At 45.0% G+C, this 57,671-nt stretch carries 59 protein-coding genes and 1 tRNA gene (1 of these 60 running past the window's edge); 26 read left to right on the forward strand and 34 right to left on the reverse strand.

From position 1 onward, the window contains the following. Positions 1-718: hypothetical protein (locus QZZ22_RS00400; protein ID WP_292461525.1), on the reverse strand; the 718-nt coding region annotated here is incomplete at its 3' end. Between the two features lie 313 nt (positions 719-1,031). On the opposite strand from QZZ22_RS00400, the gene QZZ22_RS00405 reads away from it, so the two are divergent. Beyond that, positions 1,032-2,759 carry a chloride channel protein gene (locus tag QZZ22_RS00405; protein ID WP_292462160.1) on the forward strand — a complete coding sequence of 576 codons (1,728 nt, stop codon included), beginning with the start codon at positions 1,032-1,034 and terminating at the stop codon, positions 2,757-2,759. 6 nt (positions 2,760-2,765) lie between these two features. Here the strand turns inward: QZZ22_RS00405 and QZZ22_RS00410 are convergent, their stop codons facing one another. From QZZ22_RS00410 to cgi121, 3 genes are all read right to left on the reverse strand, one after another. Further along, the gene (locus QZZ22_RS00410) at positions 2,766-4,085 is read right to left on the reverse strand and encodes a tRNA (N(6)-L-threonylcarbamoyladenosine(37)-C(2))-methylthiotransferase (RefSeq protein WP_292461528.1); all 1,320 of its coding nucleotides are present in this window, start codon (positions 4,083-4,085) and stop codon (positions 2,766-2,768) included. A gap of 8 nt (positions 4,086-4,093) precedes the next feature. Beyond that, positions 4,094-5,185, reverse strand: a complete 1,092-nt coding sequence (gene glpX / locus QZZ22_RS00415) for a class II fructose-bisphosphatase (RefSeq protein WP_292462162.1) — start codon at positions 5,183-5,185, stop codon at positions 4,094-4,096. A gap of 126 nt (positions 5,186-5,311) precedes the next feature. Next, on the reverse strand, positions 5,312-5,821 hold the full coding sequence (gene cgi121 / locus QZZ22_RS00420) for a KEOPS complex subunit Cgi121 (protein WP_292461530.1): 510 nt from the start codon (positions 5,819-5,821) through the stop codon (positions 5,312-5,314). Positions 5,822-6,084: 263 nt separating this feature from the next. On the opposite strand from cgi121, the gene leuS reads away from it, so the two are divergent. Continuing rightward, positions 6,085-8,976, forward strand: a complete 2,892-nt coding sequence (gene leuS / locus QZZ22_RS00425; protein ID WP_292461532.1) for a leucine--tRNA ligase — start codon at positions 6,085-6,087, stop codon at positions 8,974-8,976. Positions 8,977-9,082: 106 nt separating this feature from the next. After that, on the forward strand, positions 9,083-10,189 hold the full coding sequence (locus QZZ22_RS00430; RefSeq protein ID WP_292461534.1) for a HAMP domain-containing sensor histidine kinase: 1,107 nt from the start codon (positions 9,083-9,085) through the stop codon (positions 10,187-10,189). Positions 10,190-10,203: 14 nt separating this feature from the next. On the opposite strand, the gene QZZ22_RS00435 is transcribed toward QZZ22_RS00430, so the two are convergent. Together QZZ22_RS00435 and QZZ22_RS00440 are read right to left on the reverse strand one after the other, a co-directional pair. Beyond that, on the reverse strand, positions 10,204-11,007 hold the full coding sequence (locus QZZ22_RS00435) for a carbon-nitrogen family hydrolase (RefSeq protein WP_292461537.1): 804 nt from the start codon (positions 11,005-11,007) through the stop codon (positions 10,204-10,206). A 31-nt stretch (positions 11,008-11,038) separates the two neighbouring features. Continuing rightward, positions 11,039-11,656 carry a hypothetical protein gene (locus QZZ22_RS00440; protein WP_292461540.1) on the reverse strand — a complete coding sequence of 206 codons (618 nt, stop codon included), beginning with the start codon at positions 11,654-11,656 and terminating at the stop codon, positions 11,039-11,041. A 265-nt stretch (positions 11,657-11,921) separates the two neighbouring features. Here QZZ22_RS00440 and QZZ22_RS00445 point away from each other — a divergent pair, with 265 nt between their 5' ends. From QZZ22_RS00445 to QZZ22_RS00460, 4 genes are all read left to right on the forward strand, one after another. After that, positions 11,922-12,956 carry a deoxyhypusine synthase gene (locus QZZ22_RS00445; RefSeq protein WP_292461542.1) on the forward strand — a complete coding sequence of 345 codons (1,035 nt, stop codon included), beginning with the start codon at positions 11,922-11,924 and terminating at the stop codon, positions 12,954-12,956. A gap of 133 nt (positions 12,957-13,089) precedes the next feature. Next, positions 13,090-13,602 carry an ArsR family transcriptional regulator gene (locus tag QZZ22_RS00450; RefSeq protein ID WP_015053121.1) on the forward strand — a complete coding sequence of 171 codons (513 nt, stop codon included), beginning with the start codon at positions 13,090-13,092 and terminating at the stop codon, positions 13,600-13,602. After that, the gene (locus tag QZZ22_RS00455) at positions 13,599-14,387 is read left to right on the forward strand and encodes a MarR family transcriptional regulator (protein ID WP_292461547.1); all 789 of its coding nucleotides are present in this window, start codon (positions 13,599-13,601) and stop codon (positions 14,385-14,387) included. Before QZZ22_RS00450 ends, QZZ22_RS00455 begins: the two co-directional genes overlap by 4 nt. Next, complete coding sequence (locus tag QZZ22_RS00460; protein WP_292461549.1) at positions 14,384-14,920, forward strand: metallophosphoesterase; 537 nt, start codon at positions 14,384-14,386, stop codon at positions 14,918-14,920. Before QZZ22_RS00455 ends, QZZ22_RS00460 begins: the two co-directional genes overlap by 4 nt. 22 nt (positions 14,921-14,942) lie before the next feature. Here the strand turns inward: QZZ22_RS00460 and QZZ22_RS00465 are convergent, their stop codons facing one another. The 4 genes from QZZ22_RS00465 to QZZ22_RS00480 all read right to left on the reverse strand — a co-directional run bounded on the left by QZZ22_RS00465 (position 14,943) and on the right by QZZ22_RS00480 (position 19,201). Continuing rightward, positions 14,943-15,233 (reverse strand): hypothetical protein, encoded by a 291-nt coding sequence (locus QZZ22_RS00465; protein ID WP_292461551.1) that lies wholly within the window; start codon positions 15,231-15,233, stop codon positions 14,943-14,945. Positions 15,234-15,321: 88 nt separating this feature from the next. Then, the gene (locus QZZ22_RS00470; RefSeq protein WP_292461552.1) at positions 15,322-15,894 is read right to left on the reverse strand and encodes a DNA-binding protein; all 573 of its coding nucleotides are present in this window, start codon (positions 15,892-15,894) and stop codon (positions 15,322-15,324) included. Then, on the reverse strand, positions 15,895-16,824 hold the full coding sequence (locus QZZ22_RS00475) for a replication factor A (RefSeq protein WP_292461554.1): 930 nt from the start codon (positions 16,822-16,824) through the stop codon (positions 15,895-15,897). 148 nt (positions 16,825-16,972) lie between these two features. Continuing rightward, the gene (locus tag QZZ22_RS00480; RefSeq protein ID WP_292461556.1) at positions 16,973-19,201 is read right to left on the reverse strand and encodes an amino acid permease; all 2,229 of its coding nucleotides are present in this window, start codon (positions 19,199-19,201) and stop codon (positions 16,973-16,975) included. A gap of 269 nt (positions 19,202-19,470) precedes the next feature. Between QZZ22_RS00480 and QZZ22_RS00485 the strand changes: the two genes are divergently transcribed. Further along, positions 19,471-20,394, forward strand: a complete 924-nt coding sequence (locus QZZ22_RS00485) for an aldolase (protein ID WP_292461558.1) — start codon at positions 19,471-19,473, stop codon at positions 20,392-20,394. An 11-nt stretch (positions 20,395-20,405) separates the two neighbouring features. Here the strand turns inward: QZZ22_RS00485 and QZZ22_RS00490 are convergent, their stop codons facing one another. The 4 genes from QZZ22_RS00490 to QZZ22_RS00505 all read right to left on the reverse strand — a co-directional run bounded on the left by QZZ22_RS00490 (position 20,406) and on the right by QZZ22_RS00505 (position 25,018). After that, entirely contained in the window at positions 20,406-21,665 is a 1,260-nt protein-coding gene (locus QZZ22_RS00490) for an RNA-guided endonuclease TnpB family protein (RefSeq protein WP_292461559.1), read from the reverse strand. A gap of 424 nt (positions 21,666-22,089) precedes the next feature. Continuing rightward, positions 22,090-22,680: a hypothetical protein gene (locus QZZ22_RS00495; protein ID WP_292461561.1), complete on the reverse strand. Its 591-nt coding sequence runs from the start codon at positions 22,678-22,680 to the stop codon at positions 22,090-22,092. Positions 22,681-22,830: 150 nt separating this feature from the next. Continuing rightward, a complete protein-coding gene (locus QZZ22_RS00500; RefSeq protein ID WP_292461563.1) occupies positions 22,831-23,712 on the reverse strand; it encodes a DNA-binding protein in 882 nt (293 codons plus the stop codon). Further along, a complete protein-coding gene (locus QZZ22_RS00505) occupies positions 23,705-25,018 on the reverse strand; it encodes a Single-stranded DNA binding protein (protein WP_292461565.1) in 1,314 nt (437 codons plus the stop codon). Before QZZ22_RS00505 ends, QZZ22_RS00500 begins: the two co-directional genes overlap by 8 nt. 200 nt (positions 25,019-25,218) lie before the next feature. On the opposite strand from QZZ22_RS00505, the gene QZZ22_RS00510 reads away from it, so the two are divergent. Then, positions 25,219-25,653 (forward strand): flavodoxin domain-containing protein, encoded by a 435-nt coding sequence (locus QZZ22_RS00510; protein ID WP_292461567.1) that lies wholly within the window; start codon positions 25,219-25,221, stop codon positions 25,651-25,653. Between the two features lie 212 nt (positions 25,654-25,865). Continuing rightward, positions 25,866-26,078, forward strand: a complete 213-nt coding sequence (locus QZZ22_RS00515) for a histone family protein (RefSeq protein WP_015053134.1) — start codon at positions 25,866-25,868, stop codon at positions 26,076-26,078. Between the two features lie 123 nt (positions 26,079-26,201). Here QZZ22_RS00515 and QZZ22_RS00520 read toward each other — a convergent pair whose 3' ends face one another. From QZZ22_RS00520 to QZZ22_RS00570, 11 genes are all read right to left on the reverse strand, one after another. Further along, a complete protein-coding gene (locus tag QZZ22_RS00520; RefSeq protein WP_292461570.1) occupies positions 26,202-26,717 on the reverse strand; it encodes a small multi-drug export protein in 516 nt (171 codons plus the stop codon). A gap of 2 nt (positions 26,718-26,719) precedes the next feature. Continuing rightward, the gene (locus QZZ22_RS00525) at positions 26,720-27,676 is read right to left on the reverse strand and encodes a replication factor C small subunit (protein WP_292462164.1); all 957 of its coding nucleotides are present in this window, start codon (positions 27,674-27,676) and stop codon (positions 26,720-26,722) included. A gap of 138 nt (positions 27,677-27,814) precedes the next feature. Further along, complete coding sequence (locus QZZ22_RS00530; protein WP_342765064.1) at positions 27,815-28,153, reverse strand: DUF4870 domain-containing protein; 339 nt, start codon at positions 28,151-28,153, stop codon at positions 27,815-27,817. Then, positions 28,153-28,953 carry an Rnf electron transport complex subunit RnfB gene (gene rnfB / locus QZZ22_RS00535; protein ID WP_292461574.1) on the reverse strand — a complete coding sequence of 267 codons (801 nt, stop codon included), beginning with the start codon at positions 28,951-28,953 and terminating at the stop codon, positions 28,153-28,155. The genes QZZ22_RS00530 and rnfB overlap by 1 nt, the downstream gene beginning before the upstream one ends. Then, positions 28,950-29,537, reverse strand: a complete 588-nt coding sequence (rnfA, locus tag QZZ22_RS00540) for an Rnf electron transport complex subunit RnfA (protein ID WP_292461576.1) — start codon at positions 29,535-29,537, stop codon at positions 28,950-28,952. Before rnfA ends, rnfB begins: the two co-directional genes overlap by 4 nt. 1 nt (position 29,538) lies before the next feature. Continuing rightward, positions 29,539-30,153 carry an Rnf electron transport complex subunit RnfE gene (rnfE, locus tag QZZ22_RS00545; RefSeq protein WP_292461578.1) on the reverse strand — a complete coding sequence of 205 codons (615 nt, stop codon included), beginning with the start codon at positions 30,151-30,153 and terminating at the stop codon, positions 29,539-29,541. A 9-nt stretch (positions 30,154-30,162) separates the two neighbouring features. Further along, on the reverse strand, positions 30,163-30,729 hold the full coding sequence (rnfG, locus tag QZZ22_RS00550) for an Rnf electron transport complex subunit RnfG (protein WP_292461580.1): 567 nt from the start codon (positions 30,727-30,729) through the stop codon (positions 30,163-30,165). Further along, entirely contained in the window at positions 30,722-31,738 is a 1,017-nt protein-coding gene (gene rnfD / locus QZZ22_RS00555; RefSeq protein WP_292461582.1) for an Rnf electron transport complex subunit RnfD, read from the reverse strand. The genes rnfG and rnfD overlap by 8 nt, the downstream gene beginning before the upstream one ends. 1 nt (position 31,739) lies before the next feature. Further along, complete coding sequence (gene rnfC / locus QZZ22_RS00560; RefSeq protein ID WP_292461584.1) at positions 31,740-33,086, reverse strand: Rnf electron transport complex subunit RnfC; 1,347 nt, start codon at positions 33,084-33,086, stop codon at positions 31,740-31,742. A 4-nt stretch (positions 33,087-33,090) separates the two neighbouring features. After that, a complete protein-coding gene (mmcA, locus tag QZZ22_RS00565) occupies positions 33,091-34,611 on the reverse strand; it encodes a methanogenesis multiheme c-type cytochrome (protein WP_292461586.1) in 1,521 nt (506 codons plus the stop codon). Positions 34,612-34,619: 8 nt separating this feature from the next. Beyond that, the gene (locus tag QZZ22_RS00570; protein ID WP_292461588.1) at positions 34,620-35,033 is read right to left on the reverse strand and encodes a hypothetical protein; all 414 of its coding nucleotides are present in this window, start codon (positions 35,031-35,033) and stop codon (positions 34,620-34,622) included. Positions 35,034-35,143: 110 nt separating this feature from the next. Between QZZ22_RS00570 and QZZ22_RS00575 the strand changes: the two genes are divergently transcribed. Next, the gene (locus tag QZZ22_RS00575; protein ID WP_292461590.1) at positions 35,144-36,169 is read left to right on the forward strand and encodes an FAD:protein FMN transferase; all 1,026 of its coding nucleotides are present in this window, start codon (positions 35,144-35,146) and stop codon (positions 36,167-36,169) included. An 18-nt stretch (positions 36,170-36,187) separates the two neighbouring features. On the opposite strand, the gene thpR is transcribed toward QZZ22_RS00575, so the two are convergent. After that, positions 36,188-36,730: an RNA 2',3'-cyclic phosphodiesterase gene (gene thpR, locus QZZ22_RS00580; RefSeq protein WP_292461592.1), complete on the reverse strand. Its 543-nt coding sequence runs from the start codon at positions 36,728-36,730 to the stop codon at positions 36,188-36,190. 122 nt (positions 36,731-36,852) lie between these two features. Here thpR and QZZ22_RS00585 point away from each other — a divergent pair, with 122 nt between their 5' ends. Beyond that, positions 36,853-37,743 (forward strand): diadenylate cyclase, encoded by an 891-nt coding sequence (locus QZZ22_RS00585; protein ID WP_292461594.1) that lies wholly within the window; start codon positions 36,853-36,855, stop codon positions 37,741-37,743. Positions 37,744-37,802: 59 nt separating this feature from the next. On the opposite strand, the gene QZZ22_RS00590 is transcribed toward QZZ22_RS00585, so the two are convergent. The 3 genes from QZZ22_RS00590 to rqcH form a co-directional block, all read right to left on the reverse strand. Then, complete coding sequence (locus QZZ22_RS00590; RefSeq protein ID WP_292461596.1) at positions 37,803-38,363, reverse strand: acetate uptake transporter; 561 nt, start codon at positions 38,361-38,363, stop codon at positions 37,803-37,805. A 568-nt stretch (positions 38,364-38,931) separates the two neighbouring features. After that, positions 38,932-39,972, reverse strand: coding sequence for an mRNA surveillance protein pelota (locus QZZ22_RS00595; RefSeq protein WP_292461597.1), 1,041 nt, complete (start codon positions 39,970-39,972; stop codon positions 38,932-38,934). Positions 39,973-40,042: 70 nt separating this feature from the next. After that, the gene (gene rqcH, locus QZZ22_RS00600; protein ID WP_292461598.1) at positions 40,043-42,037 is read right to left on the reverse strand and encodes a ribosome rescue protein RqcH; all 1,995 of its coding nucleotides are present in this window, start codon (positions 42,035-42,037) and stop codon (positions 40,043-40,045) included. A 215-nt stretch (positions 42,038-42,252) separates the two neighbouring features. Between rqcH and QZZ22_RS00605 the strand changes: the two genes are divergently transcribed. The 14 genes from QZZ22_RS00605 to QZZ22_RS00670 all read left to right on the forward strand — a co-directional run bounded on the left by QZZ22_RS00605 (position 42,253) and on the right by QZZ22_RS00670 (position 53,275). Continuing rightward, a complete protein-coding gene (locus tag QZZ22_RS00605; protein ID WP_292461599.1) occupies positions 42,253-43,512 on the forward strand; it encodes an RNA-guided endonuclease TnpB family protein in 1,260 nt (419 codons plus the stop codon). A 76-nt stretch (positions 43,513-43,588) separates the two neighbouring features. Then, positions 43,589-44,764, forward strand: coding sequence for a DNA primase catalytic subunit PriS (gene priS / locus QZZ22_RS00610; protein WP_292461600.1), 1,176 nt, complete (start codon positions 43,589-43,591; stop codon positions 44,762-44,764). Continuing rightward, positions 44,751-45,485, forward strand: coding sequence for a hypothetical protein (locus QZZ22_RS00615; protein WP_292461601.1), 735 nt, complete (start codon positions 44,751-44,753; stop codon positions 45,483-45,485). Before priS ends, QZZ22_RS00615 begins: the two co-directional genes overlap by 14 nt. A gap of 25 nt (positions 45,486-45,510) precedes the next feature. After that, positions 45,511-45,789 (forward strand): 50S ribosomal protein L44e, encoded by a 279-nt coding sequence (locus QZZ22_RS00620; protein ID WP_292461602.1) that lies wholly within the window; start codon positions 45,511-45,513, stop codon positions 45,787-45,789. A gap of 5 nt (positions 45,790-45,794) precedes the next feature. Then, positions 45,795-45,971, forward strand: a complete 177-nt coding sequence (locus tag QZZ22_RS00625; protein ID WP_015053158.1) for a 30S ribosomal protein S27e — start codon at positions 45,795-45,797, stop codon at positions 45,969-45,971. A gap of 10 nt (positions 45,972-45,981) precedes the next feature. Beyond that, complete coding sequence (locus QZZ22_RS00630; RefSeq protein WP_292461603.1) at positions 45,982-46,779, forward strand: translation initiation factor IF-2 subunit alpha; 798 nt, start codon at positions 45,982-45,984, stop codon at positions 46,777-46,779. A gap of 7 nt (positions 46,780-46,786) precedes the next feature. After that, positions 46,787-46,957 (forward strand): RNA-protein complex protein Nop10, encoded by a 171-nt coding sequence (locus QZZ22_RS00635; RefSeq protein ID WP_292461604.1) that lies wholly within the window; start codon positions 46,787-46,789, stop codon positions 46,955-46,957. After that, positions 46,945-47,724, forward strand: a complete 780-nt coding sequence (locus QZZ22_RS00640; protein ID WP_292461605.1) for a proteasome assembly chaperone family protein — start codon at positions 46,945-46,947, stop codon at positions 47,722-47,724. Before QZZ22_RS00635 ends, QZZ22_RS00640 begins: the two co-directional genes overlap by 13 nt. Before the next feature lie 9 nt (positions 47,725-47,733). Beyond that, positions 47,734-48,975, forward strand: a complete 1,242-nt coding sequence (locus QZZ22_RS00645; RefSeq protein ID WP_292461607.1) for a TIGR00375 family protein — start codon at positions 47,734-47,736, stop codon at positions 48,973-48,975. Positions 48,976-49,034: 59 nt separating this feature from the next. Continuing rightward, positions 49,035-49,150: transfer RNA gene (locus tag QZZ22_RS00650), tRNA-Ser, on the forward strand. A gap of 78 nt (positions 49,151-49,228) precedes the next feature. Next, complete coding sequence (locus QZZ22_RS00655; RefSeq protein ID WP_292461608.1) at positions 49,229-50,422, forward strand: tyrosine-type recombinase/integrase; 1,194 nt, start codon at positions 49,229-49,231, stop codon at positions 50,420-50,422. Positions 50,423-50,720: 298 nt separating this feature from the next. Further along, positions 50,721-51,677: a ComEC/Rec2 family competence protein gene (locus tag QZZ22_RS00660; RefSeq protein WP_292461610.1), complete on the forward strand. Its 957-nt coding sequence runs from the start codon at positions 50,721-50,723 to the stop codon at positions 51,675-51,677. Positions 51,678-51,688: 11 nt separating this feature from the next. After that, on the forward strand, positions 51,689-51,925 hold the full coding sequence (locus QZZ22_RS00665) for a DUF3006 domain-containing protein (RefSeq protein WP_292461612.1): 237 nt from the start codon (positions 51,689-51,691) through the stop codon (positions 51,923-51,925). Positions 51,926-52,354: 429 nt separating this feature from the next. Continuing rightward, a complete protein-coding gene (locus QZZ22_RS00670) occupies positions 52,355-53,275 on the forward strand; it encodes a hypothetical protein (protein ID WP_292461614.1) in 921 nt (306 codons plus the stop codon). A gap of 259 nt (positions 53,276-53,534) precedes the next feature. On the opposite strand, the gene QZZ22_RS00675 is transcribed toward QZZ22_RS00670, so the two are convergent. From QZZ22_RS00675 to QZZ22_RS00695, 5 genes are all read right to left on the reverse strand, one after another. Continuing rightward, entirely contained in the window at positions 53,535-53,765 is a 231-nt protein-coding gene (locus QZZ22_RS00675; protein ID WP_292461616.1) for a DUF5654 family protein, read from the reverse strand. A gap of 87 nt (positions 53,766-53,852) precedes the next feature. Further along, positions 53,853-55,433: a hypothetical protein gene (locus tag QZZ22_RS00680; RefSeq protein WP_292461618.1), complete on the reverse strand. Its 1,581-nt coding sequence runs from the start codon at positions 55,431-55,433 to the stop codon at positions 53,853-53,855. 16 nt (positions 55,434-55,449) lie between these two features. Further along, positions 55,450-56,361 carry a hypothetical protein gene (locus tag QZZ22_RS00685; RefSeq protein ID WP_292461620.1) on the reverse strand — a complete coding sequence of 304 codons (912 nt, stop codon included), beginning with the start codon at positions 56,359-56,361 and terminating at the stop codon, positions 55,450-55,452. A 15-nt stretch (positions 56,362-56,376) separates the two neighbouring features. Next, entirely contained in the window at positions 56,377-56,910 is a 534-nt protein-coding gene (locus tag QZZ22_RS00690) for a hypothetical protein (RefSeq protein ID WP_292461622.1), read from the reverse strand. Between the two features lie 110 nt (positions 56,911-57,020). Then, positions 57,021-57,671, reverse strand: the final stretch of a protein-coding gene (locus tag QZZ22_RS00695) for a hypothetical protein (RefSeq protein ID WP_292461624.1). 801 nt of this gene lie beyond the right edge of the window; the window shows 651 of its 1,452 coding nt (coding positions 802-1,452); the start codon falls outside the window, past its right edge; the stop codon is at positions 57,021-57,023.

Raw genomic sequence — 57,671 nt, forward strand, 5'->3', positions numbered from 1 at the left:
TATAAGTTACTTTTGAAGGAGCTGCATTGATAGAAATACCGGTTACTGTTACAGGTACGGCATTAACAGTAATTGCCTGGATTGCAGTTTCTCCGCTTTCGGTGTGAGTGATAGTGACGGAAGTGTTGGTTGTTGCAAGAATGCTTCCATTTGCTGGATCGGCAGTGATACCTTCAGAGATGAAATCTGCAAAAGCAACATCCTCGGTAGTTGAATTTGATCTTGCCAGTCTTATTACCAGACCATTCAGGTCAAGAGCATCACCTTCAGTATAAGTTACTTTTGAAGGAGCTGCATTGATAGAAATACCGGTTACTGTTACAGGAGGAATATTCTCAAGTGCTACAGTAACTGTCACATTCTCAGCAGGCATCTGAAATGTATAATTAGCTCCAGCAATTATTTCGGTCACTGATACGGGACCACTGTTACCATCTACGTCGATAGAAACAAACTCTTTACCAGACTCAATATCAGTGATTGTTACAATCACTGTTTCATTTACCGCTGCAGTTGGTTTGTCAATAGTGATGTTTGCTGTACCATTTATAACATCAGCTATTGTTATATTATAACTAGCAGATTCTGTTGAGTTCCCACTTGAAGAACCTCCCGCAGCGCTCAAAGTAACCGCAAGCACCAAAAGTGCAATGCAGAAGCTAATTTTGACAATACCCTGTATACTACTCATTGTAACGTTTTTTGCGAAGGGACGCATTTGTACCACCCTTTATGATAATATTTCACTCCAGATTGACAATATCTGAAGTAAACTCCACTTATTATTTTAAATCAATTACGTGCGGACATCCAGTGAACTCACTGATGACCCCGCATTTCTCCACTAACTACCAATATACAGTCTTATATTATAAAATTATTCAATATACAAGCAATTATAAATTAATATAAATTAATAACGTGTAATAAATATGGATAGTAGCCTTGCAAAAACTTTATCAAAACTATGCCCCCTATGATAGAACAAACCGTCACTCAGACCCGGACCGAGATGAACATTATTGGATAGGATAATAAAAGGTACAAAACGAAATATTCACCAGTGGCTGCAAAGTGAATCGTTGATATCCAATTCCCTCGCTATCGCGGTAGGCTGTCTTACAGGTCTTGCAATTGTTCTTTATGATCACGCCCTTAATAGCAGTGAAAATTTGTTCTTCGGAAGCATCTACGGATATCCGCGATATTATGTTATCCTGCTACCGGCTCTTGGGGGACTCATTGTGGGTGTGCTTGCCCACTCACTGATAAAGACACGGCGTTATGATATAGAAGAAGTGATAGAAGCCACAACCCTCCGGGGAGGACGGATATCACCAAAAAATGCATTTCTGGAAGTCCTGGCCTCAATAATCACTATTGGATCTGGAGGGTCTGCAGGCAAGGAAGCGCCAGTTGTACTTGCCGGATCGGGCATAGGTTCATCCCTTGCCCGGCTCTTCGGGATACATGGTAACAGAGTCAGCATACTGCTCGGTTGCGGTGCTGCGGGTGGGATTGCCGCTTCCTTCAACGCCCCTCTGGCAGGAGTCGTCTTTGCAGTGGAAGTAATACTCGGAGAATTAGAGGCAAAAACTTTCATCCCCATCGTAATATCCGCAGTCTTTGCAACACTTGTTGCCAACACTGTATTCGGAGTTCGTATCATCCAGGCTTCCGACTACCATCTTGTAAGCCCATTATATGAGTCAGTCCTTTATCTCGGTCTGGGAATATGTGCCGGCATACTTGCAGTGATATTAATGCGCTTTTTGCATGTATCACACGAATACTTTGATAATCTAAAGATAAGCCCTGTGTTCAAGCCTGCAATAGGAGGGCTCTTTGTCGGAATGATCGGTTATTTCTATCCTCAGATATTCGGAGTGGGATACGATGTTATCATGGATGCACTATCAAACGAACTTACCCTCAACCTGATGCTGGCGCTGGTCACCCTGAAAATAATAACATTCTCCTTTACATTGGGTTCAGGCGGATCCGGGGGATCCATTGTCCCTGCATTGTTCACAGGAGCCATGCTCGGGGGAGCCTATGGGATTATTGTACACGGTGCCTTCCCGACTATCACTGCTGAGTCAGGGGCTTATGCGCTTGTCGGAATGGGAGCTGTTCTGGCAGGTACAAGTCATGCACCCCTTGCAGCAATACTTATTCTCTTTGAACTTACAAGGGACTACAATCTCATCCTGCCTATTATGCTTGCCTGTGTGATGAGTAATCTTGTTTCAAGTTCCCTCAATCCGGGATCCATATTCACGGAAGGGCTACGCAAGCGTGGTTTCAACATAAGGAAAGGCAGGGAGATAGACATAATGGAATCCCTGCTTGTAAAGGATGCTATGAAGCATGAAGTTCAGACGGTTTCCGAGAATAAGAGCGTAAAGGCGCTTATAGCCCTTATGCAATCAAGTCGCCATGCAGGATTCCCGGTACTTGGTTCCGACGGCAGGCTATGTGGCATAGTAACCCTCAAGGACCTCAGAGACAAGGTCAAACATGACGATCTGGAAAAGGACATCTGTGAGATATCAACAAAGGAACTGGAAGTCGCATATCCTGATGAAACTCTCAACGCAGTACTCAGGAGACTGGCAGCAAAAGATATCGGCCGGCTTCCGGTAGTATCAAGGAAAGATAAAAGGAAACTCCTTGGCATAATTACCCGAAGCGATATAGTAAAGCTTTATGACAAAAAAGTGCTTGACAAGATGCACCAGAGAACAGAAGAAAAGTAGTTGATCTCAGGCCTCTCCATGAGAACCGAGGAGTCTTCCCAAAAAGTACCCCGGAGTGGTGTCATAGATAAGTATCCTGCAGGTAACCCCTGGTTCAAGGTTGCACTGCGGGATCACTACAGGAAGGTATGAGTCTGTGCGTGCCATAGTACCCTGTTTTTTTGCTTCCTTGGACAGGAAGACATTACCTTCCCATCCGATCAGCTTATTCTTCGTGGCAAACTTGGTGCTCCTGCTGATACTGTGAAGTTCATTGGATCTCCTTGTAAGTATGCGTGAGTCAGTATTGTGGAAATCCCAGGCTTTTGTATGGGGACGTGGAGTGTACCTGGATATGTTTACTTTATCAGGCCTGAATTCCTCCACCCAGTTAACGCTTTTTTTGAAGTCCTCTTCTGTCTCGCCTGGGAAACCTACTATTATATCAGTAAAAAGTGTCAGGTCATCAAACCTGCTCCTGAACTGCCTGATGACATGATTCGCCTCTTCGATACTGTGATAGCGGTTCATGTTCCGCAGCACACTGTCAGAAGCAGATTGTACGGGCAGATGCAGCAACTTATAGACTTTCTCATTATCAAAGGCATCAAGCAGGTCATAGAGTATGGGGAGCACTGAGAATGGGTTCATCATTCCGACCCTGACCCTGAACTGTCCGGGTATGGCACATATCATGCGCAGCAACTCAGGAAGAAGGATATTCTTGCCAGTGCCACGCCTGTCAGTACCATACTGACCGTTGTCCTGGGAAGTGAGCCATATCTCACGGCAGCCTTCGGAAACTGCTTGCCTTATGTCTGCAATTATTTCCTCCGGTCCAAACGACCTGAGATTTCCTCGCGCCACACTAACGATACAGTAAGAGCAGGAGTAATTGCAGCCTTGGGAAAGCTGGCAGATATGGATATTAGGATTATATCGGATTCTTGGGACACTCTGGAAGCCTTCGGGCTGATGCAAGAAAATCTGCATCCGCCTTTTTGAGCCTTTACCAATCTTACCAAGAGAGTCAAGCAATTCACCTACCCTGGAAACCGAATTAACCCCGAGGATATGCGCTTGGGGATTTTGCTTGAGTATATCTTCAAGCTGGACCTCAGGCATGCACCCGGTCACTATCACTTCTTTACCGGAGCCAGCTGCTTCCCTGATAATATGAAGGATCTTCTGCTCGGTAGCATACTTTACAGTGCAGGTATTGATAACAAGCACATCTGCATCGCTGAGAGGTACAAGAGCATGGCCTTTGTCCCTGACAATTGCCCTCATGATCTCTGCAGATGCCTGGCTGGCAGAGCAACCGAATGTAGCGACGTGTACCTTCATTCGGACTATTACCGGAAACGCAGCACGTTGTCTTCTTTATCGTGTATGTATATCGTGTCTGTGAACTTGACCACACCGGAACTTCCCATTGTCAGACTGTGCACCCTGGAATCACCTTCTCCAAAGAGGCTCACTCCATTCAGGACAGAGCCGGAGGTCACTCCTGTTGCTGCAAAAATGACATCTTTTCCCGGCACAAGTCGCTCGGTATCCAGTATATCATTGATGTTCTTTTCAGTGATGCCCATCTTCTCCAGCCTTGGCATTTTCTCGGCTTTCTCCTTTGCTATTGCCTCATCGGATTTGCCGTTAGCTACGGATGGAAGCACCAGGCGAGCCAGTATCTTACCACCGAGGCACTTTAATGCTGCTGCTGTCAGAACAGCCTCCCCGGAGCCACCGGATCCGAGTACCATATGCACACCGGAGCCTCTTATTGCGGTTGCCACTCCGGGCATCAGGTCGCCGTCGCTTACAAGATTCACACGAGCTCCGGCTTCACGTATCTCTTTTATTTTCTGCTCATGCCTTGTCCTTTCAAGGATGACAACAACCAGTTCATCGATACTCCTGTCAAGCGCCTTAGCGACAATATGAAGGTTATGCAGCACAGGTGCGTCAAGATCGATCCGCTGATCAGGGTGCGCTTTCTCATATTTCACGACCTGCGGTCCCACGACTATTTTATCCATGTAGATGTCCGGGCCGTGGAAAAGCCCGTCTCTTTCTGCCATAGCCATGACAGCTATGGCACCGGGAATACCGTTAGCTGCAAGGTTGGTACCTTCAAGAGGATCCACTGCGATGTCAACCTCAACACCTTCTTTCCATGTACCCACCTTTTCTCCGATGAATAGCATGGGAGCTTCATCCCTTTCTCCCTCACCGATCTTGATGATACCTTTCATGTCAAGACAGTTCAGCATTCTTCTCATGGCTTCTACTGACACCTGGTCACAGAAGTTCTTCTCCCCACGGCCTATCTGGTAAGAAGCAGCAATCGCCGCGGCCTCAGTCACATGAAGTAATCTGGGTAACAGGTTGCTCTCAATAGGGCCTGCGCCATTGATCATTTCTTCAGCGGTTTTCGGATGAGTTATAATATTTTCGATACAATCTTCATTCATAGGATCATCTTCATTCTTCGGTAATTGTTACGATTAACAAATAATTTGAGCAACAGTGTTCATGATAACTATATTAGTGTTCCCGGTTTAAAAGGTAAACTACTTTAGCACATCAACAAGAGCAACCCTCTCTATTACCAGGTCCGGTATCATTTCCTCTCCAACTGCTTCTATCTCCTTTTCGGTTATACCGAACTGTGAGATTATGTTGTCCCGCTTTCGGGAGGAATAGCTTATGACATCCTTTTCACTAATCACACTCCTCAGAGACTCCATTGATCTGTTCACTCCTTCGGTATCACCCATTATCACAAAAACAAGATCCATGTCCCCTTCGTGTATTCCCATTGAGAATGCCTCCTCTATCTGTCTCTTCCCTGATGCATATCTCATTATCTCGATACCGGGGTCTTTGGCGGCGTTGTAGTTCTCCTCGATTGCCCGCAAGGTCTTTCGCACAGCAAAACTGACATGCTTTTCCCCTGCCACCTTTCCTGCATCCATTGCCTGTATTACCGTGCTGTTAGCTGATGCGATAGAAGATATCTGGCTTAAGAATTCAGGCACTTTCCTGATATGAGTGCTGCCTCCGAGTATCTGGAATGACATAGGCTGAAATTGAATTCTTTTTGAATAAGTGTGTCGGTGAGAATTGAAGGAAAATTGGAAAATTGGAAAGTCTTGAAAATCATTCTTGATGATTATTTGCGTGTATTTTATTTAGGTTGATACTTATTACGAATATAAACCTGCACGTATAGACGAAAATGACAGAAATGGTTGCTTTTTATACATAAAGTTAATATCTGCAGTTGATAACTAGGAAGGAAGATTCATCAAGGATTTATGTCCGGCGTGAGAAGGTGCGAACAATGGAACAGGATTATGATCCGCAGGGAATAGAAGTAAAATGGCAGAGCCTTTGGAATGAGAGCCGGATTTTCGAACCGGAACCGGATGAGAGGGAGAAGTATTTCATAACCATTCCCTACCCTTACCTCAATGGGAACTTACACGCCGGGCACACAAGGACATTCACAATAGGGGATGTACTTGCAAGGCACAGACGGATGCTGGGATACAATGTACTCTACCCCATGGGTTTCCACGTTACTGGAACTCCCATTGTGGGCCTTGCGGAGCTTATCGCAAACCGGGACCCTCAGACTATGGATGTGTATTCCCGGCTGCACGGCATCCCGGAAAATATCCTGCACACACTTGACACTCCCGAGAAGATCGTGGACTACTTCAAAGTAGAGGCCGAGATAGCGATGCGTTCCATCGGTTATTCCATCGACTGGCGCAGGAAATTCACAACCACTGACCCTACATACAAAAAATTCATTGAATGGAAGTTCAACCTGCTCCATGAAAAAGGGCTTATCGTCAAGGGTGCACATCCGGTAAAATGGTGCCCCCATGACAAGAACCCTGTTGAAGACCACGACATCCTTCACGGCGAGGAAGCCACCATTGTGGATTTCACCCTTGTCAAGTTCGAGCATGACGGAATGATACTGCCATGTGCGACGCTGCGGCCTGAAACAATATTCGGTGTCACTAACCTCTGGGTCAACCCGGATATAGAGCATGTCAAGCTCAGGGTAAGTAAGGATGGGAAAGAAGAGTTCTGGGTCGTTAGCAAGGAAGCCTACAATAAGCTCACTTACACAGACAGAGATGTCGAACTTATAGGCAATGTACCCTCTGAATCACTTATAGGTATCAAGGCGAGGAATCCTCTTACAGGGAAAGAGGTCATCACACTGCCGGCATCCTTCGTGAAGGGCGGCAATGGAAGCGGTATAGTAATGAGTGTGCCGGCCCATGCGCCTTATGACTACCTGGCCCTCAGGGATCTCTACGACAAAGACCTGACAGAATACGGTGTCAAAGAAAATCTAAGGGATATTGGGTTCATATCGCTCATCGAGGTAAAGGATTTCGGAGAATATCCTGCATTTGACGCAGTCACACAACTGGGAGTCACGGATCAAAAGGACCCAAAAGCCGAAGAGGCGACCAAGCTTGTGTACCGCAGGGAGTTTCACGGAGGCGTACTGAAGGAAAATACAGGCAAATATGCAGGTATTGCGGTCTCCAAGATCAAGGATGTGCTCACCAGGGACCTTCTTGAACAGGGCATAGGCGAAGTGTTCTATGAGTTCAGTGAGCCAGTGGTCTGCCGGTGCGGCACTCCCTGTGTTGTCAACATGGTAAAGGGACAGTGGTTTCTCAACTATTCAAGTCCTCAATGGAAGGACAAGGTATACAGCTGCCTCGAGAAGATGGAGATAATCCCTGAAGAGATCAGGGTCGAATTCAACAATAAGGTAGACTGGCTTAAGGATAAGGCATGTGCCAGGAAGAAAGGGCTTGGAACAAAACTGCCTTTTGACAAGGAATGGCTCATAGAGTCACTGGGTGATTCTACCATTTATATGTCATATTATATCACAAACAAGTTCTTTTCCCAGGGAATCAGCCCCGAGCAGCTCACACCAAAGCTTTTTGATTACGTACTCCTTGGCAAAGGCACTCTTCAGGAGACAGCTATCGATACCGGACTTAATGAGCAACTTATCGCCCGCATGAAAGCTGACCTGGATTACTGGTACCCTGTGGACCTGCGCTCATCCGGTAAGGATCTCGTGCCAAACCACCTGCTATTCTTCCTCTTCCACCATGTAGCTATCTTTGAAGAGGACAAATGGCCCAGGGCCCTTGCTGTAAATGGCTTTGTCTCCCTTGAAGGACAGAAGATGAGCAAGTCCAAGGGTCCGATCCTTACCATGACGGAAGCTGTGACCACCTATGGCGCCGATATCACACGCATGTACATCCTTTCCAGCGCGGAGCAGACACAGGATGCAGACTGGAGGAATGCAGGTGTAGAGAGCGCCAAGAAACAGGTTGAGAGATTCTACAAACTTGCGACGGAGATCATCGTATCCGGTGCAAGATCTGGGTCCGAAGGAGAACTTAAGCTCATAGACCGCTGGATGCTCAGCAGGCTGCAGCAGTTTGTCAGGGAAACCAACAACAACATGACATCAATCAGAACAAGAGGCGCACTTCAGAGCGCATTCTTCCTGCTGTACAACGATGTAAAGTGGTACCAGAAGCGCGGTGGAATTGCGGTACTATATGATGTGCTTGACACATGGGTCCGGCTGATGGCACCTTTCACACCTCACATTTGCGAAGAGATCTGGTCTGCAATGGGACATCAGGAGGGAGATTTCATATCACTTGCACCATATCCCATATTCTGTCCCAGGTTTGTTGATCACGATGCTGAACTTGCCGAGGAACTGGTCTGTAACACTCTGTCTGATATAGAAGAGATAATTAAGGTCACTAAGATCACTCCGCAGAAAGTGGTGCTCTATACATCTCCCGGATGGAAGACAAAGGCGTTCAAACTTGCTATCGACATGCTCAGGGAAGGGGAGCTCAATCCGGGTAAGCTTATCAAAGCCCTTATGGCAGAACCTGAGAACCGTGCCTACGGAAAGGAGATACCAAAGTACGTCCAAAAGCTTGTTCCTGATATAACCAGCATGAAGACTGAAAGGTTTGAGATGCTGCATGAATTTAACCTTGACGAGAAAAACATACTACAGGAAAACTGCGATTGTCTGGCGAATGAACTTGGATGTCCTATTGAGGTTTATTCTGCAGACTCACCTGAGTTTGACCCGGAGAACAAGTCAAAGTTTGCAGCGCCTCTGAGGCCTGCAATATACCTTGAACAATAACATCGAAGGCACGATTATTGTGCCTTTTTCTTTTCTAAATGCCTCTTAAAGAGATACGGCAACGGTAGTAAATAGATATATATTTAGAAAGCATTTATATTAACTAATGCATATTATTTGTGAAAGAAGAAATATCGAGTCTACATTTCCAAAAGGGCGGGCCATAGGCGTCACCTTAAGTACTATTCTGATCATATCGCTCTTTTCCCTCATAGTGAACCCTGTCTTTGCAGAACCACATATCCCAACAGGCCCAAGCTGGGAAAACAGCCTTGAAGGGAGTTATCTGGAATCAGAACAGCCAATATCCCGAAACATTTCTACAGCAGGACTGTACACCTGGGAAAGCCCGATGTGGTTAAAATTGTCTGTAGGGATAGGTGGAAGCCTCCTATTGTTAATGATAATACTGAGTTTTGTATTGAGAGATAAGATAGATGAAAAGACAATGGAGCTTAACTCAAAGAACAGGCAGCTTGAGATAGAAATAAGAGAAAGAAAGATTGCGGAAGACAAGCTGAAGAACTATTCCTCACAACTCAAGAGCTCTAATGAATTAAAAGATCTGTTTACCGATATCCTCAGGCATGATCTCATCAACCCTGCAACTGTGATCAAAGGTTATGTCGAATATCTGATCGAATATGAGAATGATACAAAAAAGATTACGGCACTAAAAACTATAGAACGCAATAACCTTAAACTCATCCAGATGATAGAGAACGCCGCAAACCTTGCAAAGCTGGAAAATGTTGAAGAACTGGAATTTGAGGAAATGGACCTCAGAGCGATTATTGAAGAGGTCGTAGAGGGTCTGCAACCAAAAGCGGATGATAAGGAAATGCATATACAGTTCGTCCCCGGAGGGAATTATCCTGCACAGGTAAACAGGATAATAGAGGAAGTTTTTTCCAATCTGATAGCGAACAGCATTAAGTACTCCCCTCCTTCAAGCGTGATATGTATAGGCGTGTGTGCCCTGAATGATAAGTACTGGAAAATATCAGTCGTAGATAACGGTTCCGGAATTGCGGACGATGATAAAACTCATATTTTTGACCGCTTCAAGCGTGCGGAAAAAACAAACATAAAAGGGACCGGACTTGGGCTTGCAATTGCCAAGCGCATAATAGAACTGCATGACGGACAGATAGGAGTTGAAGATAACCCTTCCGGGAAAGGATCTGTTTTCTGGGTCACTCTACACCGGTAGATATCGAAATGAATTCAGTAGATATCCTCTCTGCGATCCTTGAAAACAGTTATCTCCTCTCTAATCTTTGACGTCTCAGCGGTATCAATAACATGTAGCAGTATGCACTCACCCTCTCCTGCTTCCTGCAGGATCTGTCCTGAAGCGTCCACGATCATGGAACCACCGAAAAATGCGGTCTCCCCACTTTCACCCGAGCGGTTGCAGGCAATATGAGGTATCTGATTCTCTATTGCCCTTGCCATTGCGAGTGTTCGCCATACATTGTACCGGGGTTTTGGGAACTGTGCGACTGTGATAAGGATATCGGAGCCAGATAGGGAAAGCTTTCGTGCAACTTCCGGGAATCTCAGCTCATAACATATCTCAAGACCGATGATAATATCATGTTTACTGAGCCTGCATGGGGATATATTATCACCTGAAGAGAAATATTGCTTTTCTCTTTTGAAAGGATGTGTTTTGCGATATGTGCCCATAATTTCGCCAGATTCTATGCAGATACCGAGATTGTAATAACTGCCTACAGATGCATTCCTGTCAGGAGACAGCTCCTTTTCAAGAATTGAGGTAACTATCACACAATCATGCTTGCGGGAGAGATCCTGGAGCATACTGACTGTCAGGCCGGTGATTGTCTCAGCGGAGGCTTCCATATCATCATAGCAGAAGCCTGTGGAGAATAGTTCAGGCAGGACCAGCAATTCGGCACCTTTTGATATAGCCTGCTCTGCCATAGAAATTGCCTTGTGCAGGTTTTCATCTTTACTGCACAGGCTTATATCCATCTGGATACAGGCAACTGTTATTTGTGTCATTTAGCAGCCTTAAATAGTATTCTAAAAGGTATTAGCCAAAATCATTGATGGTTGTTTTCTTTGTACGCGGAGTCAGGCCGCTGATGTCCACAGATAATTTTAACATCTTCAGAAGAAGATGATTGGAGTGTTTGAGAATATCACTGCTTAGCTGGTCTGCCTCATAAGCAGGGTCTGAACCCAGGATAGTGAACTTTGTTATGCATGCAGCATATTCCTTCAGGTTCTCATTCCGGGACTCTTTTATCATATGGCCTGATCGGGAAAGGCAGTCATTTATGTTCTTGGAACCAAAGCCTATCTTCTGAAGTTCTTCCTTGAATACAGGCCTGTCAAGAATGTTCGTAATAACATACACTGCGACCGGTAAAGCGAATTCAGGTTCAAAGGATCTCAGTTCTCTGGAAATAAGGGAATAGATATCAGGCAACGTGTTCTCGCCTTTTGTTTCTATTTTCATATAAACTTTAGAAGGCGGGATATCCACTTCATTCAATTTCTTCAGATCACGGAGAGCACGTAGATAACCTGTCATTACAAGCCGATGCTCATTGATCCCTATTTCCTTTAACTCACGAGTGATGGCACTTATAGAAAGTTGTTTACCTTCCAGAATTTCATTTACATGGGAGTAGAGATTTTCGGACATGTTTTTCGCACCATTATTGATAACAAATCTGAATATACTTGGCATTTTAAGTTCTTAACGATTTTGGCAAGAGGCAGGTATAAAAACAATTACTTATATTAAAAGTGAACCTTATTGTAATATACGAAATCATACTTTGATAGTTGTTCCGTTGAAAAGTATTGCAACTGATCCGGAAAACATTACTCGATTTTGAAAATATAGTATTTGATCTTTATTGATGCAGCTGATGGCGCTGCACTTATCATCTAATAGGAGGAGGCAAATGCATCTACACACCTTTACCAAAACACCGACCATACCTGTTGAGGTCACTGAGCGATCTTTAAGTGATCTGACCGATGCCATGCAGTACACCGGATTCCAGGGGCGTAAGCTTGCAGAGTCCGTGAAAGCCTGGGAAAATATGTTCAAGGAAGAAGGGGTTACTATCTTCATGGGGCTTAGTGGGGCAATGGTGCCTGCAGGAATGCGCAACATCATTACCTACCTGATAGAGAACAGGCTCATAGACTGTCTCGTAAGCACGGGAGCTAACATTTTCCATGACTGTCACGAAGCCCTCGGGCTTAAACATTATGTAGGTTCACATATAGCAGATGACTGCGAGCTTCTGGGACATGGTATCGACAGGATATATGATGTGTTCGCCTATGAGGAGGAGTTCAGGAATACCGACCACTTTGTAGCTGACTTTGCCAGGAAACATGATGGTAAGACATATTCTTCACGTGAGTTCATACATCTGCTGGGCAAAGAGATATCCGAGAAGGGCAACAAGAACTCGATAATAGTAAGCGCATACAAGCACAACGTTCCTATTTTCATTCCCGCACTGTCTGATAGCTCGATCGGTATCGGACTTACAATAGCAAGAAGGAACGGCTATAATATCAATATCGACCAGATCAGGGACGTCGATGAGATCACGCAGATGGTTGAGGCATCTGAAAAGACAGGTGTCGTATATGTCGGAGGCGGTGTTCCCAAGAATTTTATCCAGCAGACAGAGGTAGTTGCGTCCATAATGGGTCATGAAGTAGCCGGGCATGAGTACGCAATACAATATACGACCGATGCACCTCACTGGGGCGGGCTATCGGGTTGTACCTTCGATGAAGCCGTATCCTGGGGAAAGATCTCCAAGGAAGCAAAAAAGGTCCAGGTATTCGTTGACGCAACTATCGCACTTCCTATCGTGACACATGCACTTAACGAAAAAACTAAGGGCTACAAGCGTAAAATCCCTTGTTTTGAGTGGAATGGCGATGTTGCAGAACTGCATTTTGAAACTCATTGAAAACAAAACACATTTATTCCTCAAAAGCCAATATAACAGGTACTTAATCAAACAATTATTGAGCAAGGTATAATCCCACATGAACGACGGAGAGGTTCAGTGGCTAGAATAGGTCTGTATATGAGGTAACTAAATGAGTAAACGAACAAGAATAATCAACGACCCTTCTGAACTCGTACCTCTGCTTCAGGTTTTTGGATCAAAGAGACATAAAAAGGTATTTGATGCACTTCTTAACCTATGGATGACAAAGGATGGCCTGGAAGATATGCTGGGAACCGATGTCACACATAGTATCAATGTCCTCAAGAAAAGCGGACTGATAGAAAGCCAATGGCATATGCCGGAGCCGGGAAAAACACCCGAGAAAGAATATCGCACATCTTATTCAAAGGTCCAGACAAACTTCCAGTGTTCCTTTGAGGATATGAGCGACATCATCATGCTGACTTTTATGCCATATGAAGAAGTGAAGGATTCAATAGAAGAACTTGAAAAATTAGTAGAGCAAGGGAACAATTCAATGAGCAGTCTTACACGAGCGCTGAACAAGAGCCCGCTGTACATACGTGCAGTAGCCAGACGCTCCGATAATTTAACTGTCATGGGACAAAGACTGAAGATGACAGATGAGGAAAAGGAATGATAGAACTCCTTCATAGCAAGAGCGGTATCACCAAATTCCAGATCCTCATAGAAGTAGCCGCTCACCAGCCTAATGTAAGGCAGAAGGAAATCGCTGAAAAGATAGGCGTCACACCGCAGGCAGTATCAGAGTATATAAAGGAACTGGTTGCTGAGGGTCATATATACTCAGAGGGAAGAGTACGCTACCGCATCACCAAGCAGGGTGTTGAATGGGTACTTGAGAACGCAAACGACATGAAGCGTTATGCACGCTATGTCATGAGTGATATAATCAGCCATGTTTCCACCTGGACCGCCATAGCTGAGGAAGAACTAACCAAAGGTGAAAAGGTTTACCTCCGGATGAGCAAGGGACTCCTCTATGTTGGCACAAAGGATATCACAAATGCTTCCGGGACCACCATATCCGATGCAAAGGAAGGAGAGGATGTGGGGGTTACTGACCTGCTGGGGCTTATTGACCTGGAAAATGCGGCCATCACTGTCTGCAGGATACCGAGGGTCGAAAGAGGAGGATCAAAGAATGTTGATATTGAACGCCTCAGATCCCTGGCAAAATCCAAGTCATATATTGCAACTGTCGGTGTTGAGTCTCTTGTTGCACTGAAGAGGATAGGCCTGAAGCCTGACGTGATGTTTGGTGCAAGGGAATCTGTCATCGAGGCGGCATATCATGGCCTCTCATCGCTGGTGCTTGCCATTGACGAGGAAGTGCCTGCCATCCTGAGCAGGCTTGAGACAGAGAATCTGGAATATGAACTTGTGGACCTGAGTATCCAATGAAGCTTTTAGCAATATCTGATACACATCTTGAAACTGATACTATCCCGCAGTATCTCGCAGGCATTATCGAGGACTATGACCTCGTTGTTCATGCCGGGGATTTCAGTTCCATGAAATTTTACAAGGCCCTTGAATCTACAGGGAAACTCCGGGCAGTCCACGGAAACACCGATGAGAAGGAGCTGCAGGAGCTTCTTCCTGAAAAGCTCATATTTGAAGTGGAAGGAATTAAGATAGGAGTCATACACGAAGGAGCGCTGTCTATAGTAGATACCACTCCCATGAGATACCTTGCACTTGAAATGGGTGTAAGTGTGTTAATATTTGGTCATCTGCACAGGCCGATAATCGAAAAGAGAGATGTGCTTTTAATCTGTCCGGGATCACCCACAAAACCAAGGATGTCAGACCCCTGCGCAGTTGAACTTATAATAGATAACGGTACAGTGAAAGCGAACATTATCGAGATAAGTGGACAATCGTGCAACTACATTGATTATTCAAGAAAACTTGATAAGGACAAAAACTCATAATTCTGTTAAAAGAGCTCAAAAATTACTGGTTCTTGCCATTGACAGTCTCGGTCTTGAACATAACACCTGTACCTTTGAGAGTCATCTGAATCTTATCCCCAAAGCGAAGGACCTCATCCAGATCAACATTATCACTCCAGTCATACACGTAATCATAGGCACCCTGCACAGGCTTGAAACCAAGAGACATCAGGCTCCTGTTGACTTCTGAGGGCATGCCGCCATCAGTAGAGTACCAGAGTAAAAGATATGTTTTCATCAAATCACCTGCAAGATTATGAATGATATATGTGCTTATGACCCTTTTGGTCATTTTTAAATAGTTGCTATAGAAAAACAAATAAAATAGACGGTGCAGACTATCTGCACCAGTGAAAAATCTTAGCAATGCCTATACATATCTAATAAGTCTCTTTCAAAGACTGGAGAGCCTGCGAGACCATAGAATAGTAGTGCTTCACATCAGGGGCATAATATTCTTTTGTCTGTGCAACATCGAGGGAATCAGAACCACCTTCAAGCTCTTTGAGTCTTGTAAGGGTCTTTCGGGCAGTATCCATTACCCAGATATCTCTCGTCTGACCATCCACAATGTGCATAGACTCCGGGCGCACGGAAGTCAGTACATCTCCCTCGCCTGTTGTATAGGTGCTTGGCTTGCCGACGATGGCGACAAAAGCAGGGGTTTCGCATTCTGCGAGGGCCTGGGCAGCTTCCGGCTGGTACTGTCCTGCATATATCATGAAGGAACCGGTGGGATCTATAACCCTGCCACGCCAGTATTCCGAATCTGTCCCGATGTCTTCCTTCTCTACAAGAGTACCGACAATGAATATCCGGTTAACCCTGGCACCTGTAGGTGTCATTAAGTATTGCGGAGCGTATTGATCATCCCCATCCTTGAATGTCAGGGTCGATTCCCTGAATTCCTGAGCAAAGACCCTTCTTGCAACTTCTCTTGAATAGCCTGCCATTTATACCACCTCTGATGCAGCTATGAGCTCATCCAGTTCCTGCGGGTCTATGGTTGATTTAGGGACCATGGAATCCACCAGCAGGTATCTCTCAACCCTTGAGCCAGTAGCTGTGTAGTATTTGCCTACAAGCAGCTTCTTCATCTCTTCAAGCACTACTCCCTGATCGAGGGCGTCTGCTGCAAGGGAGATTGCACTCTCAAGTGTAAGTCCGGTCATCTCTTCTGCAAGGTCCCTCTTTATGATCGCATCCTGTGCAGTGACACCATCATCCAGGACAGCCTTGATCCTGAGATCGTAGACCCCGTCCACTTTCCCATGCTCCATGCATGCGCCCTTGGTAAGTGCTCTGTTGCATTGAGGGCAACGCTTTATCAGACCGGACCCGGACTGGATATCAACAAGAGCACCTATGAATGTAATTGTTGATGTCCCTACAGTAATGTCCTCGTCGAGTTGCTCTACCGAACTGCTCTTATTCATATTGAGCTGGAACTTTCCATTCCACTCATTAACAACAACGTTCTTAAAATAGTAATTCTGGCCTTCGACGACTTCCGGGAATTCAGCACTTCCCCATTTTGTGAATTTGATAGTGCCGGTTTCATCACCGATAAGACCCACCTGGGATATCGATTCATGGGTATTTTCCCAAAGCTGCACAACTTTACCCTTAATATTAACCCACTTTCCATCAACGTTCAGCTCGGATATCTTCATAAGAGGGGACTCCGACTGTCCGGTATAGAACTGATTTTTAGGGATGCTGTGCTCTTTTAAGAAATAGTTTACAACACTTCTTCTTGCTTCCTCTTTAGGGACCTTGAACTTGCTGACCATTTTGTCAAGCCTGTCTTCAATATCCTCGAGGGGAATCTCTACTCCAAGTTCCTGGAACTTTCTGTGAATCTCTTGCGAAATCTCTTTCATTTTCAAACCTCAGGCCTCTTGTTTGTGCGTCATTTTAGAGAGGCAATTCTATTGTAGGTGTTAGTACTATATAACTTCACACCAAGCATGGTGAAAGTATTCTTACTCACCATAAACGCCATGAAGAGAGCGCATACAGCATTACAGCTCACTGGAAACCTCGTATGTAAAGTTTAAGTTTGTTCAGCTTCTTAAGCAGCATATTATTGACGCCTTCTGAAGAGAGCGGTTTATGCTTCTTTATGATGAGTACAGGACCTTTATACCCCTTGGCCAGCACATAAGGCAGATTACCGATCAAAGAGAACTTGAACCTGCTGCTGGAGTCACCTATTATCAGAAGATCGTCTTCCGTAAGGAACTCAAGTACTGCGTTCTCAGCCGAGAAGTGTTCCTTCACATGATAAGTAATAGGCGCCATAGAAGTATCCCCGGCAAGTCCCTCAAGATCACGGTGAACAGAAACTTTCGTATCCCCCGCAAGATTCGGTTTTATCACCCTCAACACATGCAGCGGTACACCGGTACTCTTTGACAATCTCCTGGCAAGATGCAAACCATAGCTAGAGTTTTCTTTCCCGTTATAGGCAACGACTATGCGTCCCACCTTCCCTGGGAGATATCCCTTCAGCACAACAGTATTGTTTTTTGCAACGGAGAGTACCTGGTTTGCAACAGTTCCAAGAGAGGGATGAAAGCGGTTCATCTCATGCCACCCAATAATTATGAAATCGACTTTTTCCAGTTCAGCTTGCTCCATAATGGAATTTGTGATGCTGTGGTCAAAAGCTATTATGTACTCCCTCTCATGGCCTACAATAATGGGAAACTTTTCGAACCTTTCCCTGAGAAGACCATCCATCATGAGCCTGTTCTCGTGAAATGCTTCCTGAGCTGCTGTTAAACTGGTCTGTTGAGGAACTTTGATAACGCTAAGACCTATTATCTGGTCACCAAGGTTGTCGGCAAGATACAGCAGGTCCATTTCATGTTTTGGGTTTGCTATCGGGACAAGTATCTTGATCTTAGAACCGGACTCAAGTGGTACAGGTTGGATGTTGTTTTCCAGTACATCGAAGATATCATATTTGGGAAAAGCTTTTCCTTTTCCATAGTACTTGTACCAAGTCATCCCTATGAAAATGACAAACAATGCAAAAACCATAGGAAGCATCCCCATAGTAGGCAACAGTGCAATACTGAAAATGATGCCTATTACCTGAGTATAAGGAAAAAAGGGGTCACGGAAAACAGGTTTATATTCTTCGAGCGATCTGTTCCTCAGGAGTATTACCGAGGAATTGATAAGTACAAATATGAGGATATTGAAAGTGCTTCCAAGTTTTGCCAGTTGCTCCACATTGAACAATACCAGAAGGGAGATCATTACAAACCCTGTGACCAGGATAGCACGATATGGAGTATCATGCTTCTCATGTATCTTGACAAACCAATTCGGTATTAGATCATCCCGACCCATGGCAAAAGGAAATCGGGAAGAGGAAAGTATTGCAGCGTTAGCCGTAGAGACAGTGGCAAGTATACCAGCTATAACTATCAGTACTTTACCGAGATCTCCACTCATTATGACGGCAACGTCAACAAGAGGAGTAAAGGTGCTTATAGATTGCTCCAGTGTTAAGGCTCCGCTTACAACTACCATCACTCCCACATAAATCAGAGTGACGACACCTACTGAAGCGATAAGAGCACGGGGGAGATTCCGGGATGGGTCCTTAACTTCCTCGGATATCGCTGCAAGTTGCGTTATTCCAAGATAGGATATAAAAATAAGCCCTGTTGTAGAGAATACTGAGCTGTATCCATATGGCATGAATGGGGTAAACTTTTGAGGGTCAAATAAAAACAAGCCTTTTACGATGAACACAGCCAGTATGAGAAGCAGAAAGATAACAATCACATTCTGCAGTGAGCCGCTGCTTCGTGCACCGCGGTAATTTATGAACAATAATAACAGCCCTGCAGCAGTAGCAGTGATTATGATAGGTATTGGTATCAGCACAAAAAGATAATCTGCCAGTCCGATCAGCGCAAAAGAACCTTTAAAGACAAGTGCAAGCCATGCTCCTAAACCGATGACCGCACCAAAGGCTGCACCCATCGCCCTGCTAATGAAATAATAACTGCCACCCGCCCGGGGCATGCCGGTGGCCAGTTCAGCCATGCTTATGGCAGTTGCCATTGATATGATGCCGCCAAAAAGGAAAGATAGTATAGCTGCCGGACCGGCTGCGGATATTGCTATCCCGGGCAATATAAATATGCCCGCTCCTATCATGGTGCCTGTCCCGATGGCAAAGGTCTGAAAGAAACCCAGACTGCGTCCAAGTCTTTCTGTGGTTCTGATCGTACCCATTAAATACCTCATGTGGTCAAATTATTACACCGATGCTAAGAAAGTAGGGGAGTAAGATTTGGTTTTCTGCTGAAAACACCAGTAACGAATGATAATTAAGTAATCAAGTAAGTAGTCAAATAAGTATAAAAAAGTCACTATTTTCACTTGCCTTCCATGCAGAGGATTTCAGGTTCTCACACAATATTTAAAATAGAAAAACATGATTAATGGTTACTTACGCAAGAAAAAGTATATATGAACAGAATTCTCGAGCATGGGTGATAAGAATGGTCTCAATCAGTGAAGAAGATGTAAGGATACCTTTAGATGTGCCGCTGACTGCGCGTGCAACCTACTTAAAGAACTATATGGAAATAACCAAAGGGACTGGAAGGATGATGCTCTTTGCAGGTGATCAGAAAGTTGAGCACCTGAACGATGATTTCTTTGGCAAAGACATCCCGACTGATGATAATGACCCTGAACACCTTTTCAGGATAGCATCCCAGGGCAAGATTGGTGTTTTCGCTACCCAACTTGGCCTTATTGCAAGATATGGGATGGATTATCCGGACGTACCCTATCTTGTCAAGGTCAATTCCAAGTCCAACCTTGTGGAAACAGAGCAGATGGATCCATTCAGCAACCTGTGGTACGATGCCAAGCAGGTAGCTGAATTCCGTGACAACAGCGGGCTCAGGATACTTGGTGTCGGGTACACCATATACCTTGGAAGCGAGTTTGAGGCTGATATGCTGAACCAGGCAGCTCAGCTCATATACGAGTCACACAGGTATGGCCTTATCACAGTCCTCTGGATATACCCCCGGGGAGCAGCAGTGGAAGATGAGAAAGACCCACATCTTATAGCAGGTGCTACAGGAGTCGGGGCAACCCTTAACGCGGACTTTGTGAAAGTCAACTACCCGAAGAAGGAAGGACAGAAGTCTGAAGAGGCATTCAAAGAGGCTGTATTAGCCGCCGGAAGGACAAAAGTTGTCTGTGCGGGTGGTTCCAGTGATGAATGTGAACCATTCCTGAAAAAGCTGTACAAACAGATACACATCAGCGGTGCCCAGGGAAATGCAACTGGCAGGAATATCCACCAGAGACCACTTGATGAAGCTATAAGGATGTGCAATGCCGTCTATGCAATAACGATCGAGGATGCGTCGGTGGAAGAGGCACTGCAGATATACAAGGGTAAGTGAACTACCACCGGTTAAAACCGGTGGCTTCCTACTTCGTTCCCCTGACTTGTGCCAGTGAGTCCATAGGCTCTTCCCACAGTTCCTGCGGTGTTTAAGTTACTCAATGCTATTTTCTTGCTGTTGATAGATGCATTGATGTCTCTGTCATGCAATGTTTTACATGCTGGACATTTCCATTCCCTGATATCAAGAGTTAATTCCTTGAACTTGTATCCACAGACATTACACAATTTAGAGGATGCATCAAACCGACCTATCTTCAGGATAGTTTTGCCAAACCATTCTGCCTTGTAGATCAACTTGTCCACAAATCCAGACCAACCAACATCACTGATGCTTTGAGCTAAACAATGATTTCTAACCATTCCTTTTACATTCAGGTCTTCTATCACAATGGCTTGACTTTCGCGAATTATCATTGCTGAGACCTTATGCTGGAAATCGTTTCTCTGGTTAGCTATCAACTGATGATGTTTTGCTAATTTGACAACAGCTTTTTTCCTGTTCTTTGAACCTTTCGGTTTTCTGGATACACTCCTCTGTAATTTGACGAGTTTTTTTAATGACCTTTTCAGGAACTTGGGATTTTCAATTTCTTCTCCTGTTGAGAGAACAGCAAAGGTCTTAATCCCGACATCGATTCCAACTGTTGTCTCCTCAGTAAATAATTCAGGTTCAGGATAAGGTGCATGGTCTTCGATAAGAATACTTACGTGATATCTTCCAGCCGATGTCCTGGAAACAGTCAATGTTTTGAGAACCTTGAATTCCTTGTTCAATTTCTGGTCAAGGATAATTTCTCCGTTAACTTCCTTTGTCACAAGGCTATTCTCAATGAATTCCTTGCTCAGAAAATCCCGATGAAGAATGATTTTCATCCAACCTATTTTTGGGAGATATATTTGAGAGGAAGTCAGGTTGATCTGATAGTTTTGAGGAATCTGAAATGAGAAATGGTTGTCTTTCTTACTTTTCCAGGTTGGGTAGGAACCATTTCCTTCAAAGAAGTTCTTGAATCCCGTCAACAAATTCCGGTTGGCTTGTTGCAATGATTGAGAATTAATATATTTTAACCAGGGAAACGTTTCCTTGAGGGAAATAAGATGGTTATTAAGATCTACTTCCGTAACGTTTACTCTGAACTTTCCATGCATCAGATTCTTGATCGAAAGAGAATGATTGTATACGAATCGAGCAGCTCCAAAATGTTGCTCTAACAAAGCGCTTTGTCCTCTGTTTGGATAGATTCGATATACATTACCCTTTTTCATTCAAACCACTTAATTGAGAATTAGTTAATTATGTACATGTTTGCATGGGGTATATGCTTTTTTTGTTTGGGACGCAATTCATCCACCTGTTTCATTTCATAGAAATGGAACTCCCATCAAATCGAAGATTTAATGGAGGTTAAAACCGGGGGTCTTCTTGCTTCACGCTGATAAAAGAGGCCACTTGTAGCCTTTTTATTAACCCCATCATTTTTATTCATGTATTTTCTGGCTCCTGAATCAGATACAACTTGAGCTGGTGCTGTGTGCTTTGAAGATTTTCAGGTTTTCCTGAGTAACCAGGATAGAAAAAAGGCAGGCCAGCAAATGAATGCCAGACTTACAGAACATGACAACGAGCGCAGAAATAGGAAAATGGAGAAAATAGAAACTTCCGGGAGTAAAAATCCCGGAAATATTGAGATTACTGATTACATGCGCACTCGAAATCAAAACCCAGCATGAAAGTGCCGGTGCCATGTATATTCTTAAGGCCCATTCTCTCCTTCATATATTCATCACTCGGAGGGGATGGAGAAGCTAGTGTTGCATTGCACACTTCTGGGACATCATCCACTTCAGGGCATGGCTTCGGAGGCATCACTACAACCAGCGGATCTTTTTTACCATCCATCTTTTTAAGAACACCTGTATCGAAAAGTACGATATTTCCTATTATAAGATTGGTTTTGCAGTTTTTGAGTTCTTCCAGTTTCTGCTCGTCATCCACATCCTCGCCGACCACACAACCATGATGCATAAGGATTACATTTGGTCCTGCAGGCCATTTGAAATTCATATCGGTCGTGAACGCAAATATTACATCATTTTCAAGGACCTGTTTTACACCTTTGTTATCGCCTATCCCAAGACCCATCAGGGTCATCTGATCGGCCTTCTTTTCCAGTTCCCTGATAATCTCACGGTCCTGATCGGTGAGGACAAGGATATCCCCTACACCGTTCATATTCTTAATACAACAGCTGACCTGTTCTATGATCTCATCACGCTGCATGATCTACCTCGCATTTATCCGTATCAATAGTTAAATTGTAGTCTTGTACTGTCACAATTAATATTTGTCCATATTTAAGTATAGCGCATATAATAACACCTTACACTATATCAATATCGGCCTTCACACCAGCTAAAGAAGACAGGTCTTTCAGGTAATAGCCCTGAAGAAACCTACCCTGGGCTCGTATATATGGCCGTCTGAAAGGAGCTTGCGTACGGTATGTTCAACTGATCCTGTCGGAATGTTCTTTGAACTTGCTTCCTGGAGCAACTCGGCATATTCCATGCCTTTTCCACCATTCATCTCCTGCAGGAGATCCATGATAAATCCTTCAGTATCAAAAAGGTCACCTGACACTGCAGACAGACTGCTTTCAATGGATAGAAGAGCATCCCGTATCTGCTCTCTCATGTTCCGGAGGTAAGTTCTGTCGGTGCGATAGAAGTCCAGAGCCATGCATACCCCTTCTGCAACATGTGACGGCACGTTCTTCAGCGAGAGGTGGTCGAACAGTTCCATTCCACTGAGACCTGATGAAAGAGCCTCTTCAAAGACATCCAGTCGGTCAAGCGTTAGTTCTGCAGTATCAACCATCCATCTATTGCGAGTATCCTCATCAGCGTGATTGATCTCCTCAGGACGCAATGAGACAAAAACCGAGCCATCTCCCGGCTCATACGAACGGACCTTTCCGACAATGGTCACGAAAGAAGGGACTTCAACTGTCGATAGGAACACCGATGTTTCCGGCTGGAAATTCCCCGAGTACACGGTAAATGTGCCTGTGGGGTCCGACACCCTCGCCCTCCATAGCTCCTTTTCTCCTCCTTTCAGGCTTCCGATATCCTCTACTTCTGTTATGACTCCGGCTATGAAAAGACGATTCACCTTTGCACCCGCCGTTGTTACAAGGAAATTGGGGGCATGCAGGTCCGTCGGGCTGGTAACCTCCGAGCCGGAGCTTATCTGGAATCTGGAGTCATTGAACTCCCTGGCAAATACCCTGTGGGCCATCTCTCTTTCAGCCACCATCAATCACCTTTCCTTCAATTCTTTCAAGCAAAGAGCTTATGCGTTCCTTAAGGGATGTATCCGGGTACCAGACCGACTTTGCAACCAGAGTGACACCAAATTCATTCCTGGAGGAGTTGCCCCTGACAACAATATACTTCCCTGTCAGAACTCTTTTCATGTCATCGTAGACAACCTCTTTGGAAATGGACTCCCGGGCCATCTTTTCTGCTTCATACATACTCTTTCCGTAAACCACTTCTGACAACTCACAGTTAAGCATCACATGGAGGGAGCCGGTCCCATCATCAAGGATGAACTTTATGCGCATGTCAGACACACAGTCAACTGAACCATGAGCCCTGCAATTTGCTTTCTGGGTCACCCTGTTGCATACGGGACAACGATCGATCATCCCGGAACCAGGCCTGACTGAAATAATATTCCCAGCTACAGTTACATCGAATATACCGCTCTTCTCAAGCACCTTACCAATGGGAACAGAATCTGATGCCTTGCTTACGGATTCCAGCGAGAAAGGCAGGTCCTCAGGCTGCGATATCAGCTCGACAGCCGTGCTCTCTCCAAAATTAATGGAAGGTAGTCCCCGGAATATCCGGACTGTTGCACCTTCAAACCGAATGAAGCTCCCGATATCCGCACCTTTGAGCGGTGTCCACGAAGTAAAGGGAAGCTTTGCAGTCTCGTCTGCAATGACACCTTCAGTTATTGTCAGTAATTTGCCCTTCATCGGGACATCCCGGTGGTACATCTCAACTATGACCACAATAGAATTTGCCACCACATCAGCAGGAGCTATATCCTGAAGTTTCTTGAGATTCCTGTGGGACATCTCCTCTATGCCCGGTACCAGATCATCCGGGAGCTTATCGATCTGCGAACGTTTGCCAAAGTAAAGCTCGGGGCGGTTGTTCCACAGCCGCGTGTATGCATTCTTTATCCGGACAGCATCTCCGATCTTAAGCGACATGTCATCCCAGCACGTAAAAGAGCAGATACCAGTCCCATCTCCGAAAGAGCCGGTAAAAACACTCCTCTGCTCTCCCTGTACAGTGACAGTCCTTTTCTCGATGCTGATAATGCGGCCCTTGATATCAAAACTGTTCATTCCGCTCATGAGATCCTTTACCTGGACAGATGCCGGGGATTTTGACATAAACCTGTTCAGGATAGTCTTTTTTGCCTCATCGAGCGGGACCTTGAACTGCAAGAGCTTTTCCAGTTCAACTCTTATTTCCTCTGTATATCTGTTTCCAAGCGCCCTGCTTATTTCCTCTACATGGGGCGCGATTCTCTCATCCATAGATAGCCTCCGTATAAATGAAGGTAGTACTAGAAGGTCATTAACAAAATAGGGCCATCAGCAATAAATATAACCCGCTGACAAACCTTTCAGTTTTGAAAGCAGTAAAAGAAAGGTATATCAACTATCATACCTCATTTTCTGTGTGGAGTGAATCATTGTTTGTTGACCCTACATATCTCCACGCAGGAGGAACTTACATGCCAAAACTTGCAATCGTCTACCTTAGTACCCAGGGAAATACACAGATGATGGCTGAGGCCATCGCAGAAGGAGCCAGGGAACGCCATGTTGAAGTAAAGGTCAATAATTTTCATGAATGGGACCCTGCAGAGATAGAAGATTATGATGCCATAGCTGTTGGTTCATCTACATTTTATTATACCATGCTTGACCCTATTGCAAAGTTCATTGACAGGATAATAGAGGTGGGTGTTGATGGAAAGATAGGAGCTGCTTTTGGCTCCTATGGATGGAGCGGAGAGGCACCGGTAAAGATAGCAGAAAAACTGCGTAGCGCAGGAGTAGAGGTTATTGACCCTGTGTTAAGGATACAGTACACTCCCACCGAGAAGGATCTTTTTGAATGTAACCGCTTGGGAAAAGACCTGGCAGAGAGGGTGAAGAACAGGTAAATTATTTCCGTTCCCGAATTTCCGGATATTTCCACGCATTTCAGGGGAAAATGCAATGCATGATACTTGATCAGTTTATCCGGAATCAGAAAGCATATTTAATGCTGTTGCCGGAATGATTTGAGAATTTAAACATATTTATATACCTTATTTACCAATTAACATATATAGAATGCTTTATTAGAAGATGTAAGTTTTATTGAGGCATATTTATGACAATAATACCATTTGCACCCATTGAAAGAGTAATAAGGAACGCTGGCGCACAGAGAGTCAGTGAATCAGCAGCAATGGCTCTTACTGAAATGCTGGAATCTTACGGTTTAGAGGTTTCCAGAGAAGCTATAAAGCTGGCCGAGCATGCAGGCCGCAAAACAGTCAAGGCTGAAGATATCAAACTCGCCCGGGAAATGCTGGGCAAGTAATCCCCATATTTTCGTATTAAGCAATTTTTTAAATATTCATATTCCATTCATTGAAAGATCAAATTAGCTCTAAAACCCCATTCTAATTTGATCGGCTCTTTGTACCACATATCCGCACACTTTTCAGTAGCGCATAAGGAAAAGATCGAAAAGGCTTATACCTGTCAGCGTAACTATGCTGACAATTATGCCTGCTATCATGACACCTGCCAGTATTGCGGGGAAGGCATGCTTGAATTGTATCCCAAATACAAATGCTGCAGCACACCCAGTCCATGCACCGGTGACCGGAAGGGGCACAGCTACAAAAATAGTGAGTGCCAGAATGCCATACTTCTCAAACCTCCCGGAGTGGTTTCGATGGGTCCGGCCAAAAAGCCAGGTGAAGAATCGGTCAAATATAGGATAGCGACGCAATTGTGTGGAAACCGGTTCAAGGAATAAGAGTAAAGGGATGACAGGAAGCATGTTCCCAAAGACCGCCAGCAAATAAGCACTGGAGGGAGGCAGGCCATAGACCCCCAGAGCTATAGGAATGGCACCTCTCAGCTCGAATACTGGAAGGCAGCTTATTATGATGGTGGAAAGCCATGGAGGCACACTGCTGAGCAGCTCAAGTAACTGCACTTCCAGTGACATGATTATTCCTTTCCGGATAGTGCGAAATGAGCCAGCAGTGATTCCAGCTGGATGCGCTCGTTTGCACCTTCAGTAAGTCTGAAATCGATCTCTCCTATGACATCTATGAGTTCGACCATCTTTTTCTCAGGAATGTTAATTTCAAAGATAGCCCGATATACCTGACCAATAACATCCTCACCTGAAAGTCCCTGCTCAAGCAGGAAAACATCCAGATGCTTTCTTGCCGCTGTAAAGTTACCTGAGAGAGCGGTTTCGATGAGCTCACGGACCTGCTCAGGGCGGGCAGTGGCTGTTATCTTGTAGATAGCATCCCTATGGATAGTATCAGTAATGAGCGCAGCTGCCTGGAGCGAGTTGATAGCTTTTCTCATATCGCCCTGAGCAACATACTTGATAGCATCCACGCCGTCCTCGGCTATATCAAGACCTTCGTTCCGGGCTACAAAACGCACGCGTCCTGCAACCGCCTCATCGGAAAGAGGGCGGAACCTGTATACGGCACATCGTGATTGTATGGGCTCAATTATCTTGGAGGAGTAATTGCATGAAAGGATAAAACGGCAGTTGTTAGTGTAACGCTCCATGGTGCGCCTGAGGGCTGACTGGGCATCGGAGGTCAATGCATCGGCTTCATCAAGGAAGATTATCTTGAAGTCTGCGCCTCCTATAGGAGTTGTTTTCGCAAAGTTCTTTATCTTTGTTCTGACGACATCTATCCCTCGCTCATCCGAAGCATTCAGTTCTGTGAAGTTCTCACGCCATGATTCTCCAAAGAGTTCACGCGCTATGGACACTGAAGTTGCAGTCTTACCAACACCAGGAGGTCCGGAGAACAGAAGATGCGGCAGGTTTCGGGTCTTTATATAGGATTTTAACCTTTCAACCGTTTCAGTCTGGCCGACCACATCATCAAGCTTAAAGGGCCTGTATTTCTCAATCCATATCTCTTCTTTTATTTCTAACCCTCCGGCAGAAAAAGATAGTGTTTGACATGTATATGTGAACGTTGTTTTTTAACCTTTCGTAAGCTGAAATATATGAAAAATAGAGCAGGGGTGATGCTCCATCCAGCATTACCCGTTAAAAGAGATGCCTTAACCGTAGATAAGCCTGTAAGCGTATCTGCCAATGAAAGGTATCTTGAACTTCATTCCCCTGTAAGCCAGGAATGCAAACAGGATCACAAGGAACATCGCAGGGAAACCTATGAAATCAGCCAGTACCCAGCCTACATACGGCACCCATGCTATGAAGAATACCAGCAAGGACAGTGGCAGGAATACCAGAAGCGATTGCATGGCATGGAACCTGACAAACTTGTTCTCCCTCTCGATCAGCAGGAGAATTATAGCCGATACCCATAGCCCTACATAACTTAATGCTGCAACCTTATTCTCTTCAATACCCAGTTTTGTATCGTAAGTCACGGACATCACCTCGTTTCAATGGTATTCTGCGGGCACTTCTCCACACATATTCCACAAGCTGTACACTTGTCCTGATCTATCACAGCAAGGAAATCAGTTACAGTGATGGCCTGCTCGGGGCAGTTCTTCTCGCATATCTTGCAGCCTATGCATCCTACAGCACAGACTTCTTTCACAGCTTTACCTTTATCGTGAGAGACACAACGCACATGCACTCTCTCGGATTCCTTTGCAAATACAAGGATATCATTCGGGCATGAAGATATGCATAGTCCGCAGCTTGTACAGAGATTCTTGTTCACATGAGGGAGCCTGTCATCTCCGATGTAAAGTGCATCAAAAGGACATGCACGCACACAAGTACCGCGGCCCATGCATCCATAGCTGCAACCCTTTTCGCCGTCAGATAGCATCATAACCGCTTTGCAATCCTCAAATCCGACATACTCAAAACGGTCAACGCAGTTGAGACCTCCATGACACTTGATGAAAGGATATTGTTTCTCACCCTCGGCGACTTCCTGTCCCATGATTCCGCCTATTTCTTTTGCAACGTCAAAGCCTCCCACAGGGCAACCGGTGATTGGGGCATTCTCATTGACCACGCGTTCAGCAAAGTCGCTGCATCCTGCGTAACCGCATGCACCACAGTTGACACCAGGAAGGACACTTATTATCTCCTCAACCAGCGGATTGGTTTCAACCTTGAATTTCTTCGATGCAAATATAAGCATCAGGCCTACTGCAAGACCAAGGCCCCCAAGGATGGCCATCGACTCGATGAGGAAGGTAGTGGTATCATTCATATTGGTATCACCCAGAAGTAATTAACAAATGCAAGTGAGAGCATTGTAGCAATAAGGAATGCTTGAGGGAGTCCCCTGATGGAAGAAGGAATGCTTACAAATGTTGAACGCTCCCTTATCGAAGCCATCATCAGCATGACTATCGTATAACCCACACCAGCAGAGATGCCAAACACTACGCTCTGCATAAAATTATATTGTGACTGTACGTTCAGCAATACCACACCAAGCACCGCACAGTTGGTTGTGATCAGCGGAAGATAGATACCCAGTGAACGATACAGAGAGGGAATATTTTTCCTGACCACGAATTCCACAAGCTGGACAAGCGCCGCAATGACAACGATGAAACTTATCAGATCAAGAAATGTCATTTCTGTAGGCACCAGAATATAGGTGTAGAGCAGATAGGATGCCGTAGATGCCATTGCCATAACGAAGATAACAGCACCAGACATTCCTGCCGCACTCTTGACATCTTTGGTGACTCCCACGAAGGAGCAAAGACCAAGGAACTGGATGATCAGGAAGTTCTTGATGAACACACCTTCCAGAAATATCGCAAATAAAGCTTTTTCTACCATTTTAACCACCTTTTGCTCTCTTTTTAGCCCTCTGATAGTTAACTACAGCCATGAGGATGCCTATTGTAAGGAATGCACCCGGTGGCAATATCATGGTTGTCACGGCAGGATTTACCGGAAGTGATAACAACGTGTAGCCAAAACTAACTATCTGCCCGGTTCCAAGAATCTCACGTATCCCCCCTATAACCATCAACACAAGCAAAAAACCTGTGCTGATACCAAGCGCATCTATGAAAGAGGGAAATATGCTGTTTTTATTAGCATATGCTTCTGCACGTCCGATTATGATACAGTTGACGACTATAAGCGGAATGAAAACTCCTAAAGCCGTATACATTGAAGGCACATAGGCCTCCATTATCATTCTCACAATAGACACGAAAGTGGCTATAATTATAATGAATATGGGAAGTCTGACGGCTGAAGGAATCTGTTTCCTCATGGCTGAAATGAATATATTGGAGCATACCAGCACAAAAGCCGTGCCTGCAGACATACCAATTGCATTCTCAACTGAAGTTGTAACAGCCAGTGTTGGACAGAGACCCAGTACAAGTCCAAATATCGGGTTGTCCCTTGTAATTCCACGCATGAATTCACTAAATACGTTCATTTTTATCACCTAAGCCTCTGCCGCTTTGACCTGATTGATTTTCGTGTTCAATGCATTTACCACGGCCTGAGAAGAAATCGTAGCTCCGGTAATAGCATCAATTGACCCTCCTGACCTTGACAGAGCCAGTTGCTGCAGGGGAACTCCCCTGAACTGGTTCTGGAAAGCGGGGGTTGTGATCTTTGCACCCAAACCCGGAGTTTCCTCGTGGCTTAACACATCCATCCCCAACACATTAGAGAAGGAGGAATCTACAGCTCCTGCCACCACAATCATACTCTGGGATCCTTGTTGCCTCTGGAAGAAAGCATATGCAACGATATTGCCCGATTCATCCACTGCACGGTAGTAGAGTACTTCCCTTTCTCCCTCAGCATTTGCCGGCCCTTCTACTGGATCGAAGTTGTCTGCCCCTGGAACGAGTTCTGCCAGAATGGCCTTCTGAGCAGCTATCACATTAAGTTCTAGCTGCTGCTGTGTGGGAATGTAGGTAATTGCTAGCAGCAGAGCTGCGACAACAGATATAAGGACGAGTTTCCCTATGACAACTACAGTGTCCTTATTAGATTCACTCATCTGAGATCACCTCGTATTTCAAGGACGGTGGAATTCTTTTCATTATACGCTTGTAAGACCGCTCAAGCAGGGACTCATGGCCAAACATTGCAGGTAGCGTTTTTGTCTCAATGTATGCGGCTATGGCATTTGCAAGGAAGATCCCATAGATTGTCCCATCCACATAATTCCCGAAGTAACCATAGATAGATACCAGCAGGCCACAGGCGAAACCATAGATAAGGCGACCGTTCTTTGTAACAGGGGTAGTTGGAGTGTCAGTGGCAAGGAAAAGAATACCAAAGAAAACAATACCCACCATCACATACGATAGTTCGTCTGTCACCTCAAGGAAAATGAACATTGTCGACAGATACATCAGCGGGTTTAACACGCCTTCCTGGATAAGGCCTATCACTGCGGATAAGAAAGCGACTGTCTGGTTGAAGAAGAACACAGTAAGGGCAAAGACAAGAGGCACTCTCCATTCGATATATTTTTTATATACAAGATACACGCCACTAAGCAATAGTATGGGAGACACATCCACAAGCAATCCTGCACCATTCTCAAGTACGAGATCCGATAGTTGTCCCAGACTCGGTATCGATGCAGGAGTCATAAAGTCTCCCCAGGCACTCCTGACAAATACCCAGGCGACCAGCACGGGATTGAATATATATGAGCCAATACCGCCAAATGCATGTTTACCGATAGCTATGGCAAAGAAAGCTCCAAAGATCGGTATCCATATAGGTGCTTCGGGTGGAGTCAGCAGTGCGAACATAAGTCCGATAAGTGCAGCATGGCCATCCATTATGGTTACTTTCTTCTTAAAAATTCTCTGTATGCTGTATTCTGTTGCAACCGCAGCAAGCGAGGCTGCAAGTATGATCCCAAGGGCTGGCATACCGAAGAAGTATACAGACGCAAGGCTTACAGGAATAAGGGCCAATATCTTAGCCCTATTGATAGAGCTGAAACTAAATTTTGATTTTATATGTGGTGGAGCTGAAATCGTGTAATCCATGTTACTCACCTCCGCAGCATCCAAGCTTCAGATTGGAAGATTCTTTTGGTGTAGCATCCTCGTAGGCTTGTTCTATTGCATTCTTTGCATACCTTATCAGCTGCAGTATATGTATCTTCGAAGGGCAGGCAAATGAACATCTTCCGCACTCGATACAGAACTGGATATGCATCTGTCGGCATTCGTCAAAACGACCCTGCTCTGCAAGCACATGGAGCCTGGTAGGAAGAAGAGAAACCGGGCAAGCATCCACACATCGTGCACAGTGGATGCAATCCAAAGATTCGTCACGAAGGACCTGTTCTTTTGTGAGCAGGGTGATCCTGGTGGTTCCCTTGGTAACAGGAACCTCATCAGTATACTGTGCGATTCCGGTAATAACGCCGTTCGCAATTATCTTGCCAATCTCCCCGTTGAAAGTGCATTCACTGATAATATCCTTGAAAGGCGTGCCTATTCTTACAAATATTAATTCAGGGCAGTTCACAGCGCCTTCCATGCTTATAACTGTTTCATAATACGGCTTTCCTTCATGGACAGCATCATAAAGAGCCTTTGCGGATTTGACACCACATACAGCAACACCCACATCCGTAGGGTTACAACCAAGTGCCACTTTACGGCCTGTCACGTTGTAAGTGAAGAAATTAAGGATATTCCTGCCAAGTATCCGCTCCTGGGAAGCTACAACGATATTGGAGCCCTGATCTTTGAAGTAGTGACCAAGACGGCGTGTGCCCAGAAGTGGCGCTACCCGCAGGGCTTTGCCATCTACCTTCACACCTTCGAAAGCTTCAATGGAATCATTATCATCCTTCCTGACGATGATAGCACCCTTTAAAGCTCCTGAAGCTTTCATCAGAAGTTTCAGTGCATCCATCATCTGGGACGCATATTCCGTGGGGGTTGCATACTTGCCACCAATCCACTCGGAAGCTGTGGCATTTATAAGCACAAGGTCGATCTTCTTCCCTTCAGGTTTAAGCACTGTGTGTGTAGGAGCACCGTAATGTTCCACAATACCGGCACCCTGTATTATGGCGATCAGGTCTTTCTGGGAGGGATTATTGGCAGGTACGAAAGCTACCGTTTCCTCTGAATCGACCGCCTTTATGATTACACTTAAAACTTTATTTCCGTCAGGATTAGGAGCGTTTTCAATAGCTAGTACTTCCCCGCATACACTTGAATGCACATCTGAAGAATAATAGGAGACAGACTCTCCTATCTTCTGGCCAATAAGAACCTGGTCACCTTTATTTACAAGCGGTTTACATGCAACACCATTGTGCTGCTTTAAGGGAATGATTACTTTTTCCGGGATCGTCTTCAATCTTTTACTTTCCACACCATCAGCTCCTGAGTAAATTACCTAACACTGGCTCTCGTTCTACTTCAGCTGGCCTCTGTCCCGGAATGCTCACATCGATACCCGTCCCACTGAGATCGTTATCAGCTCCTGCAGGATCGGTCTCAAACCCAAGGGTTTCCCAATCGATAGCATTTGCTGTGACGCCATGGCAGTCAGCACACCCGAGGGGTTCTGCGAGCCCCCTTGTGGAACTTGCTACATTATGGCTTACCGGGAAGTACATCTCCACCTGCCTGAGAACAGCATTGGGATAATCTGCTTCACCATCACCGTCTGCATCGAATGAACGTATTTCTTCGACTGTGACATTGCCATTATTGTCCGCGTCCGCACCCTGCACATGTACAGGCAGGATAGGATTGCCTACAGCCGAACTGTTATTAAGGTCAGCAGCTACTGCAGGATCTGTACCTGCATCCCACCAGATGCCTGTTATTATATTGAAAGGCCTTAACATGGCATTATCTGCATCCCTGCTGCTATTAACAGGAAGCCTGTCATAATAAGTGCCGTTGTACCATGCCAGAGTGGGAGTGAACTGAGAATCATGGGTCACTACTTCTTGCACACCGTTTGCCCAGCTAAATTCGCTGATCGGATATTCGCCGGATATTTCTCCACCAGGAAGTGCAGGTATATGACAGGATTCACATGTAACGGTTGCAAGGTGCCCGTCAACCATTGCTCCATGAGATATGCCAGCGTGGCAGCCAACTGAATCACAGCTCATTACCTCTCCTTCGAATGCCTCGTGCATCTCCTCGGGGACATTAAGCAGGTCTTCGCGGCCGATCTGGTGATCCTCGGTAGCATGGCATTCATAACAGCTAACGTTCGCGTGAACATCATACTGGGAATGGTCCGGGGAAGTCCATGTGACTGCTGTTGTGGTGACCGCTGACGTGGAAACTTCGCTCACATGGCAGTTTGCACACAGGTCATTTCGGGGAGCACCATTCACATGATCATGTATTTCTGTTACAATGGGAAGTGGTGTAAGTACATCGAGCATATAACTCAGTACATACAGGGGACTTTGCTGTGCATGCAATCTTGCCTCATCAAGGGCAGCATCGGTAGCTATTTCAAAATTACCTGCACTTATTGCATCTGCACGTGCATGGAAATCGTAAAGGCCATTCTGCTCGTGGCATACCATACAGTCGATGTCAAGGCCATATTCTGCCATATATCCACCGCCAGGGTGTACCTGGCCATATGTGGTTGCCAGAGCCTCACCTTCAATGTTGTCAGCAGCGACACCATATTCCAGTATGGAGGCCCATTGGGCCAGATTCTGCTGCTGCACATGGTATGACTCGGAAACTTCATCGTACATACCAATATGGCAGCCTTCGCAGGAGCTATCCGACCATTCCTGCTGTGTCATATAATGAACAGCCATTGCATCGTTACCACTGTAGCCGACATACGCATATACTCCGGCTGAGGCAAACATAAAAACAAGGATTGCGATTAAAACCATGTTCAATTTAGACATAAACAACCTCACTGTCCTTTCTTTTCAGCAGCTTCCTCGAGTTGTTTGAGAACAATGATGACCGTATTGCGCAAATTCTGCTCGTTGGTGATTTTCATTTCATCCGACACATATGTGCTGGTCTCAAACGATTTACGGACAACTCGTACATTGAAGTCAAATACTTTATCCAGCAGTCCCTTTTCCGGAGTGAAACCTAAAAAATCCACATCCATATGATTACCAAGGACATTGGCTCTAAGCTCAATCTTATCAAGGGACGAATCCGGCTTGATATATATGATAGTATGCTTTGAAGAAGCGAAATGCTTCTCAATACCTCTCCAGCCGTATTCTTCCATTAATTGATGAAGGGCAACAATGAGGTACCTGTCCTTACTGGAACTGCCACCTGTGCCTGTTTTTACTTCGGGGCTATTCATTGCGATTACTTCCTGCAGATAAACCGTATAACAAATATCGATATGCCAAAAACTCGATTGAGTTTACTGTACCGTTGTGCATATATATTAATTATATCTTTTCATACGGTATGAAGTATAAAACAGTTGCCATTGTCATGATAGTGGCCATCTTATCAATATTAATTATGAATAATGCACCTTTTGCAGGGACAGGCATCCAGGAGGAATCCCTGAGCACCTACACAAGTACCAGAAGTATAATGGATACTACTGTGACTGTCACGGTACTTGGCCCGAATGAGATAAAAGCTCATGAATCCATCGATAAGGCCTTTGAACGTATAGAGTACGTAGATGACCTGATGGACACCTACGACAACAACAGTGAATTGAGCCTGCTGAACCGACAAGGCTATATCACAGATACAAATCCGGACCTGGTATACGTAGTTGATAGATCCAGGTACTACTCAGAGGCTAGCCAGGGAGCCTTTGATATCTCCATACTCCCATTACTCGACCTCTGGAAAAGTAAATTCAGCCCGGGAGGCACATACACCGCACCTGCGGGAGATGAGATTAACGAGACGCTCAGGCTTGTAAACTATTCAGCCATAAGGATAGATAACAACAACATCACCCTTGAAGAAAACATGATGCTGACTCTTGGGGGAATAGCTAAGGGATATGCTGTGGACCTGGCAGTAGAATCACTTATTGAAGACAAAGTCGAAGCCGGGTTTGTTAATGCAGGGGGCGACGGTAGATACATCGGTCACAAGGAAGGCGGCATTCCCTGGCAAGTAGGACTACAGAATCCCGAAAAGAGCGACGATGTTGTTGCTGTTATGGATCTGGAGGATATGGCAGTTGCAACCAGCGGAAACTATGAGCGTTATTTCAACGAAACAGCCAGGGTCTCGCATATATCGGACCCACGCACAGGATACCCTTCACATGGCCTGATCAGTGCAACCGTAATAGCAGGCACCGCAATGGATGCCGACGCCTTTGCAACGGCATTATTTGTATTGGGTGAGAAGGATGGCATGGAGATGATCGAGAAACTGGAAGGAGTGGAATGCCTTATTATTACAGAAGATAGAGAGATAATCCGCTCCAGCGGGTTCTCACAATACGAGAAACAGGAATAGCTTCAGGAACGAAGTTGGTTACTTTAGCCGGACCTCGTGCAATGTTTCGTAGACCGGACCCTCTGGAGTGAGTGTACTTTTCTTGAGCCTGATAGTGTTCACCTGCATGGTACCAAGTTCAATGTCCTTCAGCTCTTCAAGCAGATGAAGGAAATCCTCTTTTTTCTTTTTTGGAAGATATTTTACTCTTGCCAATGTTGCATGCGCAGTGAAATCATGAGGGTCTTGGTTAAAGCCGAAAGATGATAAAGAAGTCTCGATCAACCGGTGTAATTCCTCAAAATTTCCTTCGCAACCAATCCAGATAACCTTTGCGAACTTCGGCTTGGGGAACACACCCAGGGTATGAACGGATATTTCAAAAGGAACACAACTAATCCCATCAAGGGCTCTTGAGATATCACCAATCTTCTCCTCGGGCACTTCACCCAGGAACTTCATTGTAATATGTACCAGGGCAGGGTCTACAAACTTGAACTTGAACCCATCAAATCTGGCCTGGATATTTGCGAGTTTTGAGTGAAACTCCTCTGGAAGATCCACCGCAATAAAAGTTCTCATCAAAACATCACCATTTATCATTTGATGCCCAGATTTAAATTAGTGACGCTGGCAGACAAGTTTTTATTTATAATGAGAGATATTATATATTACAGATTTAAACCGACATCACAGAGGGGAAAATGGACAATACCAGGTCAGTTGTAAAAGCGGCGATAAGGCTCGCAGAAGAATTGGAGTCAACAGCCATTATTGTTTCCGGTGGTGTCGACCTGAACGATGTCAGGACAAATGTACCTGTTTTCTTTACATCCCGACGTACAAGAAGTATAATAGATCATCTTGTTGCTTCAAGTAAAGGCAAAGATGATAAGATAAAAGAGATAGCAGACAGAATATCACAACAAGCCACCGGAACAGTAGACCACGTGGAGAACATATCTGCCATAGAGCTCATGCTTGGGGAACTTAAGGAAGGACTGGTTGTAGGAATAATCGAAACTGCTGATTCCAGTGCCATAATTGTTCATAACTTGGGCGAGAACCCTTTGGTCAAAGCCTTAAAAACATGTGAGGAGCGAGTTTCTCCGGATGTGATGCAGGCAGCACTCAAAATAGCATTTGATGTTGCCAATACGGGACGTGAAGGGAAACAGGTAGGTACAGCGTTCATCCTGGGAGATGATGAAGAGGTAATGCTTCGCTCACACCAGATAATACTTAACCCTTATGCAGGCCACATAGAAGAAGACAGAGATATCCTGAACCGTAACAATTGGGAGTCTGTAAAAGAATTTGCACAACTTGATGGTGTCTTTGTAATTTCCGAAGGTGGAAAGATAGAAGCTGCAGGAAGATATCTTGATGTGGATGCCAAGGAAATCAGACTGGACAAGGGCCTTGGAGGACGACATGTATCTGCAGCCGCCATAACCAGAGACACTGTCTCAATAGCAATCACAGTCTCAGAATCCGGCGGAGTCATTCACGTTTACATGGACGGTAAGGAACTTATGTCCATAGAGTCCACAGAAAGGGCAAAGTGCTGCAATCCCATAACTCAGGGAAAGTAAGCTTAAAAAAGATATTATTACCGGCATATAGCCGGTAACATGTTTTTAGTGATCCTCTTTTAGTATGGCAGCTTTATCTTGCCGACTTCGTCCATGATCAATGCGATCGCGGTATAGAGTGAAGCAAGACCCAGCAGAAGGGTAATGATACCTGCAACCATTCCGCCAACCAGAGCGATGCTGAAGAAAGTAAGGTCCAGCAATATAAAGGTCACGATTATTGCCTTTACACCAATCTTAAAGGTTACGATTGTCAGCAGAGTTGCAATGATGCCCCATACTATAAGGTACCAGAAACCTGCAGATGCGCTCATGGCAGGCATTACGCCACCAAATATGCCTATTGTTGTGGCTATCTGAATGAACGCCCAGGAGAACCAGAACAGAGCAAATGCACCGAATGCAGATGCACCAAATGTGTCGCCTTTCTTCCAGAGTTCAATACTGGCAAACAACTGAGCAAAACCACCCAGGAATATTGCTGTTGAAACTACCATTACAGCATCATCAAATATTCCCATGACCAATAATCCGAGGAATGTAGCTGCAAATCCGAGACCAAAGAAACCTAGTGGTGCCGGGCTTGCGGTTGTGTCTTTTATAATTACTTCTCCATCCATAGTTAATCACTTCCCTAACATATTTTTCGATAATTATTATCGTTTATTGATAATCCGGGTCTAATAACAATCCCGATATAACTGACATCAAAGGTCTCCAAAAAGAACGACCTGTAAACATTATTACTATAACACTTTCATTAGTATTGCTAAGTATCTATCACCAATGCTACCATTTACACCTCCTGATAAGGACTTTGATAAAGTAGTATATATCATTTATGATTATGATGAAAAGTGAAAGTCCGAGTTGAAGCTTTATTTTAGTTTTAAGAGCATAAAAGAGGAGTTATAAATATATAAAAGGTATTTGCGCACTTATTTTAAAAAAGAAGCAATAATGAACACCATATGATGAAAATATAATATTACATAACAAATATACATATTAAGATTTGCACTTTGCCAGCACTTGTGAACGAGTCGTGCACAACCCCTCCGAAAAGTTTATTAAGTAGAATCAATTAAATGCTTAAGTTCCAATATCCCAGAAACCACCTGGACCGGGAGTTCTTGGTGACGATTTTCCCGATAGTATTCGACAATAAAAATTGGTAGATACTGCCGATCATATCTTGAATCGCAGGAGGGCAGCAATACCCCCTAGTGCAAGAAGTTTGTGACCGGGTTCGAATATCGTGCTAAAAATAACAATCCTTCCCTGTGAATGCTCGACAGATTGGAGGAAGGAATCAATATCGCCTTTTTCTCTTTCTTCACGAAGGAACTCGTCAGCTACCAGCAGGGTACCTATAGACCCATAGTCCTGAGCGACCTTCACCTCGTCAATTCCATACGCGACTTTGCCGGATGTAGCTATTTCGCGGAGCAATTCGTCCATCAGCATAGACTCACGAGCTATCCGTGACTCTTCGGTTATACGGTCTACAGCGCCCCTTCTGAGGACCTCCTGGAAGCCGGACATGCCGATGGACGAAGTATCTTCCACCAGAGACCTTGAAGCCAGTTCCGGCTGCTTTGACTGCAGATACTTCATGAAGTCCTCTTTTGTAAAACCCGGACCTGCAACAACTATTGCCTCGGAACCGGGAGCGGCATGCACCAGCTGGTCGACTATCTCATGGAAGAAAACATCCCGCAAAGAAACTTCTCCCTTGCCAGAAGATTGGGAGATATGAGAGTACATCTCTATACCATAATGCCGCACAAGACCGATATCCGCATCTCCTTCCTCAACAGCTACCAGTACAACCCTGGGACGCTTGGAAGCAGCCTCAGCTTCATCAATACGCTCGAACTGGTCCTTTTTCCAGGTTTTGATGATAGAGAGATTCGTACCCTCCTCAACATTGAATGTATGGTGCTGCCCTGTGTCCATTCCATGCTCGATAACTCCATGGACCCTCAGCCTGTTGGAGAATCTGTGGAACTCAAGCCCGTCAACTCTTAATCCAAGCCGGACATTCTTTTTCTCCACTTTCTCAGGCCTCAGCTTATCAGCTGCAGTATCAGCCTTTCTTTTAGTCAGGGAAAAGACCAGATCTCCATTCTCTATTATATACTTCAGGTGCCACAGATCATCAAGAGTCTCGGCTGTAACAGATATTTCGCCTTCCCGGCCCCTAAGATTTCGGTTTGTGACACGCATAAGAATACCCGATTAACACCCGTTAGTTAAGATATATAATTAACCACCCTCAAATAAGATATACCAGACATTATACTTTAATGTCCGACTCTCCCGGCGGAAGCATCATGGCTATCCTGTCAGGAGAAGCTATCTGCTTGACAAAATTGACTTCCTTAAGAGTATCAACATACATCTTGTATACTTTTTTTGCTATATCGTTCTGATTGAACTTCCCGGGAACCAGTTCTATAACGTGCTGTCCATGCTGCCTTATTGCAGATACGGGGCCACCCATAACACGTGTTTCCGCTCCGAGTTCCAGAGCCACTGCCATGCCAACATGCACATCACGGAAGTAGTTGCGTTCCCCGCGGATGATGAAAGCACCCTTTTTCACATATTCACCCGATTCAGGTGTCTTTGATACCTGCTCAGGCAATATCCAGTAGCAATCCCCGCTGAACTGTCCTGATTTCCATACGCTGGAATAAGACACTACGAACTGTGCCGCTTCCATGAGCGTCTGTTCGGTCACCGGCTTGCCCTGGGCTTTTACTATTGTCATGGGTGCACCCGGATTCTGGGTATGGAAGACTATGTCATTCTTCTCCATGTATTTCTTTACAAGCTCTTCGTTGGTTTCCGCATCTCTTCCCCCTACAACAAGGAACCCTTCGGAAGAAAAGAACCACCTGAAACGATCGTACCAGTGCTTCTTCATATGCACCTTACGTTTGCTGGCAGAAGCTTTCTTCTCTTTCTTCTGCATGGCAATCCTGGTGTCCTCAATAGCCCTGATAGCGCCTTCTTTTTTCCGGGTCAGCTTTTTAGCCCTCTCATAATATGACTGGGCATTCTGAGGAATTGTCAGCTTGATATCTATAGTTGCTTTAGTGCCATCAAGGTCAAGCATGATCTTGCCTGTAGCTGAGTCGATACTGCTTATGTTCTTTGCGGCGGGAACAGTGTCTTTTGCTCCTTTGAGGATGGACTTGATCTCATCCCATGAGTAACCAGTCTGTCGTGCTTTCTCAAGGACCTCGATCACTTCTTCTATTGCCTGGTAGTGGGCATATATCTTCTCTGCGATATCTACCTGCTTTTTCGCTTCCCTGCCAAATTCCTCTATAGCATCTTCCTGCTTTTTGAGGCGCCTTTCAAAAACATCGACCTTTTCCTTCTTAACAGCCTCTACGACCTCGGTGACCTCTTCAGCCGACCTCTTCCCGAAGAAGCCGTCAAGCGCTTTGTTGAACGAGGGAAAGAATTCTTTCTCAAGACCTTCGTGTGTTTTCAATTCAAAAGGAGCTACATCGAATGGCTGCACCTCACCTTTTATTTCCTTTTTAACGATGTAAGGGCTAAGTTCGCCTTTCAGGAGTGGGGAGAACAGCTCCCTGAGTGAACCCACAATGCGTGTAATGCTTTCCGGTTCCAGGTCCTTTGCTGCAGTTCTCTTGTCAATGCCGGCCCTGAAACATACTTCTTCGGCCAGGATACCACCCAGGTTGAACCTGTTAGCTATAGTGCGCACTACATCCGCATCCGAGGAAGAGAACACATCCGCAAGGTCCTGTTCACCTGCTTCCACCGGGCTGAGCTGGGCTTCAGGATACTGGTATACTTCTCCACTACGTATTCTCCTACCCCTGAAAGTCACGGGTTTCATTGGGAGGATTATCTTGCGTTCCGAATCCAGCAGGACTATGTTGCCAGGTGAGAAAAGCTCTGCGACCAGCACAGTCTCAACACCGCCACGAACCATTCCGAATTCTATGATCCGGTCAAAATCATACTGTCTCACATAAGTGATACGCCCCGCAAAGATATGCTTCCTCAGAAGCATTGGGAAAGAATGGGGAATTTTTGGGCTCTGCCTTATATGCTCGCTCAGGTGGGCACGTTTACCTGCCTCGATCACAAGGTTATCCTTGCCTTTATTGTAAACGAATAGATTGATACGCAATTCCCCGGCCACAGGCTGGTAGATCTTGCCTATCTTAGAATCGATGATTGAGTTCTCTCCGGAACTCAGTTCAAACACCAGAGCAGCAACATCTGCACTTGTCATTTCCTGCTTCATCGGGGAGTATAACGTGAATGAAGACTATAAGTTTTATCATACTGGTGCAAGAAGACCCCCGTATTCATACTCGCATTAAATCAAAGATTTAATGGGAGTTTCATTTCTCCGAAATGGAACAGGTGGATTAATTGCGGCCCAAAACAAAAAAAGCATATATCTCATGTAACCGTATAATATTACCAAGTAATTAGTTCTCAACCAAGTGATTTCTGATGAAAAAAGGCAATGTATATCGAATCTATCCTGACAAGGAACAAAGAACTTTGTTAGAGCAGCATTTTGGTGCGGTTCGATTCGTTTACAACCGTTCTTTGTTCATCAAGAACCTTATGTATAAGAATTTCGGGACCAGTTTAACTGAAGTTGATTTGAATAACAACCTGACAACTCTCAAGGAACATTTTCAATGGTTGAATGATATCAATTCTCAATCATTACAGCAAGCCAACCGGAATTTGTTGACCGGCTTCAAGAATTTCTTTGAAGGAAATGGTTCCTATCCAACCAGAAAAAGTAAGAAAAGCAATCATTTTTCATTTCAGGTTCCTCAAAATTACCAGATCAACCTGACAACTTCCCAGATATATCTTCCAAAGATTGGCTGGATGAAGATCGTTATTCATCGTGATTTTCTGAGCAAGGAATTCATCGGGAATAACCTTGTAACCAAAGAGGTTAATGGTGATATTATCCTTGATCAGAAATTAAACAAGGTATTCAAGGTTCTCAAGACGTTAACTGTTTCCAGGACATCAGCTGGAAGGTATCATGTCAGTATTCTGATTGAAGACCACGCACCTTATCCTGAACCTGAACCTTTTACGGAGGAAACAACCGTTGGAATTGATGTAGGAATCAAATCCTTTGCTACTCTTTCAACTGGAGAAGTAATTGAAAATCCTAAGTTCCTGAAAAGGTCATTGAAGAAACTCGTCAAATTACAGAGGAATGTATCCAGAAAACAAAAAGGTTCGAAGAACAGGAAAAAAGCTGTTGCCAGACTTGCAAAACATCATCAGTTAATAGCCAACCAGAGAAATGATTTCCAGCATAAGGTCTCAGCAATGATTATTTGCGAAAACCAAGCTCTTGCTATTGAAGATCTGAATGTAAAAGGAATGATAAGAAATCACTGTTTAGCTCAAAGTATCAGTGATGTATGTTGGTCTGGATTCATTAACAAGTTAACCTATAAAGCAGAATGGTTCGGTAAAACCATCCTGAAGATTGGCAGGTTCGATGCATCATCAAAGTTGTGTAATGTTTGCGGATACAAGTTTAAGGAATTAAGTATTTATATCCGGGAATGGGAATGTCCTTCCTGCAAAACATTGCATGATCGAGACAAAAATGCAAGCATCAACATTAAGAAAATCGCATTGAATAACTTAAACACCGCAGGAACTGCGGGAAGAGCCTATGGACTTACTGAAAGAAGTCAGAAGAACGAAGTAGGAAGCCTCCCTTTTTAACGGGAGGTAGTTCACGACGGATTAAATCAATTGAGACTAGCAAAAAAATGTAAGACTTCCGGAGAAACCTGCACATATGGATGAGAAAACACGGGCTTTTATTGTATCGAAATTCCAGGAGTACTATTCAACGGCACAGCTCACACTGCCGCCGGAGTTCACCTCAAGGGAATGGGGATTTCTTGAGTTTGGCAGCGCCGACGATGTATTCATGAAAAGACACAGGGATTTCGGATCGCAAGGGGAGCTCTACGATTATCTCAGGGGAATAGCTCCTGCCCATGCATATTACTCCGTGGCCTACTACGAATATCCCGGCGCCCCCAAGATGAAAGAAAAGAACTGGCTGAAAGCGGACCTGATATTTGACATAGATTCAGACCACCTTCCGGGCAAGATCAATTCCTACGGCGACATGCTTGAGAAAGGGAAAAAGGAAACGTTGAAACTGCTGGACTTCCTTATCAATGATTTTGGTTTTGAAGAGAGTGCGGTCCATGCGGTTTTCTCAGGCGGCAGAGGATATCACTTCCATATCAGTGACCCGTCAGTGCTCTCACTGGAAAGCCCTGAAAGAAGGGAAATAGTGGACTATGTTAGTTCGAAAGGTCTTGACCTCGAACGTATCTTTACTACGAAGGAGATATCCGGGGATGCGGGTACAGAGTCAGCAAAAATGTCAATGTTCGTTTCAGAGGACGATGGCGGGTGGAGCAGCAGGATAAACAGGTATCTCATATCGTACCTGTCTTCCCTGGCAAAAAGTGAGAACGCTATGGAGATACTCACAGGGTTTAAGGGCATTGGAGAGAAATCTGCAAGCAATCTAATAGATGTATTTAAGGACGAATACAAAGTCGCAGCTCTGAAAAAAGGGAACATTGACTCACTGAGAAACATCAGAAAGGGTGTCCTTGAAACAATTGTCCGTTATGGCATTAGCCAGATGGCGGCATGTGTTGACGAGCCGGTCACTGCAGATATAAAGCGCTTGATACGCCTGCCGGGTTCCCTTCACGGAAAATCGGGAATGAAGGTCACAGCTCTTAAGATAGATGAACTGGAGAAGTTCGAACCCCTGAACGATGCCATTGTATTTGGGGATAAATCGGTAAAGATAAAAGCAATCAAGCCTTTTGCTGTGCAGATGAAAGGAAAGGACCTCATGGTCGAGGAAGGCTTGCAGGAAGTCCCGGAGTATGCGGCAGTGTACCTGATATGCAGAGGTGTGGCGGAGTATGGATCGCACTGAACTTACTGATACCCTGAGAGAAGAGAGGAGCTCTTCACTTAAATCCATAAATGCGGACTTCTACCACAAGGTGGAAGAATACATAACAGAACTGGAAGAGGAGATAGCCCAGCTTAAAAATCCACGATCGGTAGAGGCAAAGATTTTGGAAGACGAGCTACAGAATGCCACTACCTCAGTCGAACTTATTTTCATGCGTCGCATCAAGAAGATCATCGGCAGTGCCACAACTAATTCCTTTTCCAGTAAATCGACCATACAGGACATAGGTAAACTGCTCCCACAGGAGAAAGTAGTATACGAAGCTGTCCTTTCAGCCATTAACACTGCACGCAGGGAAATGCTCGAGCCTGTGATCAACCCCCACATATCTTCCACAGGGGAGAAGGGAAAAGAACATATCCCTATAGTGAGTACGAGAAACAGGGAGAATAGGGAGGCAAATACTCAAAAGAGTGCAGGTGCATCCCCGGAACTTATCCCCGTGACAGAAATTGCTACCACAGGTATTATTCCGGAAACTGAAGAGAAGGGAGAAATAGCCAAAAGTAATATAAATAAGGAATTCGTTGTTGTGCGAATACTGGAAAACGTGCCTACTTTCAAGGCTATGGATAATCGCAATTATACATTGTGTGCAGAAGACGTTGTTGCTTTGCCTGCCCTTAACGCAAAGGGACTCGTCAAACGCAACGTGGCACAAGTGATCGCAGATAATTGATTTAAACTTATTTAAGGTGTAGATAATGAAGATCCCGAAGAGATTCAGAACATATTGCCCTTCATGCAAGAAACACACTGAGATAGTTGTGGAAAGAGTGAAGAAGGGAAAAGCATCGTCTTTGACACATATTGCAAGGCAGAAGAAACGCCAGACAGGAATCGGTAACACCGGTAAATTCTCAAAGGTCCCTGGAGGAGACAAACCCACCAAGAGGATATGGCTCAAGTACAAGTGCACAGAGTGCAACAAGTCCCACCAGAGACCATGTTTCAGAGCAAAGAAGTTCGAATTCGCGGAGTGATTTAAATGAACAAACCCAAGAGCAGATTCTTACGTGTAAAGTGCAACGACTGCGAGAACGAGCAGGTCATCTTCGGCAGTGCAAGCCGCAAGGTAACATGTCTTGTTTGCGGAAGGACACTTGCAGAGCCCACCGGCGGCAAATCCACGATAACAACACATATCCTTGAAGTCCTTGAATAAAGGAGTCCATATGGAACAGAACAATTGGCCAGAGATCGGAGATTTCGTTGTCTGTACCGTGAAGGATGTAACCGACTTCGGTGCGTATACGACACTTGAAGAGTATGATGGGAAAGAAGGTTTCATCCACATCTCCGAAATCAAGGCCGGATGGGTCAAGTACGTGCGGGACCATGTGAGAGAAGGACAAAAGATAGTCTGCAAGGTTCTCAATGTGGACCCTACCCGCCGTCACATCGATCTTTCCCTTAAAGATGTTAACGATCATCAGAAGCGTGCAAAGATCCAGGAATGGAAGAGCGAGCAGAAAGCCACCAAGTGGCTTCAGTTCGTGGCAGAGGAAACGGGTACTAGTGAAGATGAGATGCAGAAGGCTTCCCAGAAGCTGACAGAACATTTCGGCACCCTGTACTCCGCTTTTGAAGAAGCTGCGATGATCGGGGCCAACGCGTTCGACGAGATCAAGCTAAAGAAAAAGCTGGTTACCAGTATAGTCCAGATAGCCCAGAACAACATAAAACTGCCTTATGTCGATATTGCAGGATATGTTGACCTGACATCTATCCTTCCTGAAGGAATAGACATCATAAAGGAAGCCCTCATGGCGGCTAACGGCATTGAGGAAGAGAACGTGAGGCTGGACATCACCTATACAGGCGCACCCAGATACCGCATCAAAGTGATCGCTCCCGACTATAAGAAAGCTGAGGCAGTATTGAAGAGAGCTGCTACAATGGCTGTCACTACCATCGAAGAGCTTGGTGGGAAGGGAGAATTCCACAGGCATAACGATACCGTAAAGGCGTGATGTTCTTTTGGGACTGAAGATCTACAAGTGTAAGAGCTGCGAAAGGTACACTCTCCAAGAAAAGTGTCCTGCATGTGGATCAATCGCTGTGGATCCCAGTCCTGCAAAATTCTCTCCAAAGGACCCATACGGAAAATACCGCCGATTGGCAAGGAAGGATGAGTTATGCAGGAAATAAAAGTAATTCGACTGAAGGATGAACTTCAACTGAGAGAACCAATATTCCTTGTGGGCCTTCCCGGAGTGGGTCATGTGGGGAAACTCGTTGCTGAGCACCTTATTGAAGAGCTTAATGCCGAGAAAGTGATCGAGATATACTCACACCATTTTCCTCCGCAGGTTCTTGTTGACGAGAACAGCGAAACGCACATGGTCAATAATGAGATGTACATTTGTAATACGGACGAGTCGGACATCCTTATTTTAGTAGGTGATCATCAGAGTACCACAGCCCAGGGTCACTACCAGCTTTGCGATCTCTACCTTGACATTGCAGAAGAGCTAGGGGTTAAAAGAATTTATACGCTTGGAGGCTTCCCTACAGGACAATTGACATATTCGGAGGAGGTTCTCGGAGCAGTTAATAATCCGGACCTCAAAGAAGAGCTGCAAAAATCAGGAGTAGTGTTCAGAGAGAACGAACCCGGCGGAGGGATCATAGGTGCTTCCGGCCTGCTTCTGGGATTGAGCAAGTTCAGGAAGATGGATGCAGCTTGCCTGATGGGACTTACTTCCGGGTATCTTGTAGACCCCAAGAGTGCACAATCACTTCTGCGGGTAATATGCAAGCTATTTAACATCGAGATAGATGAAGGCCCTCTTGAAGAACGGGCAAAAGAAATGGAAAAAATTGTTGCACGGCTTAAAGAAGTTGAGCAGCAACAACAGCAGCCGACCATACCACAAGCCAGTATAAGGGACGAGGACCTGCGATACATCGGTTGAAGGTGTCTGATGATCATCAACGCAGACCTCCATCTGCATTCTAAGTACTCAATGGCCTGTTCAGGCAAAATGGACCTTCCGACGATCGCACAAGAGGCTGCAAAAAAGGGCATAGATCTGGTCGCAACCGGGGATTGCATACATCCCCAATGGATGAAAGAGATCAGGGAAGCTTCTGTCAATGATGAGAACATCATTCTTGGCAAAACTACTTTTACACTAACCACAGAGATAGAGGACAATCATCGTGTCCATCATCTTTTGATACTTCCTTCTATATCCAAGGCCGAAGAGCTTGCAGAAACGATGGCCAGGCACGGCAACCTTTCTTCTGATGGACGCCCTACTGTACGCCTTAACGGAACAGAGATCGCTGAGATAGCCAGGGATATTGGTGCCCTGATCGGACCGTGTCACGCCTTTACTCCCTGGACTGCCATGTATGCCTACCACGATTCCCTGAAAAGCTGTTATGGAGACATGACTGATTATATATCATTCCTGGAACTTGGCCTGAGCGCAGACAGTGATTATGCGGACCGTATAAGCGAGCTCCACAGACTGACCTTCCTTACAAATTCCGATGCACACTCCCCGACTTCCAACAAACTTGCAAGAGAGTTCAACAGAATAGAAGTGCCGGACACATCTTTTGAAGGATTGAGAAAAGCCATCCACAGGGAGAACAATTACCGAGTCATAATGAACGTAGGGTTCTACCCTCAGGAAGGAAAGTACAACGAATCAGCCTGCATTAAATGCTTCACTCACTACTCCCTTGAAGAAAGTGTTTCAAGCAAATGGAAGTGCAGTGTTTGCGGAGGACGTATCAAGAAAGGTGTATATGACAGAGTCAACGAGCTTGCAGACCTTCCGCAACCCGTTCATCCTGACCATCGGCCTCCCTACGTGCACCTGATGCCCCTCTCTGAAATTATAATGATGGCTCTGGGACATGCAAGCATCAACACTAAAGGAGTACAGGATGCATGGAACGCACTTCTTGACAGGTTCACAGACGAACTGGAGATACTTCTCCATGTACAGCCTCAAAACATGGACTTTGTAGATAAGAGAATCGTTGATGCAATAATTGCTTTCAGGGAAGAAAAGGTTATTCTCCATCCGGGAGGCGGTGGACAGTATGGGCATATTGAACTACCTCCCGATATCGGAGCAGGCAAGGCAGCAGGAAAAGAAGATGATGGCAAAAGTAATAAAAAGAGCCAGAGCTCCCTGTTTGATTTCTAATTTTGCACTTGTAAAAGCTCGATACCTATATAAGATATAACAGCCTTCCAACACTGCGTGCCGAGGTGGCAGAGCGGACTAATCCGACGGCAAAACAGTCCCGGAGTCCAAACGCGACCGGCTCGAGACCGGTTTCTCTGGAAAGAGTGCTTGGGTTCAAATCCCAACCTCGGCGTCAGTTTCACAGTTAAACGCCCAACACTTTCACCCTACTTATTTTCAAGATATATAGGGGGAAAAGGAAGTATTGGATATGGGACTGTATGACTACAAAAAGGATATTGAAGCTGCTGAAAAAAGGATAGTCGAAGCGGCATATTCACAAAAAAACAAGGACACTATTTTTGCTTTTGTGAATGTATTGTATGCAGAAGGCCTATCGGATGCAAGGATCCTCAAATATCTGAGCCAATTGAACATCCTCAGCGGAAAGTTCGGCAAGGATTTTGACCAAGTCACGATGACCGATATGTACCGTTTTCTGGCTGAACTGGAGAGATCTGACAAGAAACCATGGACTAAACAGGGGTATAAGGTCACAATAAAACGTTTCTTCCGTTGGCTTAATGGAGGGAAGGAAACAGAGATGACCGAGTGGATCAAGACTCCTATAAAACAGTCGGATCAGATGCTTCCAGAAGAGCTTCTTTTAGAAGAAGAGTGCATGAAAATGATTGACTATGCCGACCACCCCCGAGACAAAGCAATCGTAGCATCTTGGTATGATGCAGGAGCTCGCGTAGGTGAAATTGGAGAAGTCAAAATAAAGCATGTTGTTTTCGATGATATTGGTGCATTTGTAATGGTAAAAGGGAAAACGGGAATGCGAAGAGTAAGACTTGTTTTCAGTGCACCATATATTGCCAAATGGCTGGACATCCATCCGCTAAGAGAAAATCCTGATGCTCAACTCTGGGTGAATATCGGCCACCGAAATTTTGGAAAGGAAATGAAGTATGGAGCTATTCGAAAAGTAATAAAAGTGACAGCAAAGAAAGCAGGCATTAAAAAAAGAGTTTATAATCATCTATTCCGGCATTCTAGAGCCACAGATTATGCAGGTTTCATGTCACAGGCACAGCTTGAGATGCATATGGGCTGGAAACATGGGACCAGGATGTCTGCAACATATCTTCACCTTCAGGGAGGGCAGGTAGACAATACAATACTTGAGCACTATGGGCTGAAGGAGAAAAAAGAAAGAGCATCAGAGCTCATCCCAAGGAAATGTTTAAGGTGTAAGACCATGAACGGCCCAACTTCAGATTTCTGTTGCAGTTGTGGAATGGCTCTTAATGCAGTTGCAGCAACAAACAGTGATAACATGCAACAACTTGGTATGCAGTTGCTTCTTGAGATTGGTGCACAGAATCCAAAGGATGCTCAGGAATTACAGAGTTATTTAAATAAATTGAAAGAAGCGTTATCTAAATGTGATCATGGTTAACATCTGACCAATAACTGGTAGCATACGAAATCAAGAGCAGCGCAGCACTGAGAAATAAAAGGTTGGTTGGTATTTTTTGAATTTATTTGGTCATGCTGCGCCACGCTTCACATGACAGTCATATAATTATTTAAAGTTTCCTAAATAGAGTTGGCATCTCACATGAATAATTAATGGCTTTATGTTCATATCTCCATGCTACATTTATATCGTAAACAAGATATAAGAGACATGGTTTCAAGGGGATGATACAATAAAAACAAAAGAAATACTCATACTTGCATTGATAATAGTCGCTGTGTCAGGTTGTGTATCAACAGAACCTGTTAATAACGATCATATTGAAAGCGATTTACACTCAGATATTCCAGACTCCACTACAAATGATCCTTCAGCTGGTTCACAACCATCTTTGCCTGAACCAACACTGCCTACCATCAACCAGAGTATCCTAACAGTACATTTCATTGATGTTGGCCAGGGCGATTCTATCCTCATCCAGATTAACGATAAGAACATGCTTATCGATGCCGGAGATAACAGGGCAGGAAACACTGTGGTATCTTACCTTAAAAACAATAGTGTCACTGAGTTGGATGTAGTGGTGGCTACACATGCACATGCTGACCATATAGGCGGAATGGTGACCGTTTTGAACAACTTCAATGTCAAGCGGTTTATTGACAGCGGAAACCCTCATACTACCAAGACCTATGAGAACATGCTGATAGCTATCGACGAGAAAGATATACCTTTCAGTCTTGCAGAAGCGGGTCAGACCATAGGCCTTGACCCATCCACCACCATCACTATACTCAACCCTGCAGAGCTCACAGGTGACCTCAACGATGATTCCGTTGTCATCAAGCTGACCTATGGTGATGTTTCTTTCCTATTCACAGGAGATGCGGAAACACACGCGGAGGACAAAATGATTGCTGCAGGATACGACATTAACAGTGACATTCTCAAGGTTGCTCATCATGGTAGCAGGTCATCAACCAGTTCTGACTTCCTGCAGAAGGTCGATCCAAATATCTGCATAATTATGGTTGGTGCAAATAACCGCTATGGACACCCACATCAAGAGATCATTGACAGGCTCAACCTCTTTGGATATGAGGTGTATAGGACAGATCTTGATGGTGACATTGTCGTTAAAACTGATGGGAAAGAATACACTGTGGAAACTCAGAACAAGGGATTGGTATTTCCATCAATATCTATAGCCTTTGAATTGATGGCAGAAGCATAGGAGAAGTTATGATGAAGAGCAGTTTCAAGGCATCGCTGGACAGGGTGGAAGAAAATATTGCAGTGCTTCATGTCAGGGATGAAGAAACCATAAAACTGGATATTCCTTTATCCCTTCTCCCAGTTGGCTCAAAAGAAGGAGATATTCTAGATGTTAGCATTCTGAAAGATGTAGAGGGTACGGACGATGCAAAGAAGAGAGTATCTTCACTGCTAGAGAAACTGAAAAATAAACATCAAGATGGGTGAAATATCTCCAGAACTTTCATTTTTAGTAGTCAGCATTTTTTCTTAAAAGCCTTGAACAAAATTCATTCGTCATTCAAAGAGTGCTGAAATTTCGGCTCTGTAGAAATCCTTGCTTTCCACGCAAGAATGGAAGTTATTAATAATTTGTAATGTACTTCAGAGTGATGACAGTCATTGCATATTCACGTCTGTTGATACTGGTTGTGATAGGTTTCCATAGAATCATTTAGCCAACAACTAAAAAAGCATTTTATTATTTAATCATCAACTTTTTCTATGGCACATATACCATAAGGCTAAGTAAGATTAGTAACTAAGTTATATTTGGTAGTGAGAGTTGATGTCTTTATTTTTAGGCATCTTGATTTGTAATTTCAACACATTGAATTTTATGTGTTTAGACAAGTGTGTTAAAATGGAGTGCATAAGATGGTACAAACAGCTATTATGGATAGTTTATACGGTATGATAACCGTATTGGTCGCTTTTATCCCAATACTGATAGCAGTAATCCTTCTTCTGATAATTGGCTGGATAGCAGGAAGGGCTTTGGGAAAGATTGGATCAAAGATCCTCGATAAGGTGGGATTGGATGACCTTATAAACAGAACATCTATTGGAAGAATGATAGAGAGGACAGAATTCACTGTTGTGGAACTGTTTGATGCAGTGATAAGATGGTTTGTATATCTAGTCTTTGCAGTCATTATTATAGACCTTTTACAAATACAGATCGTTGCAGCCTTTATGACAAGCATAATTCTATACATCCCCTTGATACTCTCAGCACTGGCAGTGTTGATAATAGGTCTACTCCTTGTTGATTTCCTTGCAGGTCTTATAAAGAATGTCCTTATCGCCACAGGCATTGATGAACGCCTGGAAAGAACATCCATTGGCAGTGGGATGAGGACCAGTGGGATTACCTTTTCTGGGCTTATAGCCGGAATTGTGAAGGTCTTTGGTTACCTGGTCTTCATACTGGCTGCACTGGATATCCTTAACATGATACTCATTGCAGACATTGTCGCAGCCATGATAGCGTATCTGCCAAACCTGTTTGCCGGTATTCTGATACTGGTCATAGGTCTTCTTGCCATTGACCTGTTTGCAGATTATATCGGCAGCTTCATGAAGAACATGAGTGTTGAAGGCAGTGAAATATGGGTTCCTGCACTAAGGGGCTTCCTTGCGCTTGTAGTGATACTGCTTGCCCTTGACGCAATGCTCATCGACACAAGCATATTCTACATACTTCTCAATCCGCTTGCATGGGGTATTGCAATTGTAGTAGCATTCAAGTGGGGCATAAAGGATGCTCTTGTGGCCTATGCAAGAGAAAAGAAGTAATAAAGGAGCAGTAGTAGAAATGAATAAACTGAATAGTAGGCAATGAAGTGCGTCTGCCCGGCATTCGTAGCCGGGCTTACTTTTGTAAAATTCAGCACTTCGTTAAAATGGAGTTCATGGATCGGCTCTATAGAAATCCTAGATTTTGGTTCTTGTGTCAATAAGTAACCAGTGAATCAATATGAGCCACTGTCGTGCAGACAGGGCTCTTCCAAAACATATCTCTAATAAAAAACAAGTTTGTTCCAATATTTACATTTTAAGCGTTCTTTTTTGACTTTTCTGCAAGTTTTCCTATCCAGATGGTCATTATAACTGCTAGGATGGTTACAAAGATTGCATATGCCCAGATGCCTGAGGAAGCAAGGAAATATAGTGGTCCACCCTCTGCAAATAATGACTTTATGGCATCATTCCATGCAAGTGCAGCTATCAGTCCGAATGCTGCAGTTATGAGTGCAGCCAACTTCTCAATCACTTCTTGGTTCAATAAAATTCCTCCTTTTAGTTTCAGAACTTACATATAATGATACCTATATACATTTAAAGATTATCTAGTTTTTCAACTTTTTTAGTTTCAATACGTAACCAGTGAATCCACGTGAGCCACGGTTGTGCAGAGGGGAGCTTTCCAGAACTGCAGATCCTGGTTGTCGACCGGCCCTTTGGTGCCATCCAGAACAGCCGGTGTTCCATAACCTGCTAAGGCTATGTTTGCGGCCTTTCCCTCGTATTCTACGAGCAGCCACCTACGGTCGTACATGGCCTGCTGGATGAATACCTGGAAGACGCCAGTCTCCGGGTCGACCTGACCCATTATGTCCCTGTCCGGTACGTCGCTGCTCTCAATAATAATCTTGTATGCTCCCAGGATCACGTTGCCATTCTGGTCCTTCGCGTGCCCACTCATCACGACCCCCACCACGCTCTCCGCCCAGCTCCTGGTCAGCCTGAATAGTGCAAATAAAAATAACCTCTTTGAAAGGGGTAGGGTGTTATTCTCCAGGTGATCTGCGTAGAACCAGGTTAGTGGCCTAAATGCTACCGGGACATTTACTGGTTCTGGAGTGCTTATGCCTAAAAAGTCTGGCCTCTTTGTGAAGGACCGCTTAGACCAGGCCAGGGTATTGTTCTCGATATGATCAGCATACCTCCAAACAAGTGGTCTGTGGAATACTGGCACGCCTACTGGGTGGGGAGTGTTCGCTGGGTATTCCAACAGCCTTGTCGGATTATCCAGATACATAGTATAGGTCAAGTGGGTCAAAACAGGACTATACCTGCCATCGCTGTAAAAGTAAACCCTAGCCCGCCAGTATTTACCCGTGTATCCTCCGGTAAATATCCGGCCACCGTAGCCTGTGTAAAAGTCAGCCGGATCGCTCGGGCCAAGCCAAGGTGAGAAGGTTTCCATATCGTCGCTGAACATCAGCCGAACCTTCAGGCTGGCTCCCTCAACACCCGAAACGTGCCCGATCTGCAGCAGGTCCAGGGTGTTCATATTATCATAATGGTGCCACCAGGTCTGCTGGATGTAGCCTTCGCTCTTGTACCGCTCCATCCGGATGTTTAAAATGGTGACCCAGTTGTTAAATAAAATATCGGTGGTCACGTTGTTGGTGCAGCGGACCCGGAATTTCCAGGAAGTTGATAAAATGTTCACTACCTGGTTGGCGACAATCGCGGAGCCGTTCCTGCTCCAGCGAACCACTCCGGTGTCGTCTATCAATTCTAAAATAAAATAGCTCGAATGAAGATTTATATTGAAATCGAACGTCATTTTATAAAAACCGAAGCTGTCAAAAATAAAAGACTTGCTCTGATAGTTGGCATCAATTCTTGTATATGTGGTAAGGGCTGAAAGGGCCAGGTGGATCGTTTTCGTGTTCGCGTCCACGCTGTGGCTCGATGTCAGAAAACCATCATCTACTGCTATGTCGGCCCCGTAGGATGGCTCGGTTTCCTCTATCTGCAGGGTGAACTGCTGGGTGGACCGGGTGTAAACTGTATTGTTCCCAGTCGCGTCCCAGTGTAATTGTTCCCCGTACCCTGTGTGTACGTTGTGGTGGCCCGGCTGGGTTCGAACAAGCTGCTGGTTGGGCTGCGGGTTTCCCCTCCCTGCTATCTCTAAAGGAACCCCGACGTGCTCACTGGGCATGGGTGTTCTGGCCTCCTTATGCCACGTATTTTATGGCGTAGTATAACGTGTTTGCGCTATTCGGTGACTGGATAGCCTTGCAGATGTATTTCGTTGTTGCTCCCTGGACGGCTATCACGTCCCCGTCGACCAAGCCGGATTCTGGCGAATATTGAAAGAATAGTTCAGACTGGCCTATCGGCATATATTCAGCAGCATCATTGCAGTAGAGGGGCTTTACAAAGTAGACCTTCCCGCTTCCCGTGCTCTTAAATGCGTACCATTTACCTTTCCAGAACTGGATGCCAGATGGCTTAAAATCATTTTGGTTAGACATGAAAGCAAATGCCCTTATGTATCCGCGCATATATGAGGCGCATCCGTCCGGGATACTGTTGTGGTTCATCTGACAGTAGCACACAAAATTTGTCAGGCCGTCGCTGTATTCCTTAGCTGTCATACGCTCCACTGTACAAATAAATGATGCCTGGGCATTGTCTGTCGCGTTCGGTTCCGGGACGGCCATTATTGTAAACCCGGTAGCATCCGTCCAGAGGAAGTATGTTAGTAGAAGTGTTCCCATGTCCGCAACCACGGTGTTGCCGCCGGTCCTCGCTTGGAACGGGATTATTGTCTGCGATTCGGAGGATGCCTGTGATGGATAGGTATTGTTCACGTAGTCCCAGGACGACGAAAGTGTCACCCTTAGTCCCTTCCCTCTACGACTGCTTGCAAAGGTTATAATATTTGAATTTACGCACTCTAATGCGATCCAGATGTCCTGGGCGTCGCCTGTAAATCTCAGACACCTTCTGGCGTTGTTGTTCAGTGTGCCGACCGTAGTCCACGACGGGTCCCCGTCTACCCAGTTGGCTGAACTGGCTATTATCTGGTTTGCTATGTCTTCGATTAATGCCGGCAGGGTCTTTGCTCCGCTTGAAAATCCCATGTTCTATCTCTCCAATTATGCTGTTTCTACGTACCAGGACCCTGTTAAGATCCGGCCGCCATTGTTCAACTCGTCTAGCTCTCTGGCTACGTTCTTTTCTACGGTCCCGACCTGGACGGCCATTATGCTGCTGCCTTCCTTGACCTGGGTCCCTCCTTGATCTATCGGGTCGCCTGTGACCGCCACAGCTCGCTCTTGTAGCTCGTCGCTGCAGTACATTATCTTGCTCCGCAGGTCATATCCTGTCATCAGGTTGCCGTTTACGTAAGTTCCCTTGTAAGTCGAGGTGATGTAGATCTGGGCCACGGTGACCTGACCTCCGGGATCAAGCTCCCAGAAATATTCGCCAGGTGGTAAAGGCTCGAATATCATGTGCAGGGCCCGGCTTGGGCCTACGTGCTTGAAAAGAGTTTCCTGGATCAGGTTGGTCTTGTCCGGACTATCGTATATTCGAACAGGTAGGTCCCTGCCTCCGCCATCGTCCAGGGCTATGATCAATCTATCAAACCAGTGTTCTGCGGTGAAACGGGCTCCGTATGGCAAGCTCAAAAACTGACCGGCTAATATTCCATCGATCCTGGTCTCTAGAAATTCACCGGTTTCCGGTCTGACCTGGACGTATAATATCCCCTGGCCGCTACCTGTTATCTTACCTACTGTCATTCTGGTGTTTCTCCTCTTGAAAATATGATCTTATTGTTGCCGTAAACCTCGAAGCGTAGGGCTCCGCTGGTGCTCTTGACTTTGAAATTCTGCATATCTAAGTCTGATTCAGCCGGGCTTGTCCAGCCTCCTCCCCCTCCGGAAACAATCACCCTGTCATTGTCAACTGGCAAAACTATGCTTTCCCCTTGACCAAGGACCCTGGCAGTGACAGTTCCTCCCCTGTTAAGGTCCACAGTGGTTGTTGAGGAACCAACAATAGGGGCTGCTGCAATACCTATCTCCGAGCTTGGCATGGATGTGAGCACATCGTACACAACCGCTTCAGTATCATCGACAACGTTGGGAGTGACAGAGTAAGATCTGAGTCTGCTCTGGCTGAGGTCCCTGTCAGGAACGCATACGATGTTCACACTGGAACCATGCTCATCCTTGATGTGAGTGATCTCAACTATCCGAACCCAGTTCTCTCCTGTCATTCCAACAGTGTAGAGGGCATTTTCGTATTCTGTCCAGCCATCGAACTTGACCAACTGATAAAGTTCAGTATCATGTCTTTGAGTAAGGTTTGCAGTTATCCTCTTGATAGGGAAATTGAACAAAGAATAGAGTTCTTGGGCTCGCTCATCCGCTGACTGCTGACTGCT

Origin of the sequence: Methanolobus sp. (assembly GCF_016278365.1) — an archaeon.
Taxonomy (GTDB): domain Archaea; phylum Halobacteriota; class Methanosarcinia; order Methanosarcinales; family Methanosarcinaceae; genus Methanolobus.

What these genes read in the sequence shown, in the direction of transcription:
- QZZ22_RS00410 (WP_292461528.1), bottom strand. Translation starts at nt 4,085, where the DNA reads ATGAAGGTACACGTCGCTACATTCGGTTGCTCTGCCAGCCAGGCATCT.
- cgi121 (WP_292461530.1), bottom strand. Translation starts at nt 5,821, where the DNA reads ATGTCATTCCAGATACTCGGAGGCAGCACTCATATCAGGAAAGTGCCT.
- leuS (WP_292461532.1), top strand. Translation starts at nt 6,085, where the DNA reads ATGGAACAGGATTATGATCCGCAGGGAATAGAAGTAAAATGGCAGAGC.
- QZZ22_RS00430 (WP_292461534.1), top strand. Translation starts at nt 9,083, where the DNA reads ATGCATATTATTTGTGAAAGAAGAAATATCGAGTCTACATTTCCAAAA.
- QZZ22_RS00435 (WP_292461537.1), bottom strand. Translation starts at nt 11,007, where the DNA reads ATGACACAAATAACAGTTGCCTGTATCCAGATGGATATAAGCCTGTGC.
- QZZ22_RS00440 (WP_292461540.1), bottom strand. Translation starts at nt 11,656, where the DNA reads ATGTCCGAAAATCTCTACTCCCATGTAAATGAAATTCTGGAAGGTAAA.
- QZZ22_RS00445 (WP_292461542.1), top strand. Translation starts at nt 11,922, where the DNA reads ATGCATCTACACACCTTTACCAAAACACCGACCATACCTGTTGAGGTC.
- QZZ22_RS00450 (WP_015053121.1), top strand. Translation starts at nt 13,090, where the DNA reads ATGAGTAAACGAACAAGAATAATCAACGACCCTTCTGAACTCGTACCT.
- QZZ22_RS00455 (WP_292461547.1), top strand. Translation starts at nt 13,599, where the DNA reads ATGATAGAACTCCTTCATAGCAAGAGCGGTATCACCAAATTCCAGATC.
- QZZ22_RS00460 (WP_292461549.1), top strand. Translation starts at nt 14,384, where the DNA reads ATGAAGCTTTTAGCAATATCTGATACACATCTTGAAACTGATACTATC.
- QZZ22_RS00465 (WP_292461551.1), bottom strand. Translation starts at nt 15,233, where the DNA reads ATGACCAAAAGGGTCATAAGCACATATATCATTCATAATCTTGCAGGT.
- QZZ22_RS00470 (WP_292461552.1), bottom strand. Translation starts at nt 15,894, where the DNA reads ATGGCAGGCTATTCAAGAGAAGTTGCAAGAAGGGTCTTTGCTCAGGAA.
- QZZ22_RS00475 (WP_292461554.1), bottom strand. Translation starts at nt 16,824, where the DNA reads ATGAAAGAGATTTCGCAAGAGATTCACAGAAAGTTCCAGGAACTTGGA.
- QZZ22_RS00480 (WP_292461556.1), bottom strand. Translation starts at nt 19,201, where the DNA reads ATGGGTACGATCAGAACCACAGAAAGACTTGGACGCAGTCTGGGTTTC.
- QZZ22_RS00485 (WP_292461558.1), top strand. Translation starts at nt 19,471, where the DNA reads ATGGTCTCAATCAGTGAAGAAGATGTAAGGATACCTTTAGATGTGCCG.
- QZZ22_RS00490 (WP_292461559.1), bottom strand. Translation starts at nt 21,665, where the DNA reads ATGAAAAAGGGTAATGTATATCGAATCTATCCAAACAGAGGACAAAGC.
- QZZ22_RS00495 (WP_292461561.1), bottom strand. Translation starts at nt 22,680, where the DNA reads ATGCAGCGTGATGAGATCATAGAACAGGTCAGCTGTTGTATTAAGAAT.
- QZZ22_RS00505 (WP_292461565.1), bottom strand. Translation starts at nt 25,018, where the DNA reads ATGGATGAGAGAATCGCGCCCCATGTAGAGGAAATAAGCAGGGCGCTT.
- QZZ22_RS00510 (WP_292461567.1), top strand. Translation starts at nt 25,219, where the DNA reads ATGCCAAAACTTGCAATCGTCTACCTTAGTACCCAGGGAAATACACAG.
- QZZ22_RS00515 (WP_015053134.1), top strand. Translation starts at nt 25,866, where the DNA reads ATGACAATAATACCATTTGCACCCATTGAAAGAGTAATAAGGAACGCT.
- QZZ22_RS00520 (WP_292461570.1), bottom strand. Translation starts at nt 26,717, where the DNA reads ATGTCACTGGAAGTGCAGTTACTTGAGCTGCTCAGCAGTGTGCCTCCA.
- QZZ22_RS00530 (WP_342765064.1), bottom strand. Translation starts at nt 28,153, where the DNA reads ATGTCCGTGACTTACGATACAAAACTGGGTATTGAAGAGAATAAGGTT.
- rnfB (WP_292461574.1), bottom strand. Translation starts at nt 28,953, where the DNA reads ATGAATGATACCACTACCTTCCTCATCGAGTCGATGGCCATCCTTGGG.
- rnfA (WP_292461576.1), bottom strand. Translation starts at nt 29,537, where the DNA reads ATGGTAGAAAAAGCTTTATTTGCGATATTTCTGGAAGGTGTGTTCATC.
- rnfE (WP_292461578.1), bottom strand. Translation starts at nt 30,153, where the DNA reads ATGAACGTATTTAGTGAATTCATGCGTGGAATTACAAGGGACAACCCG.
- rnfG (WP_292461580.1), bottom strand. Translation starts at nt 30,729, where the DNA reads ATGAGTGAATCTAATAAGGACACTGTAGTTGTCATAGGGAAACTCGTC.
- rnfD (WP_292461582.1), bottom strand. Translation starts at nt 31,738, where the DNA reads ATGGATTACACGATTTCAGCTCCACCACATATAAAATCAAAATTTAGT.
- mmcA (WP_292461586.1), bottom strand. Translation starts at nt 34,611, where the DNA reads ATGTCTAAATTGAACATGGTTTTAATCGCAATCCTTGTTTTTATGTTT.
- QZZ22_RS00570 (WP_292461588.1), bottom strand. Translation starts at nt 35,033, where the DNA reads ATGAATAGCCCCGAAGTAAAAACAGGCACAGGTGGCAGTTCCAGTAAG.
- QZZ22_RS00575 (WP_292461590.1), top strand. Translation starts at nt 35,144, where the DNA reads ATGAAGTATAAAACAGTTGCCATTGTCATGATAGTGGCCATCTTATCA.
- thpR (WP_292461592.1), bottom strand. Translation starts at nt 36,730, where the DNA reads ATGAGAACTTTTATTGCGGTGGATCTTCCAGAGGAGTTTCACTCAAAA.
- QZZ22_RS00585 (WP_292461594.1), top strand. Translation starts at nt 36,853, where the DNA reads ATGGACAATACCAGGTCAGTTGTAAAAGCGGCGATAAGGCTCGCAGAA.
- QZZ22_RS00590 (WP_292461596.1), bottom strand. Translation starts at nt 38,363, where the DNA reads ATGGATGGAGAAGTAATTATAAAAGACACAACCGCAAGCCCGGCACCA.
- QZZ22_RS00595 (WP_292461597.1), bottom strand. Translation starts at nt 39,972, where the DNA reads ATGCGTGTCACAAACCGAAATCTTAGGGGCCGGGAAGGCGAAATATCT.
- rqcH (WP_292461598.1), bottom strand. Translation starts at nt 42,037, where the DNA reads ATGAAGCAGGAAATGACAAGTGCAGATGTTGCTGCTCTGGTGTTTGAA.
- QZZ22_RS00605 (WP_292461599.1), top strand. Translation starts at nt 42,253, where the DNA reads ATGAAAAAAGGCAATGTATATCGAATCTATCCTGACAAGGAACAAAGA.
- priS (WP_292461600.1), top strand. Translation starts at nt 43,589, where the DNA reads ATGGATGAGAAAACACGGGCTTTTATTGTATCGAAATTCCAGGAGTAC.
- QZZ22_RS00615 (WP_292461601.1), top strand. Translation starts at nt 44,751, where the DNA reads ATGGATCGCACTGAACTTACTGATACCCTGAGAGAAGAGAGGAGCTCT.
- QZZ22_RS00620 (WP_292461602.1), top strand. Translation starts at nt 45,511, where the DNA reads ATGAAGATCCCGAAGAGATTCAGAACATATTGCCCTTCATGCAAGAAA.
- QZZ22_RS00625 (WP_015053158.1), top strand. Translation starts at nt 45,795, where the DNA reads ATGAACAAACCCAAGAGCAGATTCTTACGTGTAAAGTGCAACGACTGC.
- QZZ22_RS00630 (WP_292461603.1), top strand. Translation starts at nt 45,982, where the DNA reads ATGGAACAGAACAATTGGCCAGAGATCGGAGATTTCGTTGTCTGTACC.
- QZZ22_RS00640 (WP_292461605.1), top strand. Translation starts at nt 46,945, where the DNA reads ATGCAGGAAATAAAAGTAATTCGACTGAAGGATGAACTTCAACTGAGA.
- QZZ22_RS00645 (WP_292461607.1), top strand. Translation starts at nt 47,734, where the DNA reads ATGATCATCAACGCAGACCTCCATCTGCATTCTAAGTACTCAATGGCC.
- QZZ22_RS00655 (WP_292461608.1), top strand. Translation starts at nt 49,229, where the DNA reads ATGGGACTGTATGACTACAAAAAGGATATTGAAGCTGCTGAAAAAAGG.
- QZZ22_RS00665 (WP_292461612.1), top strand. Translation starts at nt 51,689, where the DNA reads ATGAAGAGCAGTTTCAAGGCATCGCTGGACAGGGTGGAAGAAAATATT.
- QZZ22_RS00670 (WP_292461614.1), top strand. Translation starts at nt 52,355, where the DNA reads ATGGTACAAACAGCTATTATGGATAGTTTATACGGTATGATAACCGTA.
- QZZ22_RS00680 (WP_292461618.1), bottom strand. Translation starts at nt 55,433, where the DNA reads ATGCCCAGTGAGCACGTCGGGGTTCCTTTAGAGATAGCAGGGAGGGGA.
- QZZ22_RS00685 (WP_292461620.1), bottom strand. Translation starts at nt 56,361, where the DNA reads ATGGGATTTTCAAGCGGAGCAAAGACCCTGCCGGCATTAATCGAAGAC.